Raw genomic sequence first — 57671 nt, forward strand, 5'->3', positions numbered from 1 at the left:
GCCATCCGGCGCAGCGCGCAACCAGTGGCGCGGCTGCAGCGCCAGCCCTTTGCTGTGCGTGATCCGCCGCTGCTGTACGCCAGCTGGCGGTGCCGGCAGCTGCTCTGCCGTGCCCTGCAGCGGCGCGTTGCCGGCTTTGGCATAGTCCGCCAGCGCCTCCGGCAGATCGACCACAAACACTTCCGGCACTTTTTCACCACTGGCATTGCGCGTATCGCCGATAAAGGCGATGGCCCAGCGCTGCCAGCTGCCGTCCGCTTTCTGGTAGCCGCGCTCACCAATCCAGCACTCTTCATAAGCGCGGTCAATCTGATCGCTGCCCGGTTGCGGATCGCGCCGGGTGTGGCTCACCAGCACGCAGTAGTGGCTGCCGTCATATTCGCGCGGATGCTGCTTCGGCGGGCACACCGGATGCAGCGGCACCGCCACGCCGACGTTACGCAGATCTTCACGCACATCGCGCTCATGCATCACGTGATCGTTATAGGTAAAGCTCAGCCGCGAGCCATCCGGACTGAACACATGCACGTGCGAGCCACCACGCAGCGCACCCGGCGTATAGGGCGCGGTGATATCGCAGGCGTCGAGGTTCTCTGCGATGCCCTGCTGAACAATCACGCCGCGCCGGTGATGAAAGTCATAGTGCCAGTGCGCATCGGGATGCTCCGGCCCATGAATACAGACATAGCGCGGCGGCAGATCCGGACTCACGGTCACCACGCCGACGTGCGCGCCATCGCGCGCCTGATACAGCACCTCGACCGCGCCGCTGTGCACGTTGACGCGCTCAATGGTCAGGCTGGTAAACGCGGCGCCGGACGGCCGCACATCAAATGCCAGCCACTGGCTGTCGGCGGTCCAGACGTTGATATTGGTCAGCTGATGATGGCGCTGAGTAAAGGTGAGTTGTTTTTCTGACATGGGGCAACCTCAGATGTAACCGTTGCCGGACAAATTACGTGATGCCGTTCAGTTAAGCAAAAGCTGAGCAGCTAATGCGGGTGCGCAGGCATGCGCACCCGGAAGCTTAGCCCACGCGCTGCACATCCCCCACCAGCAGGATGTAAGAGAGCGCGCCAATCAGCGCAACGGCGGAGATGTACACCAGCGCGGGCGCAAAGCCGTAATCCTGCGCCAGATACCCCACCACCAGTGGTACCGTGATGCCACCGAGGCCGCCGATAAAGTTAAACATGCCGCCGGTCAGGCCGATCAGGCGTACCGGCGCCAGCGACGAGACCAGCGACCAGGTGATGGACGCGAACCCGTTGCCGAAAAAGGCCAGCGCCATCAGCACCATAATCCACAGCGGATCGTTGGTGTAGTTTGCGCCCATAATGCAGGTGGAGATCAGCAGGCCGCAGATGATCGGCGTCTTGCGGGCAAAGCCGAGCGAGCGGCCGCTGCGCACCAGGCGATCGGCCACCATCCCGGAGAGGATCACGCCAACAAAGGCGGCGAGAAACGGCACGGTTGTCATAAAGCCGGCCGTCAGCGCGGCGATATGTTTCTCCTGCGTCAGGTAGTTGGGGAACCAGGTGAGGAAAAACCACAGCGTTGAGGTCACCGCGAACTGGCCGAGATACACGCCGCACAGCTTGCGATGAAACACCAGTTTCCAGTCGGCCGCGGTGAGTTTAACGCGTGCTTTTTTCTCGCCGGGCGCATCGCCATCAACCATCGCGCCACCGGCACGAATGTAATCCAGCTCGGCCTGATTGATGCCTTTGCTCTGGCTCGGCGCCTGATAAACCTTCATCCACACCAGCGACCAGACAATGCCAATCCCGCCGGTGATGATAAACACCCAGTGCCAGCTCAGCAGTTCCTGAATCCAGATCAGCAGCGGCGTGAGAAACGCCAGGCCGACAAACTGACCGGAGGTGTAAAAGCCAACGGCCGAAGCGCGCTCCTGTTCCGGGAACCAGCTGGTAACCAGGCGGTTATTGGTCGGGAAAGCCGGCGCTTCAAAAATACCGGTAATGGCGCGCAGACCTATCAGCGATAATAAGCCGCTGGCGAATCCCTGCAATAATGTCGCCACCGACCAGCCGAGAATAGCGATAAAATAGGTCAGGCGTGAGCCTACGCGATCGAGAAACCAGCCGCCGGGAATCTGGCACAGGGTATATAACCAGGCAAAAGCAGAAAACACATACCCCATTTCTGCTTTGCTGATGCCGAATTCCTGCTGAATATGCGCCGAGGCCACGGCTAAATTAGCGCGATCGACATAACAAATGACTACCGTAATAAAAATCATCAGCAGCGTAATATAACGGCGACGCGTAGGTTTCGCCTGAACAGCAGAGAGATCCATGGTGTTTCTCCGTCAGATGTCAGCTGACGGACGTGCCGAAGCACGCCGCAGCCAACGTAGGGTAAGGTTATCGAAGATAAAAGCCGCAGCAGCGGTAAACTGGCAGCGCGGTGAAAACAGGTTGAGCGCTGCCCTGTGCCTTATATATTCCGCACATGGTTTAAATAGTCAGATGTTTAATCGCCTGATAATCGGTGCTGTTATAAAGCGGTAAACGCAGCGATCGGGCGCAATACTACGGACATTACCACTCGGCTACCGATCCATCAGGAAATCGCCATAATGGGTTGCGCCAGTCTGGCGCATTTTTACTGCGCGCAATCACCAGCTCTTCATTAATTTCCACACCGAGGCCGGGTTTATTTAATGGATAGAAATGGCCGTCATCCATTTTAAAATCATCTTTATTGATCACGTAATCGAGCAGTTCAGCGCCCTGATTATAGTGAATGCCCATGCTCTGCTCCTGGAACACTGCGTTACGCGACACGAAGTCGACATGCAGACAGGCAGCCAGCGCAATCGGCCCCAGCGGACAGTGCGGTGCCAGCGCCACGTCATAGGACTCGGCCATCGCCGCGATTTTGTAGCATTCGGTGATACCGCCGGCGTGCGACAGATCCGGCTGCAGAATCGCCAGCCCACCGGCTTCCAGCACGCGCTTGAACTCGAAGCGGGAGAACATGCGTTCGCCTGCGGCAATCGGCAGATGCGTCTGCGCCGCCAGGCGCGGATAGTATTCTGCCTGCTCGGCCAGCACCGGTTCTTCAATAAACAGCGGACGATACGGCTCCAGCTCTTTGATCAGCACTTTGGCCATCGGCGCGCTGACGCGACCGTGGAAATCGAGGCCAAACTCAATGTCACTGCCAAAGGCTTCGCGGATCTGCGCGACGGTGTTAACAGCGGCATCGACCTGACGTGAATTGTCGATGATGCCCATCTCTTCACAGCCGTTGAGTTTGAAGGTATCAAAGCCGATACCACGTAATTTCTTAATGCCATCAATCACTTCAGCCGGACGATCGCCGCCTACCCAGCTATAGGCTTTGATGCTGTCACGCACCAGACCGCCCAGCAGCTGATACACCGGCACGCCCAGCGCTTTGCCTTTAATATCCCACAGCGCCTGATCGATACCGGCAATGGCGCTCATTAAAATCGGGCCGCCGCGATAAAAACCGCCGCGATACATCACCTGCCACAGATCATTAATCCGCGCCGGATCCTGCCCAATCAGATATTCCGACAGCTCATGCACCGCCGCTTCGACGCTGCGCGCGCGCCCTTCAATCACCGGCTCGCCCCAGCCGATGATGCCTTCGTCGGTTTCAATTTTCAGGAACATCCAGCGCGGCGGCAGGCGATAAGTAGTCAGTTTCGTAATTTTCATTGTACAGCGTCCTTATAGGCAGCAATAAATGCGCGGGCCTTCTCCACGGTGCGCGACAGCGGCTGACCGGCGCGATAGAGATCGCTGCCCAGGCCAGCCCCGACGCAACCGGCGGCGATAAATTCATGCAGGTTTTCCGGCGTGACGCCGCCCACGGCAAAGACCGGCACCTCCGGCGGCAGCACCGCTTTCAGCGCTTTGATGTAGCCCGGACCAAACGCCGACGACGGGAAAATTTTCAGCGCCTGCGCCCCAGCCTGCAGCGCGGTGAAGGCTTCGCTGGCGGTGGCACAGCCTGCGGCAACCAGCATACCGTGCGCCACGGCCTGGCGAATCACCGCAGCATCGGTATTGGGCGTCACCACCAGCTTGCTGTTGAGCGCCGCCAGCTGATCGACCTGCGTCGCCTGCAGCACGGTGCCGGCTCCGATCAGCGCTTTATCGCCGAAGGTTTGCACCATCGCGCCGATACTTTTCGCCCACTCTGGCGAGTTGAGCGGAATTTCAATCGCATCGAAACCGGCGTCGATTAACGCCGCGACGTGCGCTTCAGCTTCATCCGGCGTGATGCCACGCAGAATGGCGATCAGCGGAAGTTTAGTGGGCCAGGACATGCGCAATACTCCTTATTCCGTGCTGGAAAGCGCGATCGCCCTCCAGCGTGACTGAATCTGTTCCGATAAAGGCCAGCGCCTGCTGATAACGCTGTGCCAGTTCACTGCCAGCGATAATGACAATCGGCTGGCGGCTATGCGTTAACTGCTGCGTCATCTGCGCTACTTCATGGCCGATTAACAGGCCAGAGAGAAAATCACTGATATGGCGCCGATCGCGCGCGCCGAGCACGTGGGCGGCACGCACTTCAAACAGGCGCGCCAGAATTGAGCGGTCGTGGCTGCCAATCTGCAAACCGTCCCGGAACGCGTCCGGACTGGCTTCCTGCGCGGGTAAACCGGCGCCAATCAGCGACTGCTTCAGCAGTAAATGGTGCAGCTCGCCAGTCATCACGGTGCGGAAATCGATGACGCGATCCTGTTCCATCTGCACCCACTTGGCGTGCGTGCCCGGCATGACATACAGCGGCGCGGGCTGCAGCGTGACCGCGCCGAGCAGCTGGGTTTCTTCACCGCGCATTACGTTGTAGTTGTCGTCACGTTCGACGCTCAGTCCCGGCACAATCCACGCTTTTCCTTCCACGCAGGTCAGGCGATCGCTTAATGCATTGAGCGCCACCGGGCAGGCGAGATAAGGCACTGCCAGCCAGCCAGCGTTGCTGCCCACCATGCCGGCCATGATCACCGGGACTTCGGCCACCGGCCAGCCGTCGGTAATGGTGGCAAACACCTGAGCAGGCGTGCGGTCGCCGAGGCGCGTCACGCCCGCTTCCGAACGGCGCTCATCGACGCATTCACCGGCGCGGTAATACCAGGCGCGCAGGTTGGTGGAGCCCCAGTCAATGGCGATATAACGGGTCACAAAATCTCCTTGAGTCGGGCGGTTGAGCTGGCAATCATCGCCTTCGCCGCCTGTTCCGCCGCATCGCCATCCTGGTGACGAATGGCATCGAACAGCGCTTTATGTTCGGCTAACGTGCGCGGCATGTTGCCGGAGTCCGCCATGTAGGTTTGCGCAAACACCGCTTTTTGCAACTGGCTGATCGCCACATTAAGCTGCTGCAGCACCGGGTTATGCACCGAGGCCATCACCGCTTCGTGATAGCGGATATCTGCGTCGTTAAAGGCATCACGGTTGAGGTGGTTGGCCACCATCTCGTTGTAGGCCAGCTCAATCGCCGCCAGATCGGTCGACGTTGCCCGCTCGGCCGACCAGCGCGCAATTTGCGGCTCCACCAGCACGCGCACCTCATTCATGGCCGCAATCAGGCGCGGATCGTGATCGTGCGCCAGCGCCCACTGCAGTACATCGCTGTCGAGATAGTTCCACTGGTTACGTGAGGTGACAAACGCGCCGCGGTAGCGCTTCATCTCCATCAGGCGTTTAGCCATCAGGGAGCGATACACTTCGCGGATAATGTTGCGCGAGGTTGAAAATCGCTCGCACAGCTCCGCTTCCGCCGGCAGCGCGGCGCCCGGCACATATTTTCCGGCCACAATCTCTTCACCCAGCGTCTGGATGATGCGCTCTGTTTTACTCAGTGGTTCCTGCGTCATAGGGTTCGATTCCGTGAAAGGCGTGAGCAATCAGATTACTGCTTTCGTCGTGCAAAACCCAATCCCTGACGCATCCTCTGGCGGCAATTGTAGTACTATATGAATTGTTTGTACTACAATATGGATCACAAAACAGACAACCCGTCGGCACACTGGCAGCAAAAAATTCAGCAGAGAAGTGACGGGCAGCAGAACGCCGCCCGCATCAGAGGAGGGTTACAGCACTAGCTCTTCAATGGCGTGCGCGACACCATCTTCCATATTGGTCTTCGTCACGAACTGCGCAATCTGCTTCACGGAATCAATCGCATTGCCCATCGCCACGCCGGTGCCGGCGTATTCAATCATCGCCAGATCGTTTTCCTGATCGCCAATCGCCATCACTTCTGACGGCTGCAGGCCGAGTTTCTCCGCCAGCATTTTTACGCCGTAGCCTTTGTTGACCAGCGGATTAAGGATTTCGAGATAGTAAGGTGCACTTTTCAGAATGGTATAACTGTCGCGCGCGCGCGCCGGTAACGCGGCGATGGCTTTATCCAGCAGCTCCGGTTTGTCGATCATCATCAGTTTCGGGAAGCGCGTCGCCGGGTCCATCTCTTCTACAGCGCGATAGCGCACCGGAATGCCGGTCAGGCTGGCTTCGTGAATGGTGTATTCACTGATGTCTTTATTTGGCGTGTAGAGGAAGGATTTGTCGAACGCCTGAAAATGTACCCCAAGGTCGCGCGCCAGCTGTTCCAGGTAGAGATAGTCATCAAAGCCAAGCGTCTTCTCGGCCACCACCTCACCGCTGTCCGCGCTGTGCGCCAGTGCGCCGTTGTTGCTGATGCAATACTGCCCCGGCTGACGCAGATCCAGCTCCATCAGGTAGCGCTCCACACCAACAAACGGGCGTCCGGTGGCCAGCACGATCGACACACCTTTATCCCGCGCCCGGCCAATCGCCGCTTTGACGCCCGCCGTGATTTCGTGCTGCGGATTCAGCAGCGTGCCGTCCATATCGATCGCAATCAGTTTTATCGCCATAACGTCCTCGGTTAATTCAGGGTCTGGCTTTAATGCTAGCGCGATTCAGCTCACATTGACCAGTTAATCGGCAGCGGAAGATGCGTTGCGAACAAAGAGGTTGGTGCTCAGGAGGGAATTAATAACGGTGATTAAAACAAAAAACCCTTCCGTTTGGGAAGGGTTTTGCGATATCAGATATCGATGTTGGCGGCTTTCAGCGCGTTCTCTTCGATGAAGGCGCGGCGCGGTTCAACCGCATCGCCCATCAGCGTGGTGAACAACTGGTCGGCGGCGATGGCGTCTTTGATGGTGACGCGCAGCATGCGGCGGCTGTCCGGATCCATGGTGGTTTCCCACAGCTGATCCGGGTTCATCTCGCCCAGACCTTTATAGCGCTGCACTGACAGACCGCGGCGCGACTCTTTCACCAGCCAGTCAATCGCCTGCTCGAAGCTGGCAACCGGCTGACGGCGCTCGCCACGCTCAATGTAGGCATCCTCTTCAATCAGACCACGCAGATGCGCGCCGAGTGCACAGATTTTGCGGTATTCCGCGCCGTCAATGAACTCGCTGTCCAGCGGATAATCGGTATCAACACCGTGAGTACGCACGCGCAGCACCGGCTCAAAGCGCTGCTGTTCGCGGTTTTCCCGCACCTGTGCCACATAGCTGCTGCCATGCGCTTCGCGCTCGTTCAGGTAAGCCACCAGGCTCTCCAGCCATGCGGTCACTGCCGTCTGATCGCTGAGATCGCTCAGGGTCGGATGATAAACCAGCGCGCGCAGCAGCGCAGACGGGAAGCGGCGCTCCATACGCTTGATCATCTTCTGGGTGCTGTTGTATTCCGCCACCAGGCTTTCCAGCGGCTCGCCGCCCAGCGCCGGTGCGCTGGCGTTGGTGTGCAGCGTTGCACCGTCCAGCGCGATGGCAATCTGATACTGATCCATCGCGTCGTCATCTTTAATGTACTGCTCCTGCTTGCCCTTCTTCACCTTGTACAGCGGTGGCTGCGCGATGTAGACGTGGCCACGCTCGATGATTTCCGGCATCTGGCGATAGAAGAAGGTCAGCAGCAGCGTACGGATGTGCGAACCATCGACGTCCGCATCGGTCATGATGATGATGCTGTGATAGCGCAACTTGTCCGGGTTGTACTCATCGCGGCCGATACCGCAGCCCAGCGCGGTAATCAGCGTGGCGACTTCCTGTGAAGAGAGCATCTTGTCGAAACGCGCTTTCTCCACGTTAAGGATTTTACCTTTCAGCGGCAGAATCGCCTGGTTCTTACGGTTACGTCCCTGCTTGGCGGAACCTCCTGCAGAGTCACCCTCCACCAGGTAGATTTCAGACAGCGCCGGATCGCGCTCCTGACAGTCTGCCAGCTTGCCCGGCAGGCCCGCCAGGTCCAGCGCGCCTTTACGACGGGTCATTTCACGTGCACGACGTGCGGCTTCACGCGCACGCGCGGCATCGATAATTTTGCCGACCACAATTTTGGCGTCAGACGGATTTTCCAGCAGGTATTCGCTCAGCAGTTCGTTCATCTGCTGTTCCACCGCCGATTTCACCTCGGAAGAGACCAGCTTGTCTTTGGTCTGAGAGGAGAATTTCGGATCCGGTACTTTCACCGAAACTACTGCCACCAGGCCTTCACGCGCGTCGTCACCGGTAGCGCTGACTTTGGCTTTTTTGCTGTAACCTTCTTTATCCATGTAGGCGTTGAGCGTACGCGTCATCGCCGCGCGGAAACCGGCAAGGTGCGTTCCGCCGTCGCGCTGCGGAATATTGTTGGTGAAGCAGTAGATATTTTCCTGGAAACCGTCGTTCCACTGCAGCGCAACTTCAACGCCGATACCGTCTTTTTCGGTGGAGAAGTAGAACACATTGGGGTGAATCGGGTTCTTGTTGCGGTTGAGATATTCAACGAACGCTTTGATACCACCTTCGTAGTGGTAGTGATCGTTTTTATCGTCGCGCTTGTCTTCCAGGCGAATCGACACGCCGGAGTTAAGGAATGACAGCTCGCGCAGACGCTTCGCCAGGATTTCATATTCAAAATCGGTGACGTTGGTGAACGTATCGTGGCTCGGCCAGAAACGCACGCGCGTACCGGTAGCGTCGGTATCGCCGGTCACCGCCAGCGGCGCCTGCGGCACACCGTGCACGTAGGTTTGCTGATGCACTTTGCCGTCGCGACGAATGGTCAGTTCCAGCTTCTGCGACAGGGCGTTCACCACCGATACGCCGACGCCGTGCAGACCACCGGAAACTTTATAAGAGTTGTCATCAAACTTACCGCCGGCATGCAGTACGGTCATGATCACTTCGGCAGCAGAGACGCCCTCTTCCGGGTGGATACCGGTCGGAATACCACGGCCGTCATCCTGTACGGAGACAGAGTTGTCGGCATGGATGGTGACCACGATATCACTACAGTGGCCGGCGAGCGCTTCGTCGATGGCGTTATCCACGACCTCGAATACCATGTGATGCAGACCGGTGCCGTCATCCGTATCGCCGATGTACATACCCGGGCGTTTGCGTACCGCATCAAGCCCTTTCAGGACTTTGATACTTGAGGAGTCATAAGAATTCGACATCAACGTTTCTCGCTCATTTAATCTTCAGGTTGAACCGCTATTTTACCCTGTTCCACGCGGAACATCTTGCCCTTTTCGTCACTCATATCGATTACATGCTCGACACCAATGGCGCTGACAAACACCTGAGCCTGCGTGGCTTTCAGGCGTTCCGCCAGCAGGCGACGACGGGTGTCATCCAGCTCGGAGGCGAAGTCGTCAATCAGGTATAAACAGCGACGTCCGCTGCTGCGCGTCAGGTACTCGCCCTGCGCTAACCGCAACGCACACATCAGCAGCTTTAACTGACCGCGTGAGAGTAAATCTTCCACCGGCGTGCCTTCAGCACGAATCCGAAAATCGGCTTTGTGCGGACCGCTGGCGGTGTAGGTGAGCGCACGATCGCGCTCGAAGTTGCGCTCCAGCAGCTCGCCGAAGTCGCTCTCTTTGTCCCAGCCACGCTGGAAGGAGAAGCTCAGCGCAAACTCCGGTAAAAACTGGCTGCAGGTGACGGTGATTTCGCTGGCAATGGCTGCGCTGTATTCAGCGCGCCAGGCGCTGATCTGTTCTGCCAGCGGCACCAGCTCCTGATCCCATGGCCGGATCTGGCTGTAGCGCGCGACCTGGCGCAGCGCCGCGTTGCGCTGTTTCAGCAGGCGACGCAGATTGCTCCAGGCCAGAAAGAAACCGGGATAAGCATGAAAGCAGCCCCAGTCGATGTAGGCTCTACGGTATTTGGGGCCGCCGTTGAGCAAAGTAAACCCCTCTGGCGTAATCAGCTGCATCGGCAGCAGCTGCGCCAGCTCGGCGACTTTATGGCCGTCGCTGCCGTCGATGCGGACTTTGCTGTCGCCGGCGCGGTTTTTACTCAGGCCGACCGCCAGCTCGCGCTCGCTGCCTTCAATCCGCCCGTGCAACACAAACGCGTCCTGATCGTGACGAATTACGCGTCCGGCCTGCAAACTGCGGAATGCACGGCCGTGACCCAGCGTATAAATCGCCTCCAGCACGCTGGTTTTACCGCTGCCGTTGGCGCCCACAAGAAAATTGAAGCCCGGCGCCAGCGTGAGATCGGCCTGCTCGATATTACGAAAATCTTTAATCAGGAGGCGGGTTAAAGCCATGAACGAATCCAGCTGCGCATTAAGAAGTGGTGTTCACCTAACCCTGCAATCGAGGGCGTTAACGGCGAAGCTAGTTTGCGCACGGCCAGCGCACAGACCCTGGGAGCATACTGAAGTATGTGACCAGGGGCGAGCACTGCCCGGGTGCAAAATAGCGAGTAAGTTAGCCCGCCAGACGATCACAGGCGCATGGGCATCACGACGTAGGCCGCAGCCGGACTGGCTACATCTTCAATCTGCACGCTGGAAACCGAATCGGTCAGCAGCAGACGCACGTTTTCGCACTTCAGCGCGTTCAGCACATCCAGCACGTAGCTGACGTTAAAACCAATCTCCAGCTCGGTGCCGCTGTACGACACGTCCAGCATCTCTTCCGCCTCTTCCTGCTCCGGGTTATTGGCCGTGATGCGCAGCTGATTTTCGGTGATATAGATGCGAACGCCGCGGAACTTCTCGTTCGACAGGATTGCCGCGCGGGCAAAAGCCTGTTTCAGCAGATCGCAGCCCGCTTCCAGCGCTTTGTCAGGATTCTTCGGCAACACACGGCGATAATCCGGGAAACGGCCATCAACCAGCTTCGACGTAAAGATGAAATCGCCGACGTGCGCGCGAATGTTGCTGCTGCCAATCTGCACCTGCAGCGGCGTTTCACCGCCGTCCAGCAGACGGACCAGCTCAATCACACCTTTACGCGGTACGATCACCGAATGGTTCGGCAGCGCCTGTCCGACAGGCATCGAACAGACTGCCAGGCGATGGCCGTCAGTAGCAACGGTGCGCAGCTCTTCGCCTTCGGTCTCGAACAGCATACCGTTGAGATAGTAACGCACATCCTGATGCGCCATGGAGAACTGCGTGGCTTCAATCAGGCGTTTGAGCGTGGCCTGCGGCAACGTGAATTCCACTTCGCTCTGCCAGTCGTCGAGATTCGGGAAGTCGCTGGCTGGCAGCGTCGACAACGAAAAGCGGCTGCGGCCGGAGCGCACCAGCATGCGGTCACCTTCCAGCGTCAGACTGATCTCTGCGCCTTCAGGCAGACCACGGCAAATATCGAGAAACTTACGCGCCGGGACGGTGGTCGCGCCCGGTTCGTGCGGCTGGGTCAGCGCCACGCGCGCCACCATCTCCATCTCAAGATCGGTACCGGTCAGCAGCAGCGTGCCTTCATTCACCTGCAGCAGTAAATTTCCGAGGATCGGCAGCGTCGGGCGTCCGCCAAGCGGGCCACTCACCTGTTGCAGCGGCTTCAGCAACTGCTCACGTTCAACAATAAATTTCATATGCGTCAGGAAGATAATGTTCGAATGAGGTTAGAGAAATCTTCTTTGATGTCGTGGCTCTCTTCACGCAGCTGCTCGATTTTACGGCAGGCATGAAGCACGGTGGTATGGTCACGGCCACCAAACGCATCGCCAATTTCCGGCAGGCTGTGGTTGGTGAGCTCTTTGGCCATCGCCATCGCCATTTGACGCGGACGCGCCACCGAGCGCGAACGGCGCTTCGACAGCAAATCCGCCACTTTAATTTTATAGTACTCGGCCACCGTCTTCTGGATGTTGTCGATGGTTACCAGCTTTTCCTGCAGCGCCAGCAGGTCGCGCAGCGCTTCGCGCACAAAATCGATGGTGATGGCACGCCCGGTAAAGTTGGCATTGGCAATCACGCGATTCAGTGCCCCTTCCAGCTCACGCACGTTAGAGCGCAGACGCTTGGCAATAAAGAAGGCCACTTCGCCCGGCAGACGGATGTCGTTTTCGTCCGCCTTTTTCATCAGGATCGCGACACGCGTCTCCAGCTCAGGCGGCTCGATCGCCACGGTTAATCCCCAGCCAAAGCGTGATTTCAGACGATCTTCCACCCCGTTGATCTCTTTCGGGTAACGATCCGAGGTCAGGATGATCTGCTGATTACCTTCCAGCAGCGCGTTGAAGGTGTGGAAAAACTCTTCCTGCGAGCGCTCTTTATTGGCAAAGAACTGAATATCATCGATCAGCAGCGCGTCCACCGAACGGTAGTAGCGCTTAAACTCCTCGATGGCGTTGTTCTGCAGCGCTTTCACCATATCCTGCACGAAGCGTTCAGAGTGCATATAAACCACTTTGGCATTCGGCTTGCGCGCGATGATGCCATTGCCCACCGCGTGCAGCAGGTGCGTTTTGCCGAGGCCAGTGCCGCCATACAGGAACAGCGGGTTATAAGCGCCGCCAGGATTATCCGCCACCTGACGTGCCGCCGCGCGCGCCAGCTGGTTGGATTTACCCTCAACGAAGTTGTCGAAGTTGTGGCGGTTATTCACGTTCGAGCGGTAGGTCACATCAGCCGGTGCCGGAACCGAATCCCAGCTCGGGCGCAGCGGCTGTGCCGGTGCCGGACGATTCTCAGCCGGTGCGGGCGCGCTGACGCTGCTGGCCATGGCGGGTTGCGTAGCAGCCACCGGCGCAGCCGGGCGCGTACCGACCTCAAAACGCAGCAGCGGCACGTTCGCACCGCAGAATTCATTCAGCAGCCCATTGATACTATTGAGATATTTATCCCGAACCCAGTCGAGTACAAACCGATTTGGTGCATACAAGGCCAGCGTATTGTCGTTCAATTCAGCCTGCAGCGGACGAATCCACATGCTGAATTCGGTGGCAGGAAGCTCATCCTGCAAACGGGCAAGACACTGTTGCCAAAGCGTAAGTGACACGGCGGACTCCACTCGTACAAAATCGATAAGAATTTCAGGCGCTAATAATAGAAACTGTCTTTTTTGACACAGGCGGTCAGAAAGCGCCTGCGACCGCTATCCGCGGTAGTCATCCCCGGCGATCGCAAGGAGGATCGTCAGCGGAAGGGCGGATCATAGCGCAAAGCGCCTCAGAGATCTTCCCTTTCTACACAGTTTTGATCCATTTTATCCACAGGGTGTCCAGGCATGCATCAGTTTACGCCGTCTGCGGAAAAAGCGAGCGGGGATCAGGCTGAAAGCGAGAAATTTTCCACCGCGCTCGCATTTTTGCCGTTACGATCGGCGCGGCGATCGCAAGAAGATCCTGGACGATCCTTGCGCTTTCCTTTATAGCCCGTATAATTCCCCACCCGGCATTGGCGCGTGAAGCTTTGATGCCCGGAATTAGCGGGCTGTATCAGAGTTTTCAGGTCTCGCGCCCAGCGAAGTAAATTGACTCCGGACTGTACAATTATTACAATCCCGCCTCTTTATTAAAGACACATTGAGGCGTCGGTCGTTTTACTGGCCCGAAAACGCGTCACCCAGTGAAATTTTTCAAGTTTAGGTAGAAATCGCCATGAAACGCACTTTTCAACCGTCCGTACTGAAGCGCAACCGTTCTCACGGCTTCCGTGCTCGTATGGCTACTAAAAATGGTCGTCAGGTTCTGGCACGTCGTCGTGCTAAAGGCCGTGCTCGTCTGACCGTTTCTAAGTAATAAAAGCTAACCCTCGTGGTTAAGCTCGCATTTCCCAGGGAGTTACGTTTGTTAACTCCCGCTCATTTCACTTTCGTCTTCCAGCAACCTCTTCGGGCTGGCACGCCGCAAATCACCATCCTCGGCCGCCTTAATTCGCTGGGGCATCCCCGCATCGGTCTTACCGTCGCCAAGAAGCACGTGAAACGCGCCCATGAACGCAACCGGATCAAGCGATTGACCCGCGAAAGCTTTCGTTTGCGTCAACACGAGCTGCCGCCGATGGATTTTGTCATCGTGGCGAAAAAAGGGATTGCTGACCTCGATAACCGTGCACTGACGGAAGCGTTGGAGAAATTATGGCGTCGTCACTGTCGCCTGGCGCGCGGCTCCTGATCGCCCTGATACGCGTTTATCAACGCGCCATCAGCCCACTGCTGGGACCTCATTGCCGGTTCCATCCCACCTGCTCGCAGTATGGGGTGGAAGCTGTACGCCGCTTCGGCATGTTAAAAGGCAGTTGGTTGACGATTAAACGCGTATTAAAATGCCACCCTTTGAACCCGGGTGGCGACGATCCGGTGCCGCCAAAAACCTTTGATACCAGAGAACATTAACGATGGATTCGCAACGCAATCTCTTTCTCATCGCTTTTCTGTTCGTGTCTTTTATGATCTGGCAAGCCTGGCAGACGGACCACGCTCCGCAGCCACAGCAGACCCAGACCACGCAGAACACAAGCAGCGCAGCGGGTGATGCCGCCTCTTCCGGCGTGCCGGCTAGCGGCCAGGGCAAAACGATCACCGTTAAGACTGATGTCCTGTCACTCAACATTAATACCCGCGGCGGTGATATCGAGCAGGCACAGCTGCTGACTTACCCGGACAAACTGGGTTCAGACGCGCCGTTCCAGCTGCTGGAAACCACTCCGGCCTTCGTTTATCAGGCGCAGAGCGGCTTAACCGGCCGTAACGGTCCGGATAACCCGAACAACGGCGCACGTCCGCTGTATACCGCTTCCCAGGATCACTTCGAGATGGCCGATGGCCAGACCGAGCTGCGCGTGCCGCTGAGCTGGACCGGTGAGAACGGCGTGGTTTACACCAAAACCTTCGTGTTCAAACGTGGCGAATTCGCGGTTAACGTCGACTACAACATCAATAACGCCTCGCAGCAGCCGCTGGAAGTGGCGATGTTTGGTCAGCTGAAGCAGACGATCGATCTGCCGAAGCATCGCGATACCGGCAGCAATAACTTTGCGCTGCACACTTTCCGTGGTGCCGCTTACTCGACCAGCGATGCGAAGTATGAAAAATACAAATTCGATACCATCGCTGATAACGAGAACCTGAACACCACCACCAGCAACGGCTGGGTGGCGATGCTGCAGCAGTACTTTGCGACCGCATGGGTGCCGCGCACTCAGGGTAACAATACGCTGTACACCAGCAATCTCGGCAACGGTGTGGCGGCAATCGGCTATAAGTCGGCGCCTGTGACCATCGCCGCCGGCGCGCAGCAGGATCTCGGTGCCACTCTGTGGGTGGGTCCGGAAATCCAGGACAAAATGGCCGCTATCGCGCCACACCTCGATCTGACCGTGGATTACGGCTGGCTGTGGTTCATCTCTCAGCCGCTGTTTAAGCTGCTGAAGTTCCTGCACAGCTTTATCGGTAACTGGGGCTTCTCCATTATCGTTATCACCTTCATCGTGCGTGGCATCATGTACCCGCTGACCAAAGCGCAGTACACCTCGATGGCCAAGATGCGTATGCTGCAGCCGAAGATTCAGGCCATGCGTGAGCGTCTGGGTGATGATAAGCAGAAGCAGAGCCAGGAGATGATGGCGCTGTATAAGGCGGAGAAAGTGAACCCGCTGGGCGGCTGTCTGCCACTGGTTATCCAGATGCCAATCTTCCTGGCGCTGTACTACATGCTGTCCGGTTCCGTTGAACTGCGTCATGCTCCGTTTGTACTGTGGATCCATGACCTGTCCGCGCAGGACCCGTACTACATTCTGCCGGTCATCATGGGTATCACCATGTTCTTCATTCAAAAGATGTCACCGACCACCGTGACCGATCCGATGCAGCAGAAGATCATGACTTACATGCCGGTTATCTTTACCGTGTTCTTCCTGTGGTTCCCGTCAGGTCTGGTGCTGTACTACATCGTCAGCAACCTGGTAACCATTCTCCAGCAGCAGCTGATTTATCGCGGGCTGGAAAAGCGTGGTTTACACAGCCGCGACAAGAAGAAAGCGTAACGCCCGGCAACGCTGAGCAGGACGCAACATCTCCAGGGGCGGCATTTATGCCGCCCTGTTTTTTTGGAAGAAGGTACTTATGAGCCACAGTGACACTATTGTTGCCCAGGCGACGCCTCCCGGCCGTGGTGGCGTCGGTATTCTGCGTATTTCCGGTGGCAAAGCCGCTGAGGTGGCGCAGGCCGTGCTGGGCAAGCTGCCGAAGCCACGCTACGCCGACTATCTGCCCTTTAACGATGCTGATGGCAGCGTGCTGGATCAGGGCATCGCGCTGTGGTTCCCGGGTCCGAACTCCTTTACCGGCGAAGATGTGCTGGAACTGCAGGGCCACGGCGGTCCGGTGATTCTCGATCTGCTGCTGAAGCGCATCGTGGCGCTGCCAGGTGTGCGTATTGCGCAGCCGGGCGAGTTCTCGGAACGCGCCTTTCTGAATGACAAGCTCGACCTGGCGCAGGCAGAAGCGATTGCCGATCTGATTGATGCCAGCTCCGAGCAGGCCGCCCGCTCCGCCGTCAACTCGCTGCAGGGCGCCTTTTCACTGCGCGTTAATGCGTTAGTGGAAGCACTTACTCACTTGCGCATCTATGTGGAAGCAGCGATTGATTTTCCGGATGAGGAGATCGACTTCCTTTCCGACGGCAAAATCGAAGCGCAGCTGAATGCAGTGATCGGCGATCTCAACGGCGTGCGCGCCGAAGCGCGTCAGGGCAGCCTGCTGCGTGAAGGGATGAAGGTGGTGATTGCCGGTCGTCCCAACGCCGGAAAATCGAGCCTGCTCAACGCACTGGCCGGACGCGAAGCGGCGATTGTGACGGATATCGCCGGCACCACGCGTGACGTGCTGCGCGAGCACATCCACATCGACGGCATGCCGCTGCACATCATCGATACCGCCGGTTTGCGTGAAGCCAGCGACGAAGTGGAACGTATCGGCATTGAACGCGCCTGGCAGGAGATTGAGCAGGCGGATCGCGTCCTGTTCATGGTGGATGGCACCACCACTGACGCCACTGAAGCCGCCGCCATCTGGCCTGATTTCGTGGCGCGCTTACCAGCCGCGTTGCCGATTACCGTGGTACGTAATAAAGCGGACATGACCGGTGAAACGCTGGGCCTGACAGAAGTAAATGGCCACTCACTTATTCGCCTGTCGGCGCGCACCGGCGCTGGCGTCGATACGCTGCGCGAGCACCTGAAACAGAGCATGGGCTTCGCCGGCAATATGGAAGGCGGCTTCCTCGCGCGTCGCCGCCATCTGCAGGCGCTGGAGTTAGCAGCCACTCACTTACAGCAGGGCAAAGAGCAGCTGCTGGGAGCCTGGGCGGGCGAACTGCTGGCTGAAGAGCTGCGGCTGGCGCAGCAGGCGCTGAGCGAAATCACCGGCGAGTTTACCTCCGACGATCTGCTGGGCCGGATTTTCTCCAGCTTTTGTATTGGTAAATAGTCGCCGTCACAGGTCGCCATAAATGGCGCCCCTACAGGGGATTCATGCGATGCTGCAGGGTGCGCATTCAGGCGCACCGGGATCGCTACCAACATACATCTTTGTTATTTGGCGCGCCCTCGCCTTTGTCGTATAACGGTTGAGGGTCGCCGCGTAAACGCAGCGGCCACATCCATTATTCATGCTAAAAATCAGGCGCAGGTTGTTGCCTGAACAGGAGAGAAACATGAGTACACCGCTCGACAGCGTGGCGCTGAACGCGCTGTTTACTGAAGCCCGCACCCATAGCTACTGGCAGGATAAACCGATTTCGCAGGAGGTGCTGAAGCAGCTCTATGCGCTGACGGCGCTGGGGCCGACCTCAGCCAACTGCTCGCCGGGCCGCTTTGTGTTCGTGACGTCTCAGGAAGGTAAAGAGAAGCTGAAACCGGCGCTCTCCTCAGGCAATGTGGATAAAACCATGGCGGCACCGGTGACGGTGATTGTGGCGTGGGATCCGACCTTTTATGAAGCACTGCCAAAACTGTTCCCGCATGGCGATGCACGCAGCTGGTTTACCAGCAGCCCGGATTTGGCCAAAGAGACCGCGTTTCGCAACAGCAGTCTGCAGGCGGGCTATCTGATTCTGGCAGCCCGCTCGCTGGGACTGGATGCCGGCCCGATGTCCGGTTTTGATCCGGCCAAAGTTAACGCCGCGTTCTTTAGCGAAAATAACTGGCAGGTCAATTTACTGATCAACCTCGGCTATGGCGAAGCCAGCAAGCTGCATCCGCGCCTGCCGCGTCTGAGCTTTGACGAAGCCAGCAAATTTGCCTGATGCGTTAAGCCGCGCAGCCGCACGACGCGCTGCGCCATGACTTAGCCCAGCGAGTGAAAACCGCTGTTGAAGTAGACCATCGGCGCTGTCGCTTCGCCCGGCAGCGCAATACCAACGATACGCGCCAGCAGCACGCTGTGGGTGTTCCACTCCACCGTTTTTTCCAGCTGACAATCGAAGCTCACCAGGGCATCAGCCAGCACGGGCGCGCCCGTATTAAGGGTTTGCCATTCACCGCTCTGGAAACGCTCAGCACGGCGCGTCGGCGAGCTGAATTGCGCGCACAGGTCATCGTGCTGCTCGCGCAGAACGTTCACGGCAAAGTAGCCCGCCTGCAGAATGGCATCGTGGCTTGATGCGCTGCGGTTAACGCAGACCAGCAGGCTGGGCGGTTCCGCTGCCAGCGAGCTGACCGAGGTGGCGATCAGCCCGAACTTTTCTCCGCTGGATGAGGTGGTCACCAGCGAGACACCGGCAGTGAGACGGCGCATGCCGTGACGAAATTCATCCAGCGAGATCGATTCCTGGCGAGCAAGAGAGGTAACAGACATAACAACTCCGACGTGCATGGTTTGCGATGCGCACGATTGGCAGATAGGTGAATAATTTAAGCACTTCATTGTGCAGCTCTTTCCTGTCCAAATCCTACACCACATCCGCCGCTTCGGCACCCCATCCGACACCAATGTGCAAAAGCCTCATATTCAATTGCAGCTCATGGCAATGAGATTCGCCTCGTCCTTATCTGAATTTACTGGCTATCCAGCGTAAGCCGGATGCAAACCCATGAGAAAATTCTTACAATAGCCCTGATGATTATCCGACCATTTTCACGGAGCGACAGATGGCTAGTCATTTTGTTCGTTGGGTGGTTAACCCGCCCCTCACCCCAGATACCATGCGGGTTCCACAGGATGTGATGACCAGCGCCGGGCACCTGCCTGATAAGCGCCGCGGCCGCTTTCTTGCCGCACGCGCGCTGCTGGCCCAGCTGATGCTGCGCGTCTATGGTATTCGTGACCTGCCACCGCTGATCGCCAGCAGCAGCGGTCGCCCCTGCTTTGCCGATCCTAATCTGCCTGACTTCAGTATCTCCTATGCCGGTAACATGGTCGGCGTGCTGCTGGCGGAAGAAGGCGGGCGCGCTGGCCTGGATATGGAAATCGTCCGGGCGCATAGCCGTCAGGCGCAGGATGCCCTCACGCAGGGGCTGTCATCGGGTGAAAAGGCGTGGATTAACGCCCAGCAGGATTTTATGGAAGCGGTGACGCAGATCTGGACGCTACGCCAGAGCATCCTCAAACTGACCGGCGAAGCAGATAGCGGTATTGATGCGCTGCGGCTGCATCCGGCGGCCGGCCGGCTGCGATCCAGCGTCTATCCCGATATTCAGGCGGTGTGTGATGCCGAGCCGACGCTGGTGTGGTCCTGCGCGCTGTCGCCCGGCACTGAGCGTTTACGGCTGTGGGAGATTGATGCGCAGCAGCAGTGGCAGTCGCTGCGCGATGTGGAGATGAGCAAACCCAACATCGGTCCGCGCACCCTGCGCCTCACCAGCCTGCCCGGCGAGCGTGTTGCCAGTCAGCCGGAAGTCAGGCATCCCGGATAACCAGGCCGCACCCGCGGCCTGTTGCGTTTAGTGCGCGTCGATAAAAGCGATTTTCAGCACAAACAGCAGCGCCACCACCACCACGCACGGGCTGATTTCACGCCAGCGTCCGGTGCCGAGTTTCATCACGCAGTAAGAGATAAAACCGAGCGCAATACCTTCGGTGATCGAGAAGCTGAACGGCATCATCGCCGCCGTGACAAACGCCGGCACCGCTTCGGTGAGATCGTCCCAGCGCACGCGCGCCAGCGAAGCCGTCATCAGTACGCCGACATAAATCAGCGCGCCGGCCGCCGCATAGGCGGGCACCATGGCAGCCAGCGGCGACAGGAACATCACCAGCAGGAACAGGATGCCGGTCACTACCGCCATCAGGCCGGTACGGCCGCCAATCGCCACGCCGGATGAGCTTTCGATGTACGCCGTCACCGAAGAGGTGCCGATCAGCGAACCGGTGACGGAGCTGATGCTATCCACGTACAGCGCCTGTTTCATGCGCGGAAAGGTGCCCTTCTCGTCGATCAGGCCCGCTTTATCAGTTACGCCAATCAGCGTACCGGATGAGTCAAACAGATTGACCAGCATGAAGGCGAAGATCACGCCCGCCATGCTCACGTTGAACGCGCCTTTGATATCGACCTGGCCGACCACCGAGGTGATGGCCGGCGGCGCGGCGAACAGCCCGGTAAACTTCACGTCGCCCAGCAGCAGACCGATCGCGGTGGTCACGACGATAGAGACCAGCACCGCCGCGTGGATGTTGCGCGACGCCAGAATCGCAATGATAAAGAAGCCGAGCGCGCCGAGCAGCACGTTGTGCGAGGCCAGGTTGCCGACGGTCACGATGGTGTCCGCGTTGGGCACAATAATACCGGCGTTTTTCAGCCCCATCATGGCGATGAACAGACCGATACCGGCGGTGATGCCCACGCGCAGGCTGAGCGGAATATTGGCGATCATCCAGTAGCGTACGCGCAGCAGCGTCAGGATCAGCAGCCCCAGCGCGCCCCAGAAGATTGCGCCCATGCCAACCTGCCACGAGTAGCCCATCGCACCCACCACCACAAAGGCAAAGAAGGCGTTGAGGCCCATGGCCGGTGCCAGCGCCACCGGCAGATTGGCCACCAGCCCCATCAGGATGCTGCCGAACGCAGCAATCACGCAGGTGGTAACAAACACCGCCTGGGTGTCCATGCCTGCGGCACCAAGAATCTGCGGGTTAACGAAGACGATGTACACCATCGTCAGGAAAGTAGTGAAACCGGCAATCACTTCGGTGCGCGCGGTGGTTCCGTGTTCCTGCAGCCTGAAAATACGCTGCAAAAGGCCCTGCTCGTTCATTTCGCTGTTCCGATGAAAAATTTATCGCCGCGTATCCTATAGCCTTTAGCGCCGCAAAACACTGATTTTTCGCAACCGGTTGCCTGGGGTCGCTTTCTGCGCTGAGTGCGCTAGAGTGACAGCTTATTGTTTACTAAAAGGATGAGGCGCGATGTCAGTTGAATGTATCTTTTTTGATTGCGATGGCACGCTGGTCGACAGCGAAGTGATCTGCACGCAGTCCTACGTCAACACCTTTGCCCGTTACGGTATCGAACTCTCGCTGCAGCAGATGTTTGAGCAGTACAAAGGGGTGAAGCTTTACGACATCATCCGCGATGTGACGGCCCAGCATCAGGTGACACTGCCGCTGGCTGAGGTGGAAAGCGCCTACCGCGCGGAAGTGGCGCGCCTGTTTGATCTTGATTTGCAGCCGATTGCCGGCGCCTGCGCGCTGGTGGAGCGCGTGAAGGTGCCGATGTGCGTGGTGTCGAACGGTACGGTGAAGAAGATGGAGCATTCGCTGGGGCTGACCGGCATGCTGCCGTATCTGAGCGGACGCCTGTACAGCGGCTATGACATTAATCACTGGAAGCCGGATCCGGAGCTGATGTATCACGCGGCGGAACAGATGCAGGTGCCGATTGAAAAGTGCATTCTGGTGGATGATTCAGAGGCTGGCGCGCGGGCTGGCATCGCCGCTGGCATACCGGTGTTTTATTACTGTGCCGATGCACACAATCCGGTGATTGATCACCCGCTGGTGACGCGTTTTGACGATATGGCGCAGCTGCCAGCGCTGTGGCGTGCGCGTGGCTGGGATTTGGTCAGGTAAGTGCGCGCAGCCCCCTCATCCCAGCCTTCTCCCGCCAGCGGGAGAAGGGGCTGATCGAGCGGGTGTTAAGGCGAAGCACAGGTTTGTAAAACCGCACTGAACGGTTCCCTCTCCCGTTTGCGGGAGAGGGTTAGGGTGAGGGGGAAAAAATCACCCAATCGCGCCCAGCGAATCCTCATTGCCCTGGCTTTTTGGCAGCAGAAACAGCGTGGCGACAATATCCAGCAGATAAATCAGCGCCAGCAGCGTAATCGCAGCGGTGAACGAAATATGCGTGGCCAGCATGCCGATCACCAGCGGACCGAAACCGCCGACGCCGCGGCCGAGGTTGAACAGCACATTCTGCGCGGTGGCGCGCGCCTGCGGTGGGAAAGTGTCCGAGATCAGCGCGCCGTAGCCGCCAATCATGCCGTTAACAAACATCCCCATGATGGCACCGGTAAACAGCATCACCGTCGGGTCGCGCAGCTGGGCGTAAACCACCACCATCGCCACGGCACCAAACTGGTACAGCAGGAAAATCTTCCAGCGCGCAAAGCGGTCCGCCAGCACACCGAATAGCCAGATGCCGAACGTCATGCCCACCACCGTAACGGCCGTCCACAGGCCGGATTTGGTCAGGCTGAAGCCGAAGCTGGAAGAGAGATAGCTTGGCATCCAGATCATCAGGCCGTAATAGCCAAAATTCTGTACTGAACAAAGAATCAGAATGCCGAGGCTGGCTTTGCTGGTGGCGCGATCGGCAAACAGCAGTTTAATGCGCGCGGAAAAGGAGAGCTGCGGGGTTTTTTCCACATGGCGGGTGAAGGCTTCCGGCTCGCCCATGCTGCGGCGAATCACAAACGACACCAGTGCCGGCAGCAGGCCAACCAGGAACATACCGCGCCAGCCAATCACGCTCAGCAGCGGCGGCGTGATAAAGGCCGCCAGCAATACGCCGAGCTGCCAGCCGATACCGACCCACGCCGAGGCGCGGTTGCGCTTCTCCTTCGGCCAGGCTTCGGCAATCAGCGCCATGCCGATGCCAAACTCACCGCCCAGTCCCATGCCGGCCAGCGTACGATACGCCAGCAGATCCCAGTAGCCCTGCGCCACGGCACACAGCCCGGTGAACAGCGAGAACATCAGGATCGTCACGGTCAGAATGCGGATGCGGCCGTAGCGATCGCTCAGATGACCAAACACAATGCCGCCGACCACCGCGCCGATCAGCGTCCAGGTCACCAGCGAACCGGCCTGCGACGCATCCAGCGCCAGCGACACGCTGATCGCCGGCAGCATAAATCCCAGAATCAGCAGATCAAATCCATCCATGGCATAGCCGCTGACGGCAGCCACCATTGCTTTCGCCGGCGTAACGGCGGTTTTGTTGTTATTTGCAGAGGACATAAAACAGCACCTGGCAGAAAAATGTGCGCCAAGTATAAAGAGAGCGGCAGGTTGAGAACAGGCAGAAATCAAGCGCACTGCCTGTCAGCCTCAGCGCTAACAGGCAGTCATCACGTCAATCAGGAGGGTTTATTGCTGCCGTCGTCGCCCGACAGCAGTTCATCCAGCTTGTCACCGCCCACGTGACGGAAATCCTGACCTTTCACGAAATAGAAGATAATTTCGCAGATGTTCTGGCAGCGGTCACCGATGCGCTCGATGGCGCGCGCGCAGAACAGCGCGGTGAGCACGCTGGGAATAGTGCGCGGATCTTCCATCATGTAGGTCATCAGCTGGCGCACGATACCTTCGTACTCTTTATCCACCTTTTTGTCTTCGCGGTAGATCTTGATGGCTTCGTTGAGATCCATGCGCGCGAAGGCATCCAGCACGTCGTGCAGCATCTGCACGGTGTGATGACCGAGCGACTCAAGGCTCACCAGCAGCGGCAGGTGCTGCTGACCGAACTTCTCCAGCGCGGTACGGCTGATCTTCTCCGCCACGTCGCCGATGCGTTCCAGCTCTGAAATGGTTTTGATGATCGCCATCACCAGACGCAGGTCGCTGGCGGTAGGCTGGCGCTTGGCGATGATGCGCACACAGGCTTCATCAATCTCCACTTCCATCATGTTGACCTTCTGGTCACCGTCGATCACCCGGCGCGCCAGTTCGCCATCCTGGTTGTGCATCGCAGTGATGGCATCGGTAAGCTGCTGCTCAACCATGCCGCCCATGATCATCACCTGGGTGCGAATGTGCTCCAGCTCCGCATTGAACTGACCGGAGATATGTTTGTTCAGATTTAAATTATCCATGTTTCTCTCCTGAATCAGCCGTAACGACCGGTGATGTAATCTTCTGTCTGCTTCTGCGCAGGCTTGGTAAACAGCGTGTCGGTGTCGCTGAACTCAATCAGCTCGCCCAGATACATAAACGCCGTGTGATCGGAACAGCGCGCCGCCTGCTGCATGTTGTGGGTCACGATGACCACGGTGTAATCCTGCTTTAGCTCGGTGATCAGCTCTTCGATGCGTCCGGTGGAGATCGGGTCCAGCGCCGAACATGGCTCATCCAGCAGCAGCACTTCCGGGCGAATCGCGATGCCGCGCGCGATGCACAGGCGCTGCTGCTGACCGCCGGAGAGACTGTAACCGCTCTGGTGCAGCTTGTCTTTGGTTTCATTCCACAGCGCGGCTTTGCTCAGCGCCCACTGCACGCGCTCGTCCATATCGGCACGCGACAGCTTCTCAAACAGCCGCACGCCAAAGGCGATGTTGTCATAAATCGACATCGGAAACGGCGTCGGCTTCTGGAACACCATGCCGACGCGCGCGCGCAGCAGGGCGATATCCTGATGCGATGCCAGAATGTTGTCGCCATCCAGCAGAATTTCACCCTCAGCACGCTGCTCCGGATAGAGCGAGTACATTTTGTTGAAGGTGCGCAGCAGGGTGGATTTGCCGCAGCCCGACGGACCGATAAACGCCGTCACCTGGTTTTTGGCGATATCCAGATTAATGTTCTTCAGCGCGTGGAACTTACCGTAGTGGAAGTTCAGATTGCGCACCTGAATTTTACCGGCAGAAGGAGTTGCCATACTCATTGCTCATCTCTCATGTGCAGCGCCGCCGAAGCCGCGCCGGAAAATTAGTGTTTGCCTTTGGCGAAAATCACGCGCGCCACGATGTTCAGCAGCAGCACGCACAACGTAATAATCAGCACACCGGCCCACGCCAGGCTCTGCCATTCGGCAAACGGGCTCATGGCGAATTTGAAGATGGTCACCGGCAGGTTGGCCAGCGGCTGCATCATGTCGGTGCTCCAGAACTGGTTCGACAGCGCGGTGAACAGCAGCGGTGCGGTTTCACCGGCAATGCGCGCAATCGCCAGCAGCACACCGGTAATGATGCCGGAGACCGAGGCTTTCAGCGTAATAGCCGAGATCATCTTCCACTTCGGCGTGCCCAGCGCATAAGCCGCTTCACGCATGCTGTCCGGCACCAGCCGCAGCATGTTCTCGGTGGTACGAATCACGATGGGCACCTGCAGCAGCGCCAGCGCTATCACACCGGCCCAGCCGGAGAAGTGCTGCATCTGCGCCACCACGATGGTGTACACGAACAGGCCGACCACAATCGACGGCGCGGACAGCAGGATGTCGTTAATGAAGCGAATCACTTCCGCCAGCCAGTGCTTGCGGCCATATTCTGCCAGGTAGATACCCGCCAGAATGCCCAGCGGCGTGCCAAAGAAGGTGGACCAGAAGATCAGCAGGCCGCTGCCCGCCAGGGCGTTCGCCAGACCACCGCCCGCGGTGTTGGGCGGCGGCGTGGATTCGGTAAACAGCGTCCAGCTCAGGCCATCGATCCCTTTCGTGACGGTGGTGAACAAAATCCAGATCAGCCAGAACAGGCCGAACGCCATGGTCAGCAGCGAGAGCGTCAGGGCAATTTTGTTTTTGGTGCTGCGCCACGCCTGCATTTTACGGCGCGAGGCTTCCAGCTCGGCGCGCGCCTGCATTTCAATTGCTGTCATGAACGGGCTCCTTCACTCTTCGCCAGACGCAGGATCATCAGTTTGGAGATCGCCAGTACGATAAAGGTAATCACGAACAGAATCAGGCCAAGCTCCATCAACGCCGCCACGTGCACGCCGGATTCGGCTTCGGCGAACTCGTTCGCCAGCGCTGAGGTGATACTGTTGCCGGGCATAAACAGCGATGCGCTGTCCAGCTGGTAGGTATTACCGATGATAAAGGTGACCGCCATGGTTTCGCCCAGCGCGCGGCCGAGACCCAGCATCACGCCGCCGATCACGCCGTTTTTGGTGAACGGCAGCACGATGCGCCAGATCACTTCCCAGGTGGTGCAGCCGATGCCGTAGGCAGACTCTTTCATCATCACCGGCGTCTGTTCGAACACATCGCGCATCACCGAGGCGATGTAAGGGATAATCATGATGGCGAGGATCACGCCCGCCGCCAGAATACCGATGCCGAAGGCCGGACCGGAGAACAGCGCGCCGACGATCGGGATATTTGCCAGCACCTCGCCAACCGGCGTCTGGAAATACTCCGCGAACAGCGGAGCAAAGATAAACAGGCCCCACATGCCATACACAATGCTGGGAATGGCCGCCAGCAGCTCAATCGCGGTACCCAGCGGACGGCGCAGCCAGTTTGGTGCCAGCTCGGTCAGAAACAGGGCAATACCGAAACTCACCGGCACCGCGATGATTAAGGCAATCAGTGAGGTTACGAGGGTGCCGTAAATCGGCACCAGCGCACCAAATTCTTCGTTTGGCGCATCCCAGGTTTTGCTCCACAGAAAGGAGAAGCCAAATTTCTGTATGCTCGGCCAGGAGGAGAAAATCAGGGAGACGATAATGCCACCCAGCAGCAGTAACACGATCAGCGCGGAGAGCTTCACCAGCGCGCCGAATATCATGTCGCCTTGCTTGCCCGGTGCTTTAAACGTCGGCTTAGTGGCAGCCATAGAATTCTCGATCTCAGAGGGTAATCAGGGCGGCAACGAGGCCGCCCATCAGGCTGGCCAGCGCGGGCGCTGGCCGGGTCATACACTTACTGGTACAGCGCTTTACCGGAACTGTCTTTGATGTTGGCTTTCCAGGCAGCACGAATCTGATTCGCTACGCTCTCTGGCAGCGCTGCGTAATCCAGCGCCGTAGCGGTTTTGCTGCCGCCTTTGTACGCCCAGTCAAAGAACTTCAGCACTTCACTGCCCTTCTCCGCATTCGCCTGCTCTTTGTAGATCAGGATGAAGGTGGTTGAGGTGATCGGCCATGCGTCGTTGCCTTTCTGGAAGGTCAGATCCTGGGCAAAGGATTTGCTCCAGTCAGCGCCTTTAGCGGCGTTCGCAAAGCTGGCTTCGCTCGGTGCCACTGGCTTGCCATCGGCATCAACCAGTTTGGTGTAAGTCAGGTTGTTCTGTTTGGCGTAGGCGTACTCTACGTAGCCAATCGAGCCTGGCAGACGCTGTACAAACGCGGCCACGCCGTCGTTACCTTTACCGCCCAGACCGGTTGGCCAGTTGACGGTGTTGCCTTTACCGATTTTGCTGTTCCAGGTCTCGTTCACTTTAGACAGGTAGCTGGTGAAGACGAAAGAGGTGCCGGAACCATCCGCGCGGCGCACCACGTTGATGTTGGTGTCTGGCAGCTTCACGCCCGGGTTCAGTTTGGTGATCGCCGGATCGTTCCACTTTTTGATGGTGCCGAGATAGATGTCGCCGACCGTTTTACCGTCGAGCGTCAGCTCACCGGATTTAACGCCGGGAATGTTCACCGCCAGCACCACGCCACCGATCACCGTCGGGAACTGAAACAGGCCATTTTTCTGCAGATCTTCTTCTTTCATCGGCGCATCGGACGCACCGAAATCCACGGTTTTGGCAATGATTTGCTTCACGCCACCCGAGGAACCAATACCCTGATAGTTGATTTTGCTACCGGTGGCTTGCTGATACTCTGCTGCCCACTTGGCATAAACCGGTGCCGGGAACGTCCCGCCTGCGCCTGTCAGGTCGGTGGCTGCAAAAGCAGAAACCGCGCTTACTGCGAAGGTGGCGGCGAGAATTCGGGCTACGGTGCTACGCATCAGTGTCATGTTCCCTCCAGGGGATTAAAAATCAGGCTTGACGCCGTTTTAGTAAGAGTCAGTGATTGCTGCTGGAGGCAAAATAGGACAGTTTGATGACAGTGAAATGTACGAATTGTGACAGTTATATGACAACCGGGTCGGCTGGCAAATCAGAGGTAATTAATGAAAACCACCGTGCTGCCGGTAAAGTTACCGGGACTGGGGGTTGTTGAGGAGAGCGTCGAAATCAGCGTGAACGGCGTCGTCACGTTAGCCCGCACTAATTGCGGTTTATTCAGGCTCCCGTCAGCCAGTGATAACAGCGTACTGATGTTGTTGCTCAGTTTGAGGATATTGATCCCACCGGCAAGCGCAAAACTGATATTCACATCACGGTTGCAGAAAAGCGAGAAGTTAACGCCGGCTTTGGCGCCATTAACGGCGGCCGGGGCCAGCGTACCATGATTAATATTCAGCACGGCTCCGCTTACCGAACAGGATACCGGCACCACCGGAATGTTGACGCAAGGTGCCCAGGGCGCAACCATTCCGGAATAGTCAGTTACGGTCGCGGAGGCTGTCACAAAGCTGCCGCAGTATGAACTGTAATAACGGGTATCTGAGTTACGCAGAAACTTGCCACCCCGACCATTAAAACGGATAAAACGTTCAGCCACCGAGGCCAGGCTCTCGCCCTGATCGACGTAAATTTGCGGCCCGCCCGCAGCGCTGAATACGGTGCCATGCCCGATAAACCAGGCGCTGACACCGATGCCTGCTGCGCAGGTTCTCTCTGAAGAGTTACAGCGGGCATAGCCGGATATCATACCGACATCCACCACTGACCAGGTAATTTCAACCTGGCTTGCGTTGACCCAGCGAATGCCATCTACGCGCGGGGCTTCCATCGCTTGCGCTGAAAAGAACAGCAGCAGGCCAGCGAAAAAAGCCAGATAGCGGAAAACAAGCCCTGTTAGCATTGGTCTAATCCTGTGGTTGCGTCAACGCCGATCATCTACTGGTACTCAACCACCAGCGCAGCAAAAGCAGAAAAGTCACCACTGGTTAACACCGCGGCGTTTTTTTTCACCGGTACCACCTGAATGACGGGCAGCGCAGGAAAGGTAAACGGCAGCCAGTTATTCAGTGCCAGGGCGTTTTCGCCATTTTTACCGCTTAATATCTGAATCGCCAAATCACGCTGGCTGGTCGCCAGCAAAGCAGAATTAAATGCGCTTCCGGTGCCACTGATTTGTACACGCATACTCTTATCGGGATTATTGCTACAGGTTAACGTCCAGGAGACAGGTTTTCTGTAGCTGTCGCCATTGATTTGGGAAATAACCACTGAACCAAACTCCACCATAATTGGCTTTTCGCCGTTAATCTGACATAAGGGCGGCTCGATGAGTTTTCCACTGAAGTTAGCCTGCACGCTGAAAGCAGCCACTGCGCTATACTTCAGCATAGCGGGCAGCAATAGTGCCATTAACCACGTACGTTTCATTTATTGCAGTTCCACTACCAGTGTTGCCGCTGAAGTAAAACTTCCACCCGTTAAACTGCTGCTGTTATCTTTCACCGGGACGGCCGTAATAACCGGCAGCGCGGGATAAGTAAAGTTTACCCAGCTGGTATTAATATTTAACCTTTCAGCGCTAGACTTAAAAAACGCAATACCTAACCCGCTAACTGATGCGCGTAACGCACCGCTATCAAAACTGGCTGCATTCCCCTGTAGCTGGAGTTTAAGCGCATTAGAGGGAAGATTAGTGCAGGAAAGCGTAAATGACACAGGTTGCTGATACGCTTTCCCATCTATTTTATCGGTGCGCACATCGCCGAAATTAACACTGATCGGCATACCATTATTTATTTTACAGTCGGAAGGTACCATCACGTTACCGGAAATATTCACACTAAATGACGATGCCAGTGCATCGGATAAAAACACCAGACACAAAAAAGTAAATATGAAATAACGCGCCATAAATTCCTACATGCAGAGAACGAGTTTGGCTTGCTACATGCATCAGAAAGCTTATGACTGAAAGGTTAAATTAAAGTTAAACAAAACAGAAGTGAAGGACAGCCAGCGAATTATGAAAGTTGATTTCACATATCAGGGAAAAATTAATTCACAACGTTCACAGAATTCACGATTAATTTAATCGGAACAACAATGAGTTAAAAAAACCCGGCCTGTTTCCAGACCGGGCTACGCTTATTCCACCGTAACCGACTTAGCCAGGTTACGCGGCTGGTCGACGTCGGTGCCTTTGATCAGCGCCACGTGGTAGGAGAGCAACTGCAGCGGCACGGTGTAGAAGATTGGGGCAATCACCTCTTCAACGTGCGGCAGCGGGATGATTTTCATGCCTTCGCTGTCGCTGAAACCGGCATCCTGGTCGGCAAACACGTACAGCAGACCGCCGCGCGCGCGCACCTCTTCGATGTTGGATTTCAGCTTCTCCAGCAGTTCGTTGTTCGGTGCCACCACAATCACCGGCATATCGGCATCAATCAGCGCCAGCGGACCGTGCTTCAGCTCGCCCGCCGCATAGGCTTCGGCGTGAATATAGGAGATCTCTTTCAGCTTCAGCGCCCCTTCCATGGCAATCGGATACTGATCGCCACGGCCGAGGAACAGCGCGTGATGCTTGTCAGAGAAGCCTTCGGCAAGATTCTCGATCACTTTATCCTGCGCCAGCATCTGTTCAATGCGGCTCGGCAACGCCTGCAGTGCATGAACAATCTCGTGCTCTGTTTCAGCGCGCATGCCGTGCAGACGCCCCAGCTTCGCCACCAGCATCAGCAGTACCGTCAGCTGGGTGGTGAACGCTTTGGTCGAGGCCACGCCGATTTCGGTGCCGGCTTTGGTCATGAGCGCCAGATCTGACTCACGCACCAGTGACGAACCCGCCACGTTGCAGATGGCCAGCGAACCGAGATAGCCCAGCTCTTTGGACAGGCGCAGCGCTGCCAGCGTATCGGCGGTTTCACCGGATTGCGACAGGGTGATCAGCAGGCTGTTTTTACGCACCGCCGATTTGCGATAGCGGAATTCGGAGGCGATTTCCACGTCACACGGGATGTTGGCCAGCGACTCAAACCAGTAACGCGACACCATGCCGGAGTTGTAAGAGGTGCCGCAGGCGATGATCTGGATATGTTCCACCTGGCTCAGCAGCGTTTCCGCATTAGCGCCCAGCTCGCTGAGATCAACAATGCCGTCATGGAAGCGGCCGGCCAGCGTGTTTTTGATGGCGTTCGGCTGTTCGTAGATCTCTTTCTGCATGTAATGGCGGTAAACGCCTTTATCGCCGGCATCGTACTGCGCATTGGATTCGATCTCCGCGCGCTGTGCCTGGTTACCGTGGCGATCAATAATCGTCACTTCGCGGCGGGTAATTTCGGCAATATCCCCTTCTTCGAGGTAGATAAAGCGGCGGGTCACCGGCAGCAGCGCCAGCTGATCGGAAGCGATAAAGTTTTCGCCCACGCCGCGGCCAATCACCAGCGGGCTGCCGGAACGCGCAGCCACCAGCACCGACGGATCGCGGCTGTCCATGATCACCATGCCATACGCCCCGCGCAGCTGCGGGATCACCCGCAGTACCACTTCGCGCAGCGTACCGCCCTGTTTCTGCTCCCAGTGCACCAGGTGTGCCACCACTTCGGTGTCGGTTTCGGAGGCAAAGCGGTAACCGCGTGCGATCATCTGTTCACGCAGCGGTTCGTGGTTCTCAATGATGCCGTTGTGCACAATAATAATGTGCTCTGAGACGTGCGGATGCGCATTGGCTTCCGACGGCTCACCGTGCGTCGCCCAGCGGGTGTGCGCGATGCCGGTTCCGCCAATCAGTGGCTGCTGCTCCGCCGCTTCCGCCAGATTGGCCACTTTACCCAGACGACGCAACCGCGTCATGTGACCCTGGCGATCGACAACCGCCAGACCGGCAGAGTCATAACCGCGATACTCAAGACGACGCAGCCCTTCCAGCAGAATTTCTGCGATATCACGCTGCGCTACTGCACCAACAATTCCACACATAGTAATTTCCTGACGTCATGGCTTTCGGCCATTGCGTTGTCATCTGACCTGATTGTTCCCCGAGCCTTGTAGAGAGTGGGGGATATCCCTTCCTATTCCAGGTTGCAGGTGCGTTAGCTGCCTGAAAACCGGAATATGTCGGGTTTTTAATACCGGGCCGATCTTTGCCGGCCCTTACATTTATTTTTTCTTAACCGGACGCTGCCAGCCAGACTTCTGATTTTGCTCTTTGCGGTTATAGACCAGATCGGCAGCGGTAACATCTTTCATCACCGTTGTGCCGGCGGCGATGGTGGCGCCCGCCGCCACGCTGACCGGAGCCACCAGTTGGGTGTCCGAGCCGACAAACACGTTGTCGCCGATAATGGTTTTAAACTTGTTGGCACCGTCGTAGTTGCAGGTGATGGTGCCGGCACCGATATTCACGCCCGCGCCAATCTCCGCATCCCCGAGATACGACAGATGGCCGGCCTTAGAGCCTTTACCCAGCGTCGCTTTCTTCATCTCGACAAAGTTGCCGACGTGCGCCTGTTCAGCCAGTTCGCTGCCCGGACGCAGGCGCGCAAACGGCCCGACGGTGCAGGCGGCGGCCAGCGTGGCATCTTCAATCACCGAATAAGGGCTGATTTCGCAGTCATCGGCAATCACGCTGTTTTTGATGATGCAGCCAGCGCCGATTTTCACCCGATGGCCCAGCGTGACGTTGCCTTCAATGATCACGTTGGTATCAATATCGACATCACGACCGTGCTGCAGCGTACCGCGCAGATCGAAGCGCGCCGGATCGCGCAGCATGACGCCAGCCAGCAGCAGCTTTTCTGCCTGCTCACGTTGATAAGTGCGCTCCAGAGTGGATAGCTGCAGACGATTGTTCACGCCGTCGGTTTCGCTGATACGCGTCGGGTGCACTGCGTTGATCACGCGGCCTTCCTGATGCGCCATGGCGATGATATCGGTGATGTAGAATTCGCCCTGCGCATTGTGATTGTTGAGCTGTGCCAGCCAGCGCTTCAGGTCGGCACCGTTGGCGATCAGGATGCCGGTGTTGATCTCCTGAATCTTCAGCTGTTCGGCTGACGCATCTTTTTGCTCCACGATGCCGGTGATGGTGCCGTTTTCGCGCACGATGCGTCCGTAGCCGGTGGGGTTATCCAGCACCACGGTGAGCAGCCCGATGCCGCCAGCGGGTTTGGCGTCGCGCAGACGCTGCAGGGTTTCCTGGGCGATCAGCGGGACATCGCCGTACAGCATCAGGATATCTTCGTCATCGGCGAAGAACGGTGCCGCCTGCTGCATGGCATGGCCGGTGCCGAGCTGTTCCGCCTGCAACACCCAGTTCAGCGGGTTATGCGCCAGTTTCTCCTGCAGCAATTCACCGCCGTGGCCGTAGACCAGATGCACCTGCTGTGCGCCGAGGCCGGTAGCGGCATCAATAACGTGTTGCACCATTGGTTTACCTGCCAGGCTGTGCAGCACCTTAGGCAGATCGGAATACATGCGGGTGCCTTTGCCAGCGGCGAGGATCACCACGCTCATTGCGCTTGTCGACATAACTATCCTGACTCAATTTAGCTTTCGAAAGTGTAAGGTTTACCCCTGAGATTACTACATTTTTCTCCGTGCGAAATTAGCGGAAGAGGATGAGTGGTGGCGAGTGGCCAGCACGGGTCGCCGCGGAGGGCATAAGGTAAGGGCGTTGCGCCATTTTCGGTCGCCATAAATGGCGCCCCTACGGGGTGATTGTGCGGTTTTGGACAGCATGCGCATTTATGCGTACCGACATTTGGTCGCCATGAATGGCGCCCCTACGGGGTGATTGTGCGGTTTTGGACAGCGTGCGTATTTATGCGCACCGACATTTGGTCGCCATGAATGGCGCCCACTAGCATAGCTATTCGTAGGGTGCGCATTTATGCGCACCGGCATCAACAGGACGATGGTGCGTAACCGATCGTCATTGATGACCACCGGTACGCATGCCCCGTTATTTCTGCTTCTTCTCAATCGTTTTACCCGACCAGTAACCCGCCAGCAGCGAACCGGACAGGTTGTGCCACACCGAGAACAGTGCGCCGGGCAGCGCGGCCAGCGGTGAGAAGTACAGTTTGCCCAGCGTGGCCGCCAGTCCGGAGTTCTGCATACCGACTTCCAGCGCCAGCGTGCGACAGGTGGATTCGTCAAAGCCAAACAGCTTGCCACCCCAGTAGCCGCCGAGCAGCCCAATGGCGTTGTGCAGGATCACCGCCGCGATCACCATCAGCCCTACCGAGCCGATAAAGCCCTGGCTACCGGCGACCACCGCGCTAATGATCAGCAGAATACACACCATCGAAAACGCCGGCAGATACGGCTCAACGCGGCGCACCACGCTGTTCATGGAGTGGTGAATAATCAGGCCAAGCCCAATCGGGATCACCACGATTTTGACGATGCTGAGCAGCATGCCCACCACATCGACCTGAATGTGGGTATCTACGTAGAAGCGCGTCAGCAGCGGCGTCGCGAACACGCCCACCAGCGCCGAAACCGACGAGATGGTCACCGACAGCGCCACGTCGCCCTTCGCCAGATAAATCATCACGTTCGAGGCTGTCCCGCTGGCCACGCTGCCGACCAGAATCATCCCGGCGGCCAGATCCGGCGGCATCTGGAACAGTTTCGCCAGCGCCCAGGCCGCCAGCGGCATTACCAGATAGTGCAGGAACGTGCCGGCAATCACCGGTGCCGGACGCACCAGCACGCGTTTGAAATCGTCAATGTTGAGCGTCACGCCCATGCCGAACATGATCAGCATCAGCAGGTAGGTTACCCACGGCCCGATGCCGAGGAAGGTGGACGGCGAATAATAGGCTGCAACGGACAGCAGTACGGCCCAGAGCGGAAACAGGCGGGTGAGTTTGGCGAGCATGAAGAAATGTCCTTAGCGTTTTACTTAATTGGTTTTTTGCCACAGATGAAACGGCGCGCGGGGAACGCCCGCAGCGACCTGCGCCGGATCATAACATTTCATTATCATAAGCGTGGCCGACGACAGAAAATGCCTATCGGCTGCTAAAGATCGCCGGGCAGACACGGGCATTCCGCTGGCATTTGTCCGAAATAGCGTCAGGCTGAACGGCAGAGATAAAAAAAGCCGGACATTGTCCGGCTTCGGGTGACTTACGCGTCAATTAAGATTCGAACAGATTCTTATGCAGCGCGCGCACCACCTCTTCCGCGTCAGGCGTTGGCACCAGGAAGCACAGGTTGTAGCTGCTTGCGCCGTAGCAAATCATGCGCAGGTTAAACGGCTCCAGCGCGCCGAATACCTCTTTGCCGACGCCGCAGGCTTTCGACAGGTTGTTGCCGATGATCGCCACCAGCGCCAGATTCTCTTCCACTTCCACCCGGCACAGGGATGAGAGCTCGGTCAGCAGCGCCTGGGTCAGCAGACTGTCGGCGGTGCTGGTTGAACCGGTGGTATCCAGCGTCAGCGCCACGCTCACTTCCGAGGTGGTAACCAGATCAACCGAAATACTGTGGCGTGCCAGGATAGCAAACACTTCCGCCAGGAAGCCGTGCGCGTGCAGCATGTTCAGGCTGTGCAGCGTCAGCAGCGTCTGTTTGCGCCAGCGCGTTTCACCGGCAATGGTCTCGATATCCTGCGCAAAGCCCATGTCCAGCATGCGGTCGGCTTCGTCCAGAATCAGCGTTTCTACCGCGCGGCAGTCAAAGTTCTCTTCTTTGATGTACTGCAGCAGGCGGCCGGTGGTCGCGACCACGATGTCCTGATTTTCACTGAACACTTCCGCGTGGTTCATATAGGCCACGCCGCCGGTGATGGTGGCGATATCGAGATGGGTATGTTTGGCCAGCTCGCGCGCCTGGTCGGCAACCTGCATCGCCAGTTCACGCGTCGGCGTGAGGATCAGAATGCGCGGCGGCCCTGATTTTTTACGCGGGAAATCGAGCAGGTGCTGTAAAGCGGGCAGCAGGTAGGCTGCGGTTTTCCCCGTTCCGGTTGGTGCCGAACCCAGAACGTCACGGCCTTCCAGCGCGGCAGGAATGGCCTCAGCCTGAATGGCAGTCGGGCGCGTGAAGCCTTTATCCTGCAGGGCTTCCAGCAGGCTTTCGTCGAGTTCGAGTTCGGAGAATGTGGTTACGGTCATGGTCTACCTCAGTTTGGGGCGCTGATTATAGACAGTTCAGCCACAATCTTCATCTGTTTGTGTTGCACAGGTGAAGGTGAATTCACTTCGCGACCACGTTACACTTCCGGCAGGAGCAAATTCAATGGTCGTTAAGCATGTCTCAGCCGCAACCGCCAGCGCGGGCGATGTTAAGAAAAGATGGGTTCACGTTTAAGCAATTTTTTGTCGCGCACGATCGCTGTGCCATGAAGGTCGGCACCGATGGGGTGCTGCTCGGTGCCTGGGCACCGGTGGCAGGCGTACGGCGCATACTGGATATCGGCTGCGGCAGCGGTCTGATTGCGCTGATGCTGGCGCAGCGCACGCCGGATGACGTCAGTCTCGATGCCGTCGAACTGGAGCGCAGCGCCGCCGCGCAGGCGCAGGAGAACGTCGCCGCGTCGCCGTGGGCGCATCGCATCGCGGTGCATGCGCAGGATATCGTCAGCTGGAGTGAGCAGGCAGAAAAACGCTACTCGCTGATTGTCAGTAATCCGCCGTTTTTCACGCCGGGCATGGCCTCGGCCAGCGTCGAGCGCGATACCGCGCGCAGCACGGCAACACTTGATCATCCCACCCTGCTGCGCTGTGCGGCACAGCTGATTGAAGAAGAGGGGCTGTTTTGCGTGGTGCTGCCCGCGGATGCCGGCGAAAACCTGATTACACTGGCGCGTGCCGAAGGCTGGCATCTGCGTTATCGCTATGATGTGGCACCTTACGCGCAGCGACCGCCGAACCGGCTGGTGCTGGGCTTTTCACCTGCCGCAGGCGAACTCGTGCAGGAGCGGCTCGCCATTCGTGATGAAGATAAAAGCTATTCGGCGGACTGGCTGAGCCTGGTAACCGATTTCTATCTGTTCCGCTAGGCTACCGGCTGCAGCACCGTTGGCTGTGCCTCGGGCAGCGTATGCGGATAGTCGCGGGTGAAGTGCAGCCCGCGGCTCTCTTTGCGCGCCAGCGCACAGCGCACCATCAGCTCTGCCACCTGTACCAGATTGCGCAGCTCCAGCAGATTGTTGGAGAGGCGAAAGTGCGCATAGTATTCATCTATCTCCTGCTGTAGCAGCGTAATGCGGCGCAGGGCGCGCTCCAGCCGCTTGGTGGTACGCACGATGCCCATGTAGTCCCACATTAACAGCCGCAGCTCATGCCAGTTGTGCTGAATCACCACCCGTTCATCGGCATCGTCGACGCGGCTTTCATCCCACGCCGGCAGGTGATCGACGGCGTGCATCTGCGGCAGACGGCGCACAATATCTTCGGCCGCCGACCAGCCATAAACCAGACACTCCAGCAGCGAGTTTGATGCCATGCGGTTAGCGCCGTGCAGGCCGGTGTAGCTGACCTCGCCAATCGCATACAGCCCGTCGACATCGGTGCGACCATGTTGATCCACCATCACGCCGCCGCAGGTGTAATGCGCGGCCGGCACAATCGGAATCGGCTGCTGTGTCAGATCGAGGCCAAACGTCAGCAGCTTGTCATAGATCATCGGAAAGTGGGCACGCACAAAGCTGGCCGGCTGATGGCTGATGTCGAGATACATGCAGTCGACGCCCAGGCGCTTCATTTCGTGATCGATAGCGCGCGCCACGATATCGCGCGGTGCCAGTTCGGCGCGCGCATCGAAATCCGGCATAAAGCGCGAACCGTCCGGGCGCAGTAGCCAGGCACCTTCGCCGCGCAGCGCTTCGGTCAGCAAAAAGTTCTGCGCCTGCGGATGAAACAGGCAGGTAGGGTGAAACTGATTGAATTCCAGATTGGCCACCCGGCAGCCGGCGCGCCACGCCATCGCGATGCCGTCGCCGGACGCGACATCCGGATTAGTGGTGTACTGATATACCTTCGCCGCACCGCCGGTGGCCAGCACCACGCTGCGGGCGCGGCAGGTTTCCACCTGTTCGCGATTGCGATTCCAGATCCACGCGCCCACCACGCGCCGCGTTCCGGGCAGGCCAATTTTATCAGAGAGGATTAAGTCCACCGCGTTGGCACGCTCAATAACGCGAATATTGGGATGGCTGAGCGCCTGGCTGACCAGCGTGGTTTCGACCGCGCGCCCGGTGGCGTCGGCGCTGTGTAAAATACGGCGATGGCTGTGACCGCCTTCGCGCGTCAGGTGATAGCGCGCCTTGCCGTTATCCTGTGGCTCGCGATCAAACGCCACGCCGTTATCGATCAGCCATTGGACGCACGGGCGCGCATTGCTGGCGATAAAATTCACCGTCTCGCGATCGCACAGGCCTGCGCCGGCAATCAGCGTATCTTCGACGTGCGATTCAATGCTGTCGTTCTCATCAAACACCGCCGCAATCCCGCCCTGTGCATACAGCGTGGAGCCTTCGCTAATCTGCGCTTTACTCAGTACCGTTACCTGATAGTGCGGTGCCAGCCGCAGCGCCAGAGATAAACCGGCCGCGCCGCTGCCGACAATCAGTACATCACAGCTATGATCGGGAATGGGATTCATGATGTTTAATTTACTAAACAAAAGGTCCCCCGAGCATAAGCCCGGACGCTGCTGGTGTGAAGTATTTTGAACAAAAAACGCGGGGTAATTCGACGCAATAATCAGTTTGTAATGCGATTTCAGTAAGTTATGTCTGAAAATAAGCGATTAGTGTTTTTTATACCAAACACGCTGAAAATTCAGGGAATAAAGGTGAAAAATGCGGCGTCATAGGGTACTCTGCCAGCGATTATCGGTGCCGCCAACGACACCACCAGTGCGGTAAGTCGCTACACTGAAAGACCATCAACAACAACGATGTCAGGGCACCGGTACAGAAAATATCAGGTCGTGGTGAACTTCAGGCCAGAACGGGACTCTAAGCGCATGCTTGCTCACAATAAATGAGATGTGCTGGCAGTTCACTTACGCATAAAAGAGATTTGGGGAGACATTACCTCGGATGAGCGAGCAGTTAACGGATCAGGTTCTCGTTGAGCGGGTTCAGAAAGGAGATCAAAAGTCATTTAATTTACTGGTGATCCGATACCAGCATAAAGTGGCGAGCCTGGTTTCACGTTATGTCCCGTCAGGCGATGTGCCTGATGTGGTTCAGGAATCTTTCATTAAAGCGTATCGCGCACTGGAGTCGTTCCGGGGTGATAGCGCCTTTTACACGTGGCTGTACCGCATTGCGGTCAACACCGCGAAGAATTATCTGGTGGCTCAGGGGCGCCGGCCGCCGTCCAGCGATGTGGACGCGATTGACGCGGAAAATTTCGAAAGTGCGGGTGCGCTAAAAGAAATTTCGAACCCTGAGAACTTAATGTTGTCAGACGAACTGAAACAAATTGTTTTTCGGACGATTGAGGCGTTGCCTGAAGATCTGCGTATGGCCATCACCCTGCGGGAACTGGATGGTCTGAGTTACGAAGAGATCGCCGCCATCATGGATTGTCCGGTAGGTACCGTACGTTCACGTATCTTCCGGGCCCGGGAAGCCATTGATAATAAAGTTCAACCGCTTATCCAACGTCAGTGATAACGGCTACTGGAAGGGTACCAAAACATGCAGAAAGAAAAACTTTCCGCTTTAATGGATGGTGAAACTTTAGATAACGAGCTGCTGGCGTCGTTATCGAAGGATGCAGATCTACAAAAAAGCTGGGAGAGCTACCATCTGATCCGCGACACCCTGCGGGGCGATGTGGGCGAAGTGCTGCATTTTGATATCTCCGCACGCGTTGCTGCCGCCATCGAAAATGAGCCGGTGCGCAAAGTGACTTCGTTGATCCCGGAAGCACAGCCGGAGCCGTCGCGCTGGCAGAAAATGCCGTTCTGGCGTCGCGGTGGCGGCTGGGTTGCTCAGGTCACGCAGATCGGTGTGGCGGCCTGTGTGTCGCTGGCGGTGATCGTCGGTGTGCAGCACTACAACAGCTCACCGGCGGGCAGCGCGACGGAAACGTCGGATGCACCAGCCTTTAATACCTTACCGATGATGGGTAAAGCGTCACCGGTCAGCCTGGGCGTGCCGTCTGATGCTTTTGACACCAACAGCTCAAATCAGCAGGTGCAGGAGCAGCGTCGCCGCGTGAATGCCATGCTGCAGGATTACGAACTGCAACGCCGCCTGCATGCCGATCAGGTGCAGTTTGAAAGCAATGCGCCGCAACAGGCGCAGGCTAACGTTCCCGGAACTCAGTCGTTAGGAACTCAACAGCAGTAATGAAGCAGCTTTGGTGTGCCGTTAGCCTGCTGGCAGGCAGCCTGCTTTGGTCATCTACCGCCCCGGCGCAGACATCTGCGTCCGGGGCGTTGTTACAGCAGATGGAGCAGGCCAGCCAGAACCTCAACTACGAATTCGCCTATATCAATGTCTCGCGTCTGGGCATTGAATCCCTGCGTTACCGCCATGCGGTCATCGACAATCGCGTGTTCGCTCAGCTATTACAGATGGACGGACCGCGCCGTGAGGTGATCCAGCGCGGCAACGACATCAGCTATTTCGAACCGGGTCTCGATCCGTTCTCACTGCCGGGCAACCACATTATTGATGCGCTGCCGGCGCTGATGTTCGCTGACTTCTCGCGCCTCGGCGATGCCTACGATTTTATTCCGGTAGGGCGCTCACGCATGGCCGATCAGATGTGCGAAGTGGTGCGCATCGTGTCGCGTGACGGCACGCGCTACAGCTACGTAGTGTGGCTGGACGTCGATACCAAACTGCCGCTGCGGATTGATTTGCTGGATCGTGATGGCGAGACGCTGGAGCAGTTCCGCGTCATCAGTTTTGCCGTCGATGAAGGCGTGCGCAATCTGATGCAGGGGCTGGAAAAAGCCAATCTGCCGCCGTCGCTGTCGTTACCGGCAGGCGACAAAGTGCAGCTCAGCTGGCAGCCAGGCTGGTTACCGGCCGGCATGAAGCTGATTTCGCAAAGCCGGCGTGACATTCCGGCGATGAACAAAACCGTGGAATCCCGTTTGTACAGCGATGGCTTGTTCAGCTTCGCTATCAACATTACGCCTGCCGATAAAAGCAGTTCGCCACAGTCATTGCGCACTGGACGTCGTACGGTACAGACCGAAGTGCGCGATAATCGTGAAATTACCGTGGTGGGCGAATTGCCGCCGACCACCGCCAAACGTATCGCGGACAGCATAGATTCAGGTGCGACAAAATGATGAGAGAATGGGCCACCGTGGTGGCATGGAAAGAGGGCGTCGCTACTCTGCATTCGGAAGCGAAAACCTCCTGCAACAGTTGTTCAGCGCGCAAAGGCTGCGGCAGCCATGCGCTCAACCAGCTGGGACCGAAAAACGCCCATGTAATGACCATCGCCAGTCCGGAGCCGCTGCAGCCGGGCCAGCGCATTGAGCTGGGCATTCGCGAAAGCAGCCTGCTCGGTTCTGCGTTGCTGGTATATATGACGCCACTGTTTGGTCTGTTCCTGGTCGCGGGCCTGTTCCAGATGCTGTTCCACAGCGACCTTGCTGCGGCCTGCGGTGCGCTGCTGGGTGGCGTTGGCGGCTTTATTGTTGCCAAAGGGGTTTCCAGCCGGTTTGGCGATCGCGAGGCGTTCCAGCCGGTGATTCTCAGCGTTGCGCTCCCGCCTGATGCGCTACGGGTGGAAAACCATAGTTGATCCCCGTTCAGGCCGCGTATTGCGCGGCCTTTTCATTTCGTCTTAATCGCTGAATTCTGTTGCGATTCCCCGCAGTTCCATTCTTTAACGCGCGGCGTTAACAGTGTAATATGCGTCGTCATTAACGAGGCTGACAGGGTTCCGGGTAAAGCTCACTTGCCTGAATGTGTCTGTGCTCACGTTTTCAACTGATTTTCTACGTGAAGATATTCATATAAATGAAGCACATACGAAATTTCTCCATTATCGCTCACATTGACCACGGCAAATCAACGCTCTCTGACCGTTTGATTCAGATTTGCGGTGGCCTGAGCGATCGTGAGATGGCGGCGCAGGTTCTGGATTCGATGGATCTGGAGCGCGAGCGCGGCATCACCATTAAAGCGCAGAGCGTTACGCTCAATTACCACGCGCCAAACGGTGAAACTTACCAGCTCAATTTTATCGACACCCCAGGCCATGTTGACTTCTCTTATGAAGTTTCCCGCTCGCTGGCGGCCTGTGAAGGGGCATTGCTGGTGGTTGATGCAGGTCAGGGCGTTGAAGCGCAGACCCTGGCGAACTGCTACACCGCCATGGAAATGGATCTGGAAGTGGTACCGGTACTGAACAAGATCGACCTGCCTGCGGCCGACCCGGAGCGCGTGGCGGAAGAGATTGAAGATATCGTCGGCATTGACGCCGCGGATGCGGTGCGTTGCTCGGCGAAAACCGGCGTCGGCGTACCGGATGTGCTGGAACGTCTGGTACGGGATATTCCGCCGCCGGAAGGTGATGCGGAAGGCCCGCTGCAGGCGCTGATCATCGACTCCTGGTTTGATAACTACCTCGGTGTAGTGTCGCTGATCCGTATTAAAAACGGCACGCTGCGCAAAGGCGATAAAGTCAAGGTAATGAGTACCGGGCAGGTGTACAACGCTGACCGCCTCGGCATTTTCACGCCAAAACAAATTGACCGTACCGAGCTGAAGTGTGGCGAGGTAGGCTGGCTGGTGTGCGCCATCAAAGACATCCTCGGCGCGCCGGTGGGCGATACCCTGACGCTGCAACGTAACCCAGCGGACAAAGCGCTGCCGGGCTTCAAAAAAGTGAAGCCGCAGGTTTATGCCGGTCTGTTCCCGGTAAGCTCCGACGACTACGAAGCTTTTCGTGATGCCTTAGGCAAGCTGAGCCTGAACGACGCCTCGCTGTTCTATGAGCCAGAGAGCTCCACCGCGCTGGGCTTTGGCTTCCGCTGTGGCTTCCTCGGCCTGCTGCACATGGAGATCATCCAGGAGCGTCTGGAGCGTGAATACGATCTCGACCTGATCACCACCGCGCCAACGGTTGTGTACGAAGTGGAAACCACTGACGGAGAAGTGGTGTACGTCGACAGCCCATCGAAGCTGCCGCCGCTGAATAATATTGCTGAACTGCGCGAACCGATCGCTGAGTGTCATATGCTGCTGCCGCAGGAGTTTCTGGGCAACGTCATTACGCTGTGTATCGAAAAACGCGGTGTGCAGACTAACATGGTTTACCACGGCAAACAGGTTGCGCTGACCTATGAGATTCCGATGGCGGAAGTGGTACTCGACTTCTTCGACCGTCTGAAATCAACGTCGCGCGGCTATGCGTCGCTGGACTATAACTTCAAACGTTTCCAGACCTCTGACATGGTGCGCGTCGACGTCCTGATTAACTCAGAACGCGTTGATGCGCTGGCGCTGATTACGCACCGTGATAACTCACAGTATCGTGGCCGCGAGCTGGTGGAGAAGATGAAAGATCTGATCCCGCGCCAGCAGTTCGATATTGCGATTCAGGCAGCAATCGGCAACCACATTATCGCTCGCTCAACAGTGAAACAGCTGCGTAAAAACGTCCTGGCGAAATGCTATGGCGGTGACGTCAGCCGTAAGAAGAAGCTGTTGCAGAAGCAGAAAGAAGGTAAGAAGCGAATGAAGCAGGTCGGCAACGTTGAGCTGCCGCAGGAAGCATTCCTTGCCATTCTGCATGTCGGTAAAGACAGCAAATAAGGAACTTTAATGGCTAACATGTTCGCCCTGATTCTGGTGATTGCCACTCTGTTAACCGGCATCATCTGGTGTATCGATCGCTTTAAGTGGGCCCCGGCGCGCCGGGCAAAGCAGGCGGCGGCACAGGCTCAGGCAGGTAATTCGCTCGACAGCAAAACGCTGGCCAAAGTGGCCGCGCAGCCGGGCTGGGTTGAAACCGCAGCGTCGGTGTTCCCGGTGCTGGCGGTGGTACTGATCGTGCGCTCGTTTATCTTCGAACCGTTTCAGATCCCTTCTGGCTCGATGATGCCGACGCTGCTGATTGGCGACTTCATCCTGGTGGAGAAATTTGCTTACGGCATCAAAGATCCGATCACGCAAACCACGCTGATCCCGACCGGCCATCCGCAGCGCGGAGATGTCGCGGTGTTCAAATACCCGAAAGATCCGAGCGTGGATTACATCAAGCGCGTGATCGGTCTGCCGGGCGACAAAGTGGTGTTTGATCCTTACAGCAAAACCCTGACCATCAACCCAGGCTGCGGCACGGGCAAGTGTGACACGGCGCTGCCGGTGACCTATACCAACATTGAGCCGAGCGATTTCATCCAGACCTTCAGCGGCTTTGATGGTAACGAAACCGGCAACGGTTTCTACCAGGTGCCGCAGGGCGAAACGCTGCGGGGCGGCCTGCGTCTTGGCACGCGCAAAGAGACGCTGGGCAACGTCACGCACGATATCCTGCTGGTGAACGAAGCGCAGAGCCAGGCGAGCATGTATTATCAGCAGCCGGGTCAGCCGCAGGCCACGTGGATTGTGCCGCAGGGGCAATACTTCATGATGGGCGATAACCGTGATAACAGCGCCGACAGCCGCTACTGGGGCTTTGTGCCCGAGAAGAATCTGGTCGGCAAAGCGGTTGCTATCTGGATGAGCTTTGAGAAACAGGAAGGACAGTGGCCGACCGGCGTGCGACTGAGTCGCATTGGCGGTATTCACTGATTTAAAAACGGTTGGCTTCCTGCGAGTCAGGGAGCCACTGCACACCAAACAGAACGTGCTGGACCTTCAGCCCTGTTTGGTATGCAGAGTCACAGACGCACAGAACAACTGGAATCGCATGAACCCCATCCTCATTAACAAGCTGCAGCGCAAACTGGGCTACACTTTTACTCATCCGGAATTACTGCAGCAGGCTCTGACTCACCGCAGCGCCAGCAGCAAACATAACGAGCGTCTTGAATTTCTTGGCGATTCTATCCTCAGCTATGTGATTGCCAACGCGCTGTATCACCGCTTCCCGCGCGTGGACGAAGGCGACATGAGCCGCATGCGTGCCACGTTGGTACGCGGCAACACGCTGGCCGAAATGGCGCGCGAGTTTGAGCTGGGCGAATGTCTGCGTCTGGGGCCGGGCGAGCTGAAAAGCGGCGGGTTCCGCCGGGAATCCATCCTCGCGGATACCGTCGAGGCGCTGATCGGTGGCATCTTCCTCGACAGCAATATTCAGACGGTCGAGAAGCTGATTCTCGACTGGTATCAGAATCGCCTTGAGCAGATCAGCCCGGGCGATAAGCAAAAAGATCCGAAAACGCGCCTGCAGGAGTATCTGCAGGGCCGTCATCTGCCGCTGCCGTCTTATCTGGTGGTACAGGTACGTGGCGAAGCGCACGATCAGGAATTTACCATTCACTGTCAGGTGAGTGGGATGGCTGAACCGGTGGTGGGCGTGGGCTCCAGCCGCCGTAAAGCAGAGCAGGCCGCCGCCGAACAGGCGTTAATCAAGCTCGGCCTCGAATAAATTGTCATTTCGCAGCCTCAGCAGTGAGGCTGCCCAATCAGGACCCGAATGAGCGAACTCGAAACATACAGCGGCTTTATCGCGATTGTCGGCCGGCCTAACGTCGGCAAATCCACCTTACTGAACCAGCTGCTGGGGCAGAAGGTGTCGATCACCTCGCGCAAGCCGCAAACCACGCGCCACCGCATCATGGGTATTCATACCGAAGGCGCTTATCAGGCGATCTACGTGGATACACCCGGCCTGCATATGGAAGAGAAGCGGGCGATCAACCGCCTGATGAACCGTGCTGCCAGCAGCTCCATCGGTGACGTTGAGCTGGTAATTTTTGTGGTGGAAGGCACGCGCTGGACGCCTGACGATGAGATGGTGCTCAACAAGCTGCGTGACGGCAAAGTGCCGGTGGTGCTGGCGGTAAACAAAGTCGACAACATCCAGGATAAAAGCATCCTGCTGCCGCACCTGCAGTTCCTCAGCCAGCAGATGAACTTCCTCGAGATCGTGCCGATCTCCGCCGAAACCGGTAAAAACGTGGATGCCATTGCGGAAATTGCCCGCAAGCGCCTGCCGCTGTCGGATCACCACTTCCCGGAAGACTACATCACCGATCGCTCGCAGCGTTTCATGGCCTCAGAAATCATCCGTGAAAAACTGATGCGCTTCCTCGGTGCCGAGTTACCGTATTCGGTAACTGTGGAGATCGAGCAGTTTGTCTCTAACGAGCGCGGCGGCTATGACATCAACGGTTTGATTCTGGTTGAGCGCGAAGGGCAGAAGAAGATGGTGATTGGCAACAAAGGTGCCAAAATCAAAACCATCGGTATCGAAGCGCGTAAAGACATGGAAGAGATGTTCGAGGCGAAAGTCCATCTCGAGCTGTGGGTTAAAGTGAAATCGGGCTGGGCGGATGACGAACGTGCGCTGCGCAGCCTGGGTTATACAGACGACTAATTGATGGAAGGCTGGCAACGCGCCTTTGTGCTGCATAGTCGCCCTTACAGCGAAACCAGCCTGCTGCTCGATCTGTTCAGCGAAAGTCAGGGACGCGTCCGCGTCCTTGCCAAGGGCGCACGCTCGCGCCGTTCCCAGCTTAAAGGCGCACTGCAACCCTTCACACCGCTACTGGTGCGCTGGGGTGGCCGTGGCGAAGTCAAAACCCTGCGTAACGCCGAAGCGGTGTCGCTGGCGCTGCCGCTCAGCGGCATCACGCTCTACTGCGGCCTGTATGTTAACGAGCTGCTGTCGCGGGTGCTGGAGCAGGAAATTCCCTTCTCCGAACTGTTCTTCGATTATCTCTCCTGTATCCAGACGCTGGCGGCGGCCAACGGTTCGCCCGAGCCAGCGCTGCGCCGTTTTGAGCTGGCACTGCTTGGCCACCTGGGCTACGGCGTCGACTTTCTGCACTGCGCCGGCAGCGGCGAGGCGGTCGACGACGGCATGACCTACAGCTATCGCGAAGAGAAAGGCTTTATCGCCAGTCTGGTGGTCAATCAGCGCAGTTTCACCGGTCGCCAGCTGCGCGCGCTGTGGGAGCGCGAATTTCCCGACGCCGACACGCTGCGTGCCGCCAAACGCTTCACGCGTATGGCGCTGAAACCTTATCTGGGCGGTAAGCCGCTGAAGAGCCAGGAGCTGTTCCGTCAGTTTGTGCCGAAAAAACGACCGAACGTGGCAAACGACGAGCGCGGGTGATGCACCTGACAGGCTCCGCGCGTTACACTGCAAACATACTGAACACATTTAAGGATTGTCATGGCTGAGTTGCTGTTAGGGGTCAACATCGATCACATTGCCACCGTACGTAACGCACGTGGCACAAACTATCCTGATCCGGTACAGGCCGCGTTTGTCGCGGAGCAGGCGGGCGCAGACGGCATTACCGTGCACCTGCGTGAAGATCGCCGTCACATCACCGATCGCGACGTGCGGATCCTACGCGACACCATTCATACCCGCATGAATCTTGAGATGGCGGTCACCGACGAAATGGTCGGCATCGCCTGCGACATCAAACCGCATTTTGTCTGCCTGGTGCCGGAAAAGCGTCAGGAAGTGACCACCGAAGGCGGCCTTGATGTGGCCGGTCAGCAGGACAAGGTCAACGCGGCAGTCAAACAGCTGAGCGAGGCGGGCATTCTGGTGTCGCTGTTTATCGATGCCGATCAGCGCCAGATTGAAGCGGCGGTCGCCAGCGGTGCGCCTTACATTGAAATCCACACTGGCGCCTATGCTGAAGCACCGGAAGGGCTGGCACGCGATGCCGAACTGGCGCGTATCGCCAGCGCTGCGACCTTTGCCGCCAGCCGCGGCCTGAAGGTCAATGCTGGCCACGGTCTGACGTATCACAACGTCCAGCCGATTGCTGCGCTGCCAGAAATGCATGAGCTGAACATTGGTCACGCGATTATTGGTCGTGCGCTGTTCAGCGGTCTTGCAGCGGCGGTCAGCGACATGAAGGCACTGATGCGGGAAGCGCGCCGCTAATGGCCATTCTGGGGCTGGGCAGCGATATCGTCGAGATCGAGCGTATCGCTGGCGTGATTGAACGCTCCGGCGATCGTCTGGCGCGCCGCGTGCTGAGCGAAGCTGAGTGGCAGCAGTATCAGGCGCATCAGCAGCCGGTGCGCTTCCTCGCCAAACGTTTTGCGGTGAAAGAGGCGGCGGCAAAAGCCTTCGGCACCGGCATTCGCGGCGGCTTAGCGTTCAATCAGTTTGAAGTGTACAACGATGCGCTGGGGAAGCCTGGCCTGCGCTTCTTTGAACAGGCCAAAGTGATTGCCAGCCAGCTGGGCGTGCAGCATGTGCACGTCACGCTGGCCGACGAGCGCCACTATGCCTGCGCCACGGTGATTATCGAAGATTAAGCGTGCAGCATTACAAATTTCTCCCACAGCGCGTCGCGACTTTCCACGTGCTGCGGGTCTGAAAGAATAGTGTTATCAATCGGGCAGACGCTCTGACAGGTCGGCTCATCATAATGACCCACGCACTCGGTGCAGCGGTCAGCGTCGATCTGATAGATCGATTCACCCATGCTGATCGCCTGGTTCGGGCACTCAGGCTCGCACATGTCGCAGTTAATGCATTTGGTGGTGATCAGTAAGGCCATCAGGTGAGTCCGTTAACAACAATAAAAGCGCGGTTATTATACTCACCTAAGCTCATCAGACCAGCTTTTTCACCAGCTCCTCGCTGTGACGAATATGGCTGGAGGCGCGTTCCGGATCGTTCTGCACCAGCGCCATAAACAGCAGATCGGTCAGCGCCAGCTGGGCGCTGGTGGAGGAGATGGCCGCACTGCGCGTGCTCTGCTCCTCGGCGACGGTATACAGACAGACCGTGGCGCACTGCTGCAGCGAATTCGGGGTAAAGCCGGTGAACGCCAGCACATCGGCGCCAATCGCCGCCGCTTCCTGCGCCGCGAGGTTAATCTCGCGACGTTCGCCGGTGTAGGAGATTGCCAGCAGCACATCGCCGGGTGCCATCGCCTGAACGCTGGCCAGTAGCGCGTGCATGTCCTGCTCGGCGACGGCGTTGATGCCAATCTTCATCAGCTTCCACGAAAAATCTTTCGCCACCAGCCCGGAAGCGCCAATGCCGACCAGCAGAATGCGGTTGGCGTTTTTCAGCAGCTGCAGCGTTTCCGTGAGTTTCTCTTCGCTGTTGATATCCAGCGTGGCGCGAATCGCCGAAATTTTTTCCGTCAGCAGCTTTTCGCCGACAACTTTAAGCGGATCGTCACTCAGAATGTGGTTGTGCACGGTGATGGCATCGCGGTCGGCCAGCGACTCACTCAGCGCCAGCTTCAGCGCCGGAAAGCCTTTGTAACCCAGTTTCTGGGCGAACTTCACCACGCTCGACTGGCTGACGCCTGACTCTTCCGCCAGTTTTTGTGAACTCAGATGCCGTGCCCGATCAGGCTGCGACAGCAAAAAATCCGCCAGCCGACGCTCGTTCAGCGCCAGGCGTGGGTAGAGCTGGCGAATTCGCAGCAATGAACTCATGTCCGATCCTTAATCCATAGTCCCGCACACAGCTTAGCCGCTCGCGGAAGGAAATGTCTGGCCAGGAATGTCAGATGACATCGCGCCGACGCAGAGAATAAACTATTCAAATGGCATTGTAGCCACTGGAATTAAAAATGACAGCTTTCGCCCCGGCGCGCGATGCTGGCTACACTGTAGAGCAGGTATCGCCGCGTTTAGAAAAAGGAGTCGGGTTTGACAAAGGGTTCGCATCGCCGCGTAGTATTTTTTGACCTGGACGGCACGCTGCATCAGCAGGACATGTTTGGCACATTTATGCGTTATCTGCTGCGCCGCCAGCCGCTCAATCTGATGCTGGTGGTGCCGCTGCTGCCAGTCATCGGTATGGGTATGCTGATAAAGGGGCGCGCCGCGCGCTGGCCGATGAGCCTGCTGCTGTGGGCTATCACCTTTGGCCATCGTGAGGCCACGCTGCGCCAGCGTGAGGCCGAATTTGCCCGCTGGTTTCGCGAACGCGTCACCGCGTTTCCGGTGGTGCAGCAGCGGCTGACTGACTACCTCAGCAGTGAAGATGCCGATGTCTGGCTGATTACCGGCTCGCCGCAGTCGCTGGTGGAGCAGGTCTATTTTGATTCCGCGTTTCTGCCGCGCGTGAAGCTGATCGCCAGCCAGATGAAACCGGGCCGTGGCGGCCGGGTATTAGCCATGCGCTGTCTTGGCCATGAAAAAGTGGCGCAGCTCGAGGAAAAAATCGGTACGCCGCTGCAGCTATACAGCGGCTACAGCGACAGCAAGCAGGATAACCCGCTGCTGTTTTTCTGCCAGCACCGCTGGCGCGTGACGCCGCGCGGTGAACTGCAACAGCTGGAGTGAATCGCAGCTGGATTCCGTCTATAATGCGCCGCCTTGTTAATCCGCAGGAGTTGCCCGTTGAACCCACAAACTGATGAATACTGGATGCGCCACGCGCTTGAACTGGCGCGGCGTGCGTGGGAGCAGGGCGAAGTGCCGGTCGGTGCGGTGCTGGTGCAGGGTGACAGAGTGATTGGCGAGGGCTGGAACCGGCCGATTAGCCAGTGCGATCCCACCGCGCATGCCGAGATTATGGCGCTGCGTCAGGGCGGAAAAGTGATTGATAATTACCGGCTGCTCGACACCACCTTATACGTGACGCTGGAGCCGTGCGTGATGTGTGCAGGTGCCATGGTGCACAGCCGGATTACCCGTCTGGTCTATGGCGCGAAGGATGAGAAAACCGGTGCCGCCGGTTCGCTGCTGGATGTGATCGGCCATCCGGGCATGAATCATCAGATAGAGATTGCGCATGGCGTGCTGGCAGAGGAGTGCGCCACGCTGCTGAGCGACTTCTTCCGTATGCGCCGGGAACAGAAGCGCGCACAGCGGCAGGCGCTGCGCGCCGATTAGTTCATCGCAATCTTTGGTTCGACGGCCGGATAACCGGCTCCGAGTTCCGCTTCCAGCGCCGACTGCTGCGCCAGCCGTTTCTCCTGCTCCTGCAGATAGCCTACCAGGCTGATCTGATACTTACGGATGTTCTCAACGTAGTTATAAGCTTCGTGGCCGCGCGCATAGCCGTATGTGGTCTGCGCGTAATAGCGCTTCTGGCTCAGCATCGGCAGGCGCAGCTTAACGTCGGCCCAGCTGTCCGGATTGCCACCCTGTTTGAGGGTCAGCCGGCGTGCATCCAGCATATGTGCGTAGCCCATGTTATAGGCCGCCAGCGCAAACCAGATGCGTTCATCTTCCGGAATGGTCTCCGGCACTTTTTCCATCATGCGCCGCAGGTATTCGCTGCCGCCGCGAATGCTCTGTTCCGGATCGAGACGATCGTTCACGTCGAGGCTGTCAGCGGTATTGCGCGTCAGCATCATCATGCCGCGCACGCCGGTGGGCGAGGTCGCCTGCGGATTCCAGTGCGACTCCTGGTAGGAAATCGCCGCCAGCAGGCGCCAGTCGATACTGGACGCGTACTTCTCAAACAGCGGCTTGATATCCGGCAGCGTGTTATCAATTGCGCGCAGGAAGGTGCGGGTATCGACATAATCAAAGGTGCCGACGTGGCCGAGATACTTCTCTTCCAGCCGCGCCATGGTGCCTTCTTCCCCCATCTGACTGTAGAAGTCGAGCATGGCGGCGTTCAGGCTATCGTCATCGTTACGTGGCAGATACCAGGTCACCGGCTCTTCATCGGTAATATCAAACGCCACTGCCAGCTGTGGATGGATACGCTGCAGCAGGCCGATGGTCACCGAATCCCCCACGGTATAGTCGAGCTTGCCGTCGGCGACCGCTTCCAGCAGCGCTTTCTGGCCCATATCGGTGGAAATGGCCCAGTCGAGATCGGGATAGCTGTCCGCTTTGGCGGAACGTAACGTTGACAGATAGGCCGAACCGGACTGCACAATCAGCCGGCCTTTCAGATCACCAAGGTTTTTGGGCCGCGGTTTGTCGATGCGATACACCAGCTGCTGCGACACCGAATAGTAGCTCGGGCCACTCTGATAACGGCTGAGGCGCTCGCTGTTGTAGATCAGCCCGGCGGCCAGCAGGTCGGCTTTGCCGTCGTCGAGATCGTCAAACAGGTCGCCGAGGTTGGGCCGCACCGTGACTTCCAGCTTCACGCCAAGATAATCGGCGAAGCGCTTCGCCAGCTCGTAGTCCATACCGGCTGGTGCATTATTGATGGTGTAGTAAGTCAGCGGCGAGTTGACGGTACTGATGCGCAACACTCCCCGCGATTTGATCTGTGATAACGCGTCTTTTCCGCCCCCGTACCAGGGGATGGACGGCCACAGCGCCAGCGCAAGCAGCACGGTGATCAGACCGATAAACAGATAATTTAATTTCAGGCGTTTCAAATAGTTGTCTCGTAATGGCTCACAGGCCTCTGTCTTTTAAAGGCAGTATTTATGTTGTTTTGCACTCCCAGAGCGAGGGGCATTTTGCGCAACAAAGCGCAACAGGGCAACTTATATAGCAAGATTTGCGCAAAATTCAGGCAAATCCTGAGGCTCAGTTTTTCTGCGCAAACGGTTTCGTAACCCGTGCCATTTCTCTATAATACCGCCCGTTTTCCCTGTTGCGCCCCATGAAGCGTCGCCCGGCGCTTCGAAGACGAGAGATCTTTAATGATGGAAATTCTGCGTGGTTCGCCCGCTCTGTCGGCATTTCGTGTAAACAAACTGCTGACCCGCTTTCAGGACGCTCACCTGCCGGTGAGTGATATTTACGCCGAGTACGTCCATTTCGCCGATGTCAGCGCACCGCTCAGCGCGGAACAGCAAGCCCGCCTGCAGCGTCTGCTGAAATACGGTCCTTCTCTCGCCGAACATGCGCCACAAGGGCGTCTGTTGCTGGTGACGCCGCGTCCCGGCACCATTTCTCCCTGGTCATCGAAAGCCACCGATATCGCCCACAACTGCGATCTGCCACAGGTATTGCGCCTGGAGCGCGGTCTGGCCTTCTATGTACAGGCGCCGCAGCTGACTGACGCGCAGTGGCAGCAACTGGCCAGCCTGCTGCACGACCGCATGATGGAAACCGTGTTTACGGAGCTCAGCGCGGCAGAACAGCTGTTCGCGCATCATGAGCCGCAGCCGCTGAAAAGCGTAGACGTGCTGGGCGGAGGGCGCGAGGCGCTGGAGCAGGCTAACCGCACGCTCGGCCTGGCGCTGGCCGATGACGAAATTGATTACCTGCTCGATGCCTTCACCAGACTGGGCCGCAATCCGAACGACATCGAGCTCTATATGTTCGCTCAGGCGAACTCCGAGCACTGTCGTCACAAGATTTTTAACGCCGACTGGATTATCGACGGCGAAAAACAGCCGAAGTCGCTGTTTAAAATGATTAAAAACACCTTTGAGCAGCATCCGGAACACGTCCTGTCGGCGTATAAAGACAATGCCGCGGTGATGGAAGGCTCCGAGGTCGGGCGTTTCTACGCGGATGCGCAGCAGGGCGAATACGAGTTCCATCAGGAAGCCGCGCATATCCTGATGAAGGTGGAAACCCACAACCACCCGACGGCCATTTCGCCATGGCCAGGTGCCGCCACCGGTTCCGGCGGGGAAATCCGTGACGAAGGTGCCACTGGACGCGGCGCGAAGCCGAAAGCGGGTCTGGTCGGCTTCTCGGTTTCCAACCTGCGTATTCCCGGCTTTGAACAGCCGTGGGAAGAGGATTTCGGCAAGCCGGATCGCATTGTTACCGCGCTGGATATCATGACCGAAGGCCCGTTAGGCGGCGCCGCGTTCAACAACGAATTTGGTCGCCCGGCGCTGAACGGCTATTTCCGTACTTATGAAGAGCAGGTCAACAGCCACAACGGCGTTGAGCTGCGCGGCTATCACAAGCCGATCATGCTGGCCGGCGGCATTGGTAACATCCGCGCCGATCACGTGCAGAAGGGAGAGATCGTGGTTGGCGCGAAGCTGATCGTGCTGGGCGGTCCGGCGATGAATATCGGCCTTGGCGGCGGCGCGGCGTCCTCGATGGCGTCCGGCCAGTCGGATGCCGATCTCGACTTCGCCTCGGTGCAGCGTGACAACCCGGAGATGGAGCGTCGCTGTCAGGAAGTGATTGACCGCTGCTGGCAGCTGGGCGAAGCCAACCCGATTCTGTTTATTCACGACGTCGGTGCCGGTGGCCTGTCTAACGCCATGCCGGAGCTGGTGAGCGACGGTGGCCGCGGCGGCAACTTCAACCTGCGCGACATCCTTAGCGATGAGCCAGGCATGAGCCCGCTGGAAGTGTGGTGTAACGAGTCGCAGGAGCGTTATGTGCTGGCGGTTGCGCCGGACAAACTGGCGCTGTTCGATGAACTGTGCCAGCGCGAACGTGCGCCGTACGCGGTGATTGGTGAAGCGACCGAAGAGCAGCACCTGAACCTTGCCGACAGCCATTTCGATAACAAACCGATCGACATGCCGCTCGACGTGCTGCTGGGTAAAACGCCAAAAATGACGCGCGACGTGGCCAGCCAGCAGGCGAAAGGTGACGCGCTGGTGCGGGACGGCATTACCATTGCCGATGCGGTAAACCGCGTGCTGCATCTGCCAACCGTGGCGGAAAAAACCTTCCTGGTGACCATCGGTGACCGCAGCGTAACCGGCATGGTGGCGCGCGATCAGATGGTCGGGCCGTGGCAGATCCCGGTGGCGAACTGCGCCGTGACCACCGCCAGCCTTGACAGCTACCACGGTGAAGCGTTTGCCATGGGCGAACGTGCGCCGGTAGCGCTGCTTGATTTCGCTGCGTCCGGCCGCCTGGCGGTGGGCGAAGCGCTGACCAACCTGGCCGCGACCGCGATCGGTTCACTGAAGCGCGTGAAGCTGTCGGCAAACTGGATGGCTGCAGCCGGTCACCCGGGCGAAGACGCTGGCCTGTACGCCGCGGTAAAAGCGGTGGGCGAAGAGCTGTGCCCGGCGCTGGGGATCACCATTCCGGTGGGTAAAGACTCCATGTCGATGAAAACCCGCTGGCAGCAGGGCACTGAACAGCGCGAAATGACTTCGCCGCTGTCGCTGGTCATTACGGCTTTTGCACGTGTTGAAGATGTGCGTCGCACCGTAACGCCACAGCTGCAGCCGGAAGGCGACAACCTGCTGCTGCTGGTGGATCTCGGCAACGGTGCTAACACCCTCGGCGCCACGGCGCTGTCACAGGTGTATCGCCAGCTGGGCGACAAACCGGCCGACGTGCGCGATGCCGCGCAGCTGGCTGGCTTCTTCAATGCAATTCAGACGCTGGTCAGCGAGCAGAAACTGCTGGCTTACCACGACCGCTCGGATGGCGGTCTGCTGGTCACGCTGGCTGAGATGGCCTTCACCGGCCACTGCGGTATTGAGGCGGATATCGCCGCGCTGGGCAGCGATGCGCTGGCAGCACTGTTTACGGAAGAGCTGGGCGCCGTACTGCAGATTAACGCTGCCGACCGCGCGGCTGTGGAAAAAGTATTTGCCGATCACGGTCTGAGCAGCAATGTTCACGTCATCGGTAAAGCGCTGCCGGGCGACCGTTTTGTTATCCGCTCCGGCGACAGCGCGGTGTACAGCGAAAGCCGTACCACCCTGCGTACCTGGTGGGCTGAAACCACCTGGCAGATGCAGCGCCTGCGCGATAACCCGGCCTGTGCCGATCAGGAACATGAAGCGAAGAAAGACGATAACGATCCTGGCCTGAACGTGCAGCTGACCTTCCGTCCGGAAGAGGATGTGGCGGCACCGATGATCGCCACTGGCGCGCGTCCGCGCGTTGCCGTGCTGCGCGAGCAGGGCGTGAACTCGCACGTTGAGATGGCTGCTGCCTTCCACCGCGCAGGCTTCACCGCGGTTGACGTGCACATGAGCGATCTGCTGGCGGGCCGTCGTGGTCTGGAGGAATTCCACGCGCTGGTCGCCTGTGGCGGCTTCTCCTACGGCGACGTGCTGGGTGCGGGCGAAGGCTGGGCGAAATCGATTCTGTTCAACAGCCGCGTGCGTGACGAGTTTGAAAACTTCTTCCATCGTCCGCAGACGCTGGCGCTGGGCGTGTGTAACGGCTGCCAGATGATGTCGAATCTGCGTGAACTGATTCCGGGCAGCGAGCTGTGGCCGCGCTTTGTGCGTAACCAGTCCGAGCGCTTTGAAGCACGCTTCAGCCTGGTGGAAGTGGCCGCCAGCCCGTCACTGCTGCTGGACGGCATGGTCGGTTCTCGCATGCCGATTGCCGTCTCGCACGGTGAAGGTTTTGTTGAAGTGCGTGACGGTGCGCATCTGGCTGAGCTGGAAGCGAAAGGGCTGGTGGCGCTGCGCTTCGTCGATAACTTCGGCAAGGTCACCGAGACCTATCCGGCAAACCCGAACGGCTCACCTAACGGCATCACCGCCGTGACCAACGAAAGCGGGCGCGTCACCATTATGATGCCGCATCCGGAGCGCGTGTTCCGCACCGTCAGCAATTCGTGGCATCCGGCGGAGTGGGGCGAAGACAGCCCGTGGATGCGCATTTTCCGCAACGCGCGCAAGCAGCTGGGTTAAACCTGAATCCTGTCTCTTACCGGTGACCATTCACGGGCACCGTGCAAAGGCCGCTCAACGCGGCCTTTTTTAATTTTGTCGCGTGGACACTGCTCTCGATCCGCTGTGATTCCCTGACATCTGTGGCATGTCGGAAAATGACGACAATCCCATGGCTGAGTTGTCGCTAAAAGGTGACATTTAAATCGTTGTTTTTTATAGGCGCAAAGTTAGCGCGTTAAAGCCGTTGCTAATCGGCGACACTTTTTCCAGACCAGCCGGTCCGAAAGCGTCGTTAATTCCCTCCCTGAGCTGGCAGTATGCTGATTAACAAGGCTATTTATTTTCTGGCACGATATTTGCTATACTTATTACGTTGCTCATTCTCCTGTCTATGATTGCCCCGCACTGCGGTTGAGCTCATAAAATATCGAATGACGCACCAAACGGAGCCTGCCGTCCACCCAACCGATAATCGCTTGCTTTGCAACGTTATCAGGCACCGGACGCAACGTTGAGTTAGGCTCCACCTATTTTGCAGGCGATGCTGCGGCGTCGCTCTCACGGCAGGCCAAAAGGCCTGCCGTTTTCGTTTTCAGCCTTTCTAACCTTGCCGGACTTCGCTAGCATGCCTGCAACTCACCTCAAAGGAAACGCGGTTGTGAAGAGATGGCGTCTGTTTCCCCGATCCCTGCGGCAACTGGTTTTAATGGCCTTTCTGCTGGTGCTGCT

The 57671-nt window shown here is 57.8% G+C and carries 53 protein-coding genes and 1 pseudogene (1 of these 54 running past the window's edge); 24 read left to right on the top strand and 30 right to left on the bottom strand.

Annotated elements, in window-relative coordinates; genetic code table 11:
- From ERD80_RS06095 to dnaA, 11 genes are all read right to left on the bottom strand, one after another.
- On the bottom strand, nt 1-921 hold a 921-nt coding region (locus ERD80_RS06095; RefSeq protein ID WP_136546218.1), incomplete at its 3' end, for a DUF3748 domain-containing protein.
- Between the two features lie 106 nt (nt 922-1027).
- Nucleotides 1028-2320, bottom strand: coding sequence for an MFS transporter (locus ERD80_RS06100; RefSeq protein WP_058770733.1), 1293 nt, complete (start codon nt 2318-2320; stop codon nt 1028-1030).
- Between the two features lie 244 nt (nt 2321-2564).
- The gene (gene dgoD, locus ERD80_RS06105; RefSeq protein WP_021506906.1) at nt 2565-3713 is read right to left on the bottom strand and encodes a galactonate dehydratase; all 1149 of its coding nucleotides are present in this window, start codon (nt 3711-3713) and stop codon (nt 2565-2567) included.
- Complete coding sequence (locus ERD80_RS06110) at nt 3710-4327, bottom strand: 2-dehydro-3-deoxy-6-phosphogalactonate aldolase (RefSeq protein WP_136546220.1); 618 nt, start codon at nt 4325-4327, stop codon at nt 3710-3712. The genes dgoD and ERD80_RS06110 overlap by 4 nt, the downstream gene beginning before the upstream one ends.
- Nucleotides 4311-5189 (bottom strand): 2-dehydro-3-deoxygalactonokinase, encoded by an 879-nt coding sequence (locus ERD80_RS06115; RefSeq protein ID WP_136546222.1) that lies wholly within the window; start codon nt 5187-5189, stop codon nt 4311-4313. The genes ERD80_RS06110 and ERD80_RS06115 overlap by 17 nt, the downstream gene beginning before the upstream one ends.
- On the bottom strand, nt 5186-5884 hold the full coding sequence (locus ERD80_RS06120) for a FadR/GntR family transcriptional regulator (protein ID WP_058770730.1): 699 nt from the start codon (nt 5882-5884) through the stop codon (nt 5186-5188). Before ERD80_RS06120 ends, ERD80_RS06115 begins: the two co-directional genes overlap by 4 nt.
- 216 nt (nt 5885-6100) lie before the next feature.
- Nucleotides 6101-6910: a sugar-phosphatase gene (gene yidA, locus ERD80_RS06125; RefSeq protein ID WP_058758197.1), complete on the bottom strand. Its 810-nt coding sequence runs from the start codon at nt 6908-6910 to the stop codon at nt 6101-6103.
- A 173-nt stretch (nt 6911-7083) separates the two neighbouring features.
- Nucleotides 7084-9492 (bottom strand): DNA topoisomerase (ATP-hydrolyzing) subunit B, encoded by a 2409-nt coding sequence (gyrB, locus tag ERD80_RS06130; RefSeq protein WP_058758200.1) that lies wholly within the window; start codon nt 9490-9492, stop codon nt 7084-7086.
- A gap of 17 nt (nt 9493-9509) precedes the next feature.
- Entirely contained in the window at nt 9510-10595 is a 1086-nt protein-coding gene (gene recF / locus ERD80_RS06135) for a DNA replication/repair protein RecF (protein WP_136546224.1), read from the bottom strand.
- Nucleotides 10596-10774: 179 nt separating this feature from the next.
- Entirely contained in the window at nt 10775-11875 is a 1101-nt protein-coding gene (dnaN, locus tag ERD80_RS06140) for a DNA polymerase III subunit beta (protein WP_010617831.1), read from the bottom strand.
- A gap of 5 nt (nt 11876-11880) precedes the next feature.
- Entirely contained in the window at nt 11881-13284 is a 1404-nt protein-coding gene (gene dnaA, locus ERD80_RS06145) for a chromosomal replication initiator protein DnaA (protein WP_127833471.1), read from the bottom strand.
- A 601-nt stretch (nt 13285-13885) separates the two neighbouring features.
- On the opposite strand from dnaA, the gene rpmH reads away from it, so the two are divergent.
- From rpmH to ERD80_RS06175, 6 genes are all read left to right on the top strand, one after another.
- Entirely contained in the window at nt 13886-14026 is a 141-nt protein-coding gene (gene rpmH / locus ERD80_RS06150) for a 50S ribosomal protein L34 (protein WP_000831330.1), read from the top strand.
- A gap of 15 nt (nt 14027-14041) precedes the next feature.
- A complete protein-coding gene (gene rnpA, locus ERD80_RS06155; RefSeq protein WP_040679622.1) occupies nt 14042-14401 on the top strand; it encodes a ribonuclease P protein component in 360 nt (119 codons plus the stop codon).
- A complete protein-coding gene (yidD, locus tag ERD80_RS06160; protein WP_071813586.1) occupies nt 14365-14622 on the top strand; it encodes a membrane protein insertion efficiency factor YidD in 258 nt (85 codons plus the stop codon). The genes rnpA and yidD overlap by 37 nt, the downstream gene beginning before the upstream one ends.
- Nucleotides 14623-14624: 2 nt before the next feature.
- On the top strand, nt 14625-16271 hold the full coding sequence (yidC, locus tag ERD80_RS06165) for a membrane protein insertase YidC (protein WP_021506916.1): 1647 nt from the start codon (nt 14625-14627) through the stop codon (nt 16269-16271).
- A 79-nt stretch (nt 16272-16350) separates the two neighbouring features.
- A complete protein-coding gene (gene mnmE / locus ERD80_RS06170; RefSeq protein WP_088516155.1) occupies nt 16351-17715 on the top strand; it encodes a tRNA uridine-5-carboxymethylaminomethyl(34) synthesis GTPase MnmE in 1365 nt (454 codons plus the stop codon).
- Between the two features lie 226 nt (nt 17716-17941).
- Nucleotides 17942-18532 carry a malonic semialdehyde reductase gene (locus ERD80_RS06175; protein WP_021506918.1) on the top strand — a complete coding sequence of 197 codons (591 nt, stop codon included), beginning with the start codon at nt 17942-17944 and terminating at the stop codon, nt 18530-18532.
- A 41-nt stretch (nt 18533-18573) separates the two neighbouring features.
- Here the strand turns inward: ERD80_RS06175 and ERD80_RS06180 are convergent, their stop codons facing one another.
- On the bottom strand, nt 18574-19083 hold the full coding sequence (locus ERD80_RS06180) for a flavin reductase family protein (RefSeq protein WP_031279601.1): 510 nt from the start codon (nt 19081-19083) through the stop codon (nt 18574-18576).
- A gap of 293 nt (nt 19084-19376) precedes the next feature.
- Between ERD80_RS06180 and ERD80_RS06185 the strand changes: the two genes are divergently transcribed.
- Complete coding sequence (locus ERD80_RS06185; protein WP_125310371.1) at nt 19377-20141, top strand: 4'-phosphopantetheinyl transferase superfamily protein; 765 nt, start codon at nt 19377-19379, stop codon at nt 20139-20141.
- Nucleotides 20142-20168: 27 nt separating this feature from the next.
- Here ERD80_RS06185 and ERD80_RS06190 read toward each other — a convergent pair whose 3' ends face one another.
- Complete coding sequence (locus ERD80_RS06190; RefSeq protein WP_136546226.1) at nt 20169-21482, bottom strand: NCS2 family permease; 1314 nt, start codon at nt 21480-21482, stop codon at nt 20169-20171.
- Between the two features lie 151 nt (nt 21483-21633).
- On the opposite strand from ERD80_RS06190, the gene yieH reads away from it, so the two are divergent.
- Nucleotides 21634-22296 (top strand): 6-phosphogluconate phosphatase, encoded by a 663-nt coding sequence (gene yieH / locus ERD80_RS06195; protein ID WP_136546228.1) that lies wholly within the window; start codon nt 21634-21636, stop codon nt 22294-22296.
- 150 nt (nt 22297-22446) lie between these two features.
- On the opposite strand, the gene ERD80_RS06200 is transcribed toward yieH, so the two are convergent.
- The 13 genes and pseudogenes from ERD80_RS06200 to ERD80_RS22625 all read right to left on the bottom strand — a co-directional run.
- On the bottom strand, nt 22447-23685 hold the full coding sequence (locus ERD80_RS06200) for an MFS transporter (protein ID WP_136546230.1): 1239 nt from the start codon (nt 23683-23685) through the stop codon (nt 22447-22449).
- A 119-nt stretch (nt 23686-23804) separates the two neighbouring features.
- Nucleotides 23805-24539 carry a phosphate signaling complex protein PhoU gene (phoU, locus tag ERD80_RS06205; RefSeq protein WP_021506924.1) on the bottom strand — a complete coding sequence of 245 codons (735 nt, stop codon included), beginning with the start codon at nt 24537-24539 and terminating at the stop codon, nt 23805-23807.
- Nucleotides 24540-24553: 14 nt separating this feature from the next.
- Nucleotides 24554-25327, bottom strand: coding sequence for a phosphate ABC transporter ATP-binding protein PstB (gene pstB, locus ERD80_RS06210; RefSeq protein ID WP_021506925.1), 774 nt, complete (start codon nt 25325-25327; stop codon nt 24554-24556).
- A 44-nt stretch (nt 25328-25371) separates the two neighbouring features.
- A complete protein-coding gene (gene pstA / locus ERD80_RS06215) occupies nt 25372-26259 on the bottom strand; it encodes a phosphate ABC transporter permease PstA (protein ID WP_021506926.1) in 888 nt (295 codons plus the stop codon).
- Nucleotides 26256-27218, bottom strand: a complete 963-nt coding sequence (gene pstC, locus ERD80_RS06220) for a phosphate ABC transporter permease PstC (RefSeq protein ID WP_136546232.1) — start codon at nt 27216-27218, stop codon at nt 26256-26258. Before pstC ends, pstA begins: the two co-directional genes overlap by 4 nt.
- A gap of 86 nt (nt 27219-27304) precedes the next feature.
- Nucleotides 27305-28348, bottom strand: a complete 1044-nt coding sequence (gene pstS, locus ERD80_RS06225; RefSeq protein WP_021506928.1) for a phosphate ABC transporter substrate-binding protein PstS — start codon at nt 28346-28348, stop codon at nt 27305-27307.
- A 143-nt stretch (nt 28349-28491) separates the two neighbouring features.
- Nucleotides 28492-29301, bottom strand: a complete 810-nt coding sequence (locus ERD80_RS06230) for a hypothetical protein (protein WP_136546234.1) — start codon at nt 29299-29301, stop codon at nt 28492-28494.
- A 35-nt stretch (nt 29302-29336) separates the two neighbouring features.
- The gene (locus tag ERD80_RS06235) at nt 29337-29828 is read right to left on the bottom strand and encodes a fimbrial protein (protein WP_072209746.1); all 492 of its coding nucleotides are present in this window, start codon (nt 29826-29828) and stop codon (nt 29337-29339) included.
- Nucleotides 29829-30311: a fimbrial protein gene (locus ERD80_RS06240; RefSeq protein ID WP_136546236.1), complete on the bottom strand. Its 483-nt coding sequence runs from the start codon at nt 30309-30311 to the stop codon at nt 29829-29831. It lies immediately after the preceding gene.
- A 234-nt stretch (nt 30312-30545) separates the two neighbouring features.
- A complete protein-coding gene (gene glmS, locus ERD80_RS06245; RefSeq protein ID WP_021506932.1) occupies nt 30546-32375 on the bottom strand; it encodes a glutamine--fructose-6-phosphate transaminase (isomerizing) in 1830 nt (609 codons plus the stop codon).
- Between the two features lie 180 nt (nt 32376-32555).
- Nucleotides 32556-33926, bottom strand: a complete 1371-nt coding sequence (gene glmU, locus ERD80_RS06250; RefSeq protein WP_104189482.1) for a bifunctional UDP-N-acetylglucosamine diphosphorylase/glucosamine-1-phosphate N-acetyltransferase GlmU — start codon at nt 33924-33926, stop codon at nt 32556-32558.
- Nucleotides 33927-34359: 433 nt separating this feature from the next.
- Nucleotides 34360-35283: a ketopantoate/pantoate/pantothenate transporter PanS gene (panS, locus tag ERD80_RS06255; protein WP_021508027.1), complete on the bottom strand. Its 924-nt coding sequence runs from the start codon at nt 35281-35283 to the stop codon at nt 34360-34362.
- Nucleotides 35284-35965: 682 nt separating this feature from the next.
- Nucleotides 35966-36523, bottom strand: a pseudogene (locus ERD80_RS22625) (DEAD/DEAH box helicase); the annotation flags it as partial.
- Nucleotides 36524-36660: 137 nt separating this feature from the next.
- On the opposite strand from ERD80_RS22625, the gene ERD80_RS06265 reads away from it, so the two are divergent.
- Nucleotides 36661-37410 (top strand): tRNA1(Val) (adenine(37)-N6)-methyltransferase, encoded by a 750-nt coding sequence (locus ERD80_RS06265; RefSeq protein ID WP_136546238.1) that lies wholly within the window; start codon nt 36661-36663, stop codon nt 37408-37410.
- Here the strand turns inward: ERD80_RS06265 and nadB are convergent.
- Entirely contained in the window at nt 37407-39014 is a 1608-nt protein-coding gene (nadB, locus tag ERD80_RS06270; protein WP_031279369.1) for an L-aspartate oxidase, read from the bottom strand. The two genes, ERD80_RS06265 and nadB, sit on opposite strands and share 4 nt — an antisense overlap.
- A gap of 442 nt (nt 39015-39456) precedes the next feature.
- Here nadB and rpoE point away from each other — a divergent pair, with 442 nt between their 5' ends.
- From rpoE to acpS, 11 genes are all read left to right on the top strand, one after another.
- Complete coding sequence (gene rpoE / locus ERD80_RS06275) at nt 39457-40035, top strand: RNA polymerase sigma factor RpoE (RefSeq protein WP_010617748.1); 579 nt, start codon at nt 39457-39459, stop codon at nt 40033-40035.
- Between the two features lie 27 nt (nt 40036-40062).
- Entirely contained in the window at nt 40063-40719 is a 657-nt protein-coding gene (gene rseA / locus ERD80_RS06280) for an anti-sigma-E factor RseA (protein WP_021506518.1), read from the top strand.
- Nucleotides 40719-41675, top strand: a complete 957-nt coding sequence (rseB, locus tag ERD80_RS06285; protein WP_031279374.1) for a sigma-E factor regulatory protein RseB — start codon at nt 40719-40721, stop codon at nt 41673-41675. The genes rseA and rseB overlap by 1 nt, the downstream gene beginning before the upstream one ends.
- Entirely contained in the window at nt 41672-42136 is a 465-nt protein-coding gene (gene rseC / locus ERD80_RS06290; RefSeq protein WP_021506520.1) for a SoxR-reducing system protein RseC, read from the top strand. Before rseB ends, rseC begins: the two co-directional genes overlap by 4 nt.
- Nucleotides 42137-42354: 218 nt before the next feature.
- On the top strand, nt 42355-44154 hold the full coding sequence (gene lepA / locus ERD80_RS06295) for a translation elongation factor 4 (protein WP_136546240.1): 1800 nt from the start codon (nt 42355-42357) through the stop codon (nt 44152-44154).
- A 9-nt stretch (nt 44155-44163) separates the two neighbouring features.
- Nucleotides 44164-45135 carry a signal peptidase I gene (gene lepB / locus ERD80_RS06300; RefSeq protein ID WP_021506522.1) on the top strand — a complete coding sequence of 324 codons (972 nt, stop codon included), beginning with the start codon at nt 44164-44166 and terminating at the stop codon, nt 45133-45135.
- Nucleotides 45136-45253: 118 nt separating this feature from the next.
- Complete coding sequence (gene rnc / locus ERD80_RS06305) at nt 45254-45934, top strand: ribonuclease III (protein ID WP_021506523.1); 681 nt, start codon at nt 45254-45256, stop codon at nt 45932-45934.
- Nucleotides 45935-45982: 48 nt separating this feature from the next.
- Nucleotides 45983-46885: a GTPase Era gene (gene era, locus ERD80_RS06310; protein ID WP_058758278.1), complete on the top strand. Its 903-nt coding sequence runs from the start codon at nt 45983-45985 to the stop codon at nt 46883-46885.
- Between the two features lie 3 nt (nt 46886-46888).
- The gene (recO, locus tag ERD80_RS06315; RefSeq protein ID WP_021506525.1) at nt 46889-47626 is read left to right on the top strand and encodes a DNA repair protein RecO; all 738 of its coding nucleotides are present in this window, start codon (nt 46889-46891) and stop codon (nt 47624-47626) included.
- A gap of 60 nt (nt 47627-47686) precedes the next feature.
- Nucleotides 47687-48418: a pyridoxine 5'-phosphate synthase gene (pdxJ, locus tag ERD80_RS06320; RefSeq protein ID WP_058770863.1), complete on the top strand. Its 732-nt coding sequence runs from the start codon at nt 47687-47689 to the stop codon at nt 48416-48418.
- Nucleotides 48418-48798: a holo-ACP synthase gene (acpS, locus tag ERD80_RS06325; RefSeq protein ID WP_010617758.1), complete on the top strand. Its 381-nt coding sequence runs from the start codon at nt 48418-48420 to the stop codon at nt 48796-48798. The genes pdxJ and acpS overlap by 1 nt, the downstream gene beginning before the upstream one ends.
- Here acpS and ERD80_RS06330 read toward each other — a convergent pair.
- Nucleotides 48795-49043, bottom strand: a complete 249-nt coding sequence (locus ERD80_RS06330; RefSeq protein ID WP_136546242.1) for a YfhL family 4Fe-4S dicluster ferredoxin — start codon at nt 49041-49043, stop codon at nt 48795-48797. The genes acpS and ERD80_RS06330 overlap by 4 nt on opposite strands.
- A gap of 55 nt (nt 49044-49098) precedes the next feature.
- Nucleotides 49099-49938 carry a MurR/RpiR family transcriptional regulator gene (locus ERD80_RS06335; protein ID WP_021506531.1) on the bottom strand — a complete coding sequence of 280 codons (840 nt, stop codon included), beginning with the start codon at nt 49936-49938 and terminating at the stop codon, nt 49099-49101.
- A gap of 216 nt (nt 49939-50154) precedes the next feature.
- Here ERD80_RS06335 and yfhb point away from each other — a divergent pair, with 216 nt between their 5' ends.
- Nucleotides 50155-50793, top strand: coding sequence for a phosphatidylglycerophosphatase C (yfhb, locus tag ERD80_RS06340; RefSeq protein WP_125309210.1), 639 nt, complete (start codon nt 50155-50157; stop codon nt 50791-50793).
- Nucleotides 50794-50850: 57 nt separating this feature from the next.
- Nucleotides 50851-51345, top strand: coding sequence for a tRNA adenosine(34) deaminase TadA (tadA, locus tag ERD80_RS06345; protein ID WP_071813580.1), 495 nt, complete (start codon nt 50851-50853; stop codon nt 51343-51345).
- Here the strand turns inward: tadA and mltF are convergent.
- A complete protein-coding gene (mltF, locus tag ERD80_RS06350; RefSeq protein WP_021506534.1) occupies nt 51342-52799 on the bottom strand; it encodes a membrane-bound lytic murein transglycosylase MltF in 1458 nt (485 codons plus the stop codon). The two genes, tadA and mltF, sit on opposite strands and share 4 nt — an antisense overlap.
- A gap of 270 nt (nt 52800-53069) precedes the next feature.
- Here mltF and purL point away from each other — a divergent pair, with 270 nt between their 5' ends.
- Complete coding sequence (purL, locus tag ERD80_RS06355) at nt 53070-56960, top strand: phosphoribosylformylglycinamidine synthase (protein WP_058775645.1); 3891 nt, start codon at nt 53070-53072, stop codon at nt 56958-56960.
- A 640-nt stretch (nt 56961-57600) separates the two neighbouring features.
- Nucleotides 57601-57671 carry the 5' portion of a HAMP domain-containing sensor histidine kinase gene (locus ERD80_RS06360; RefSeq protein WP_125309208.1) on the top strand. The gene runs 1357 nt beyond the window's last position, so the window shows 71 of its 1428 coding nt (coding positions 1-71); its start codon is at nt 57601-57603; its stop codon lies beyond the right edge, outside the window.

This window comes from Pantoea sp. R102 (assembly GCF_004916815.1).
Classification (GTDB): Bacteria; Pseudomonadota; Gammaproteobacteria; order Enterobacterales; family Enterobacteriaceae; genus Pantoea; species Pantoea dispersa.

Bases quoted from the DNA above. Each gene is read 5' to 3' on its own strand.
- glmS (WP_021506932.1), bottom strand. From the start codon at position 32,375: ATGTGTGGAATTGTTGGTGCAGTAGCGCAGCGTGATATCGCAGAAATT.
- rseA (WP_021506518.1), top strand. From the start codon at position 40,063: ATGCAGAAAGAAAAACTTTCCGCTTTAATGGATGGTGAAACTTTAGAT.
- panS (WP_021508027.1), bottom strand. From the start codon at position 35,283: ATGCTCGCCAAACTCACCCGCCTGTTTCCGCTCTGGGCCGTACTGCTG.
- ERD80_RS06100 (WP_058770733.1), bottom strand. From the start codon at position 2,320: ATGGATCTCTCTGCTGTTCAGGCGAAACCTACGCGTCGCCGTTATATT.
- nadB (WP_031279369.1), bottom strand. From the start codon at position 39,014: ATGAATCCCATTCCCGATCATAGCTGTGATGTACTGATTGTCGGCAGC.
- phoU (WP_021506924.1), bottom strand. From the start codon at position 24,539: ATGGATAATTTAAATCTGAACAAACATATCTCCGGTCAGTTCAATGCG.
- ERD80_RS06335 (WP_021506531.1), bottom strand. From the start codon at position 49,938: ATGAGTTCATTGCTGCGAATTCGCCAGCTCTACCCACGCCTGGCGCTG.
- gyrB (WP_058758200.1), bottom strand. From the start codon at position 9,492: ATGTCGAATTCTTATGACTCCTCAAGTATCAAAGTCCTGAAAGGGCTT.
- rpoE (WP_010617748.1), top strand. From the start codon at position 39,457: ATGAGCGAGCAGTTAACGGATCAGGTTCTCGTTGAGCGGGTTCAGAAA.
- ERD80_RS06235 (WP_072209746.1), bottom strand. From the start codon at position 29,828: ATGAAACGTACGTGGTTAATGGCACTATTGCTGCCCGCTATGCTGAAG.
- pdxJ (WP_058770863.1), top strand. From the start codon at position 47,687: ATGGCTGAGTTGCTGTTAGGGGTCAACATCGATCACATTGCCACCGTA.
- yidA (WP_058758197.1), bottom strand. From the start codon at position 6,910: ATGGCGATAAAACTGATTGCGATCGATATGGACGGCACGCTGCTGAAT.
- pstB (WP_021506925.1), bottom strand. From the start codon at position 25,327: ATGAGTATGGCAACTCCTTCTGCCGGTAAAATTCAGGTGCGCAATCTG.
- dnaN (WP_010617831.1), bottom strand. From the start codon at position 11,875: ATGAAATTTATTGTTGAACGTGAGCAGTTGCTGAAGCCGCTGCAACAG.
- ERD80_RS06190 (WP_136546226.1), bottom strand. From the start codon at position 21,482: ATGAACGAGCAGGGCCTTTTGCAGCGTATTTTCAGGCTGCAGGAACAC.
- acpS (WP_010617758.1), top strand. From the start codon at position 48,418: ATGGCCATTCTGGGGCTGGGCAGCGATATCGTCGAGATCGAGCGTATC.
- ERD80_RS06265 (WP_136546238.1), top strand. From the start codon at position 36,661: ATGTCTCAGCCGCAACCGCCAGCGCGGGCGATGTTAAGAAAAGATGGG.
- recO (WP_021506525.1), top strand. From the start codon at position 46,889: ATGGAAGGCTGGCAACGCGCCTTTGTGCTGCATAGTCGCCCTTACAGC.
- rpmH (WP_000831330.1), top strand. From the start codon at position 13,886: ATGAAACGCACTTTTCAACCGTCCGTACTGAAGCGCAACCGTTCTCAC.
- ERD80_RS06175 (WP_021506918.1), top strand. From the start codon at position 17,942: ATGAGTACACCGCTCGACAGCGTGGCGCTGAACGCGCTGTTTACTGAA.
- glmU (WP_104189482.1), bottom strand. From the start codon at position 33,926: ATGTCGACAAGCGCAATGAGCGTGGTGATCCTCGCCGCTGGCAAAGGC.
- ERD80_RS06110 (WP_136546220.1), bottom strand. From the start codon at position 4,327: ATGTCCTGGCCCACTAAACTTCCGCTGATCGCCATTCTGCGTGGCATC.
- dgoD (WP_021506906.1), bottom strand. From the start codon at position 3,713: ATGAAAATTACGAAACTGACTACTTATCGCCTGCCGCCGCGCTGGATG.
- rseB (WP_031279374.1), top strand. From the start codon at position 40,719: ATGAAGCAGCTTTGGTGTGCCGTTAGCCTGCTGGCAGGCAGCCTGCTT.
- lepB (WP_021506522.1), top strand. From the start codon at position 44,164: ATGGCTAACATGTTCGCCCTGATTCTGGTGATTGCCACTCTGTTAACC.
- rseC (WP_021506520.1), top strand. From the start codon at position 41,672: ATGATGAGAGAATGGGCCACCGTGGTGGCATGGAAAGAGGGCGTCGCT.
- pstC (WP_136546232.1), bottom strand. From the start codon at position 27,218: ATGGCTGCCACTAAGCCGACGTTTAAAGCACCGGGCAAGCAAGGCGAC.
- era (WP_058758278.1), top strand. From the start codon at position 45,983: ATGAGCGAACTCGAAACATACAGCGGCTTTATCGCGATTGTCGGCCGG.
- ERD80_RS06200 (WP_136546230.1), bottom strand. From the start codon at position 23,685: ATGTCCTCTGCAAATAACAACAAAACCGCCGTTACGCCGGCGAAAGCA.
- pstS (WP_021506928.1), bottom strand. From the start codon at position 28,348: ATGACACTGATGCGTAGCACCGTAGCCCGAATTCTCGCCGCCACCTTC.
- ERD80_RS06180 (WP_031279601.1), bottom strand. From the start codon at position 19,083: ATGTCTGTTACCTCTCTTGCTCGCCAGGAATCGATCTCGCTGGATGAA.
- ERD80_RS06230 (WP_136546234.1), bottom strand. From the start codon at position 29,301: ATGCTAACAGGGCTTGTTTTCCGCTATCTGGCTTTTTTCGCTGGCCTG.
- yieH (WP_136546228.1), top strand. From the start codon at position 21,634: ATGTCAGTTGAATGTATCTTTTTTGATTGCGATGGCACGCTGGTCGAC.
- mnmE (WP_088516155.1), top strand. From the start codon at position 16,351: ATGAGCCACAGTGACACTATTGTTGCCCAGGCGACGCCTCCCGGCCGT.
- ERD80_RS06240 (WP_136546236.1), bottom strand. From the start codon at position 30,311: ATGGCGCGTTATTTCATATTTACTTTTTTGTGTCTGGTGTTTTTATCC.
- yidC (WP_021506916.1), top strand. From the start codon at position 14,625: ATGGATTCGCAACGCAATCTCTTTCTCATCGCTTTTCTGTTCGTGTCT.
- purL (WP_058775645.1), top strand. From the start codon at position 53,070: ATGATGGAAATTCTGCGTGGTTCGCCCGCTCTGTCGGCATTTCGTGTA.
- pstA (WP_021506926.1), bottom strand. From the start codon at position 26,259: ATGACAGCAATTGAAATGCAGGCGCGCGCCGAGCTGGAAGCCTCGCGC.
- ERD80_RS06120 (WP_058770730.1), bottom strand. From the start codon at position 5,884: ATGACGCAGGAACCACTGAGTAAAACAGAGCGCATCATCCAGACGCTG.
- lepA (WP_136546240.1), top strand. From the start codon at position 42,355: ATGAAGCACATACGAAATTTCTCCATTATCGCTCACATTGACCACGGC.
- recF (WP_136546224.1), bottom strand. From the start codon at position 10,595: ATGGCTTTAACCCGCCTCCTGATTAAAGATTTTCGTAATATCGAGCAG.
- yidD (WP_071813586.1), top strand. From the start codon at position 14,365: ATGGCGTCGTCACTGTCGCCTGGCGCGCGGCTCCTGATCGCCCTGATA.
- ERD80_RS06185 (WP_125310371.1), top strand. From the start codon at position 19,377: ATGGCTAGTCATTTTGTTCGTTGGGTGGTTAACCCGCCCCTCACCCCA.
- rnc (WP_021506523.1), top strand. From the start codon at position 45,254: ATGAACCCCATCCTCATTAACAAGCTGCAGCGCAAACTGGGCTACACT.
- ERD80_RS06330 (WP_136546242.1), bottom strand. From the start codon at position 49,043: ATGGCCTTACTGATCACCACCAAATGCATTAACTGCGACATGTGCGAG.